Consider the following 55,803-nt stretch of genomic DNA (forward strand, 5'->3'; position numbering starts at 1 on the left):
TCAGGCAGACCTGCCGGTGAAGGGCGGGGTGTACCGGCTGTCCGGGGGGCGCGAATACCGCAGCTATGACGCGACATTCGTGAAAATGACCACGGCCTGCGGCCTGACCGGCTGGGGGGAATCCACACCATTCGGGGCCACCTATGTGGCAGCCCACGCACCCGGCACACGAGCAGGCATCGCCGTGCTTGCCCCTGCCCTGCTGGGCCACGACCCGCGCCATCACGACCGCAACTGGGAGCGGATGCAGGCCACCCTCACCGGCCACCGCAATGCCCGCTGTGCGCTGGATGTCGCCATGTGGGACATTGCCGCGCAGGCCGCGGGCCAGCCCCTGCACGGGATCACCGGCGGGGCGACATCGGGGCCTGTGCCGCTGATCTCATCCATCGGCGGGGACACGCCCGACGCGATGCGCGCCAAGGTCGCCGCCCACCGCGCCCAGGGGTTCATGGGCCATTCCATCAAGATCGGCGCGGCTGAGGCCGACGGCGGCCCGGCGCTCGACGCCGAGCGCATCGCCGCCTGCCTGGCCGACCGTCAGCCCGGCGAATGGTATCTGGCCGACGCCAATAACGGGCTTTCGCCCGAACATGCGCTGCGCATGCTGGCGCTCTTGCCCGCGGGACTGGATGTCGTGCTCGAGGCCCCTTGCGCCAGCTGGCGCGAAACCGAAACGGTGCGCGCCCGCTGCCCGGTGCCGATCCTGCTTGATGAACTGATCCAGTCCGAGGCCGATCTTGTTCACGCAATCCGCCATGATCTCTGCGATGGTGTCGGCCTGAAACTCAGCAAACAAGGCGGGATCACCCCGATGCTGCGCCAGCGCATGCTTGCGGCCTCGGCGGGCATGGTGATGAGCATCCAGGACACGGTCGGCTCGGAAATCAGCTTTGCTGCGATCCTGCACTTTGCCCAATCCACCCCGCGCCCCTTGCTGCGCTGCGCGCTCGACACACGGGCCATGGTCGATGTCAGCATCGCCGCCTTCGATGCACCGGTCATCGGCGGAGGCTCCACCGCCCCCGTCACACCCGGCCTTGGCGTCACCCCGGACCCGTCCCGGCTGGGCGATCCTGTCGCTGAATATGCGCTCTGATGCGTCGTCCTGGCCCAAAATACCCGGTCCCGGCCGCCCCAACCGCCAATGCGGATGCCAATATACGGCACGCTGACCGATGGCGCGCCGATGAACAAGCTGGCTCTGCACCAGCCGCGATCTGGATTTCTTCCTCCCGCCCGGAGAGCAAAGCTTACCCCCACCGACACACCCGGGCTGGGTGTGGTCCCCGATTTCGAAAGCCTCGGCGCCCCTGTCGCAACCTATGGAGAGAGCCCATGACAATGACCTGCACCGCCACCCAGATGATCGACGATGCCCGCACCCGCGTCACCCGTTTCGACTTTGCCCCGGGGCAACAGACCGGCTGGCACCGGCACGAATATGACTACGTGATCACCGCGCTCACCGATTGCCACATGCGGCTGGAACTGCCCGGCGGTGAGATCAACGAGGTCACCGTACCCGCGGGCACCGCCTATCGCCGCGCCGAAGGGGTGGAGCATAATGTCATCAACGCAGGTGACGCGCCCATGGCCTTTGTCGAAGTGGAACTGAAATGACTTTCATTGTTCCAAAAATACTCAAAAAACGCGGCCCGCAGGGCCGCCCCCGGGCGATGCCGCAGGCAGCGCAATCCCTCTTCCGGCGCGCGCGATGAAAATCACCCGCATCACCCTCTGGCAGCTCGACCTGCCCCTGACCGAGCCCTATTGGCTCTCCGGTGGACGCCTCAGATTCGAGCGTCTCGACAGCACCTTCGTGCGCCTCGACACCGATGCCGGGCTCAGCGGCTGGGGCGAAGGCTGTCCCTGGGGGCACACCTATCTGCCCGCGCACGGGCCGGGGGTGCGGGCGGGCATCGCCACGCTGGCTCCGGCGCTTCTCGGGCAGGATCCGCGCAGCCTTGAGCACATCAACCGACTGATGGATGTGGCCCTGCCCGGCCACCCTTACGCCAAGTCGCCGCTCGACATGGCCTGCTGGGATATTCTCGGGCAAGCCACCGGGCTGCCCCTCTGGCAGCTCTTCGGCGGGGCCGAGGCCACGGCAGTGCCGGTCAATTCCTCAATATCTACAGGCACGCCCGATGAGATGCTGGCGCTGATCCGCCGGGCGGCCGACAAGGGCTATCGCGTGCATTCCGCCAAGGTGGGCGGCAGCGATCCGGCCCTCGATATCGCGCGGATCGAGGCGATCTCGGCCGGTCTGCCCGAGGGCCATCGCGTGACCTTCGATGTCAACCGCGCCTGGCAACCCGCCACCGCCATCGAGGTGCTCAACTCGGTGCGCGCCCGTGACTGGGTGGAACAACCCTGCGAGACCCTGGACCAATGCGCCCATGTGGCGGCCCGCGTGGCCAACCCGATCATGCTGGATGAATGCCTGCACATGATGCAGGACCACCTTGACGCCTGGAAACGCGGGGCCTGCGAAGGGGTCAAGGTCAAGCCCAACCGGCTGGGCGGACTGACCCGCGCGCGGCAGGTGCGCGATTTAGGCGTCAGCGTCGGATGGCAGATGCATATCGAGGATGTGGGCGGCACCGCGCTGGCCGATACGGCGGCCATTCACCTCGCCGCCTCCACGCCCGAGGCCAACCGGCTGGCCTCCTGGCTCTGCCATTATCACCTGAGCATCGACCCGGCTCCGGGGCAAGGCGCGCGCAATGCCCAGGGCTATGCGACCCCCCCTTCTGTGCCTGGCCTGGGGGTTGTGCCGGACAGTGACACTCTGGGCGATCCTGTCGCAATCTTTGAAAGTTAAAGCCATGCCATCAGAGAGTTGTCCACACAATGTCCGGCAAGCGGTTCCAAGGCGGCAGAGCCGCAGGGTCCATGCCGACAATTGCATGCCCTTCTGCCGGATCTGGGGTGAGTGCGCCGCGCCACCCCGTTGTTTCCCCAACCCTGATGGATCTCAAGGATGAAACTCACGCGCATTTCACTGTGGTCGGTCCCCCTGACCAGCCACGAGACCTATTATATGGCCGATGGCAAAACCTGCGATGTCACCTCTTCCATCATTGTCAGGCTCGACACGGATACCGGTCCCTCGGGCTGGGGCGAGGTCTGTCCGATCCCGCATTACCTGCCCGCCTATGCCAATGGTGTCGCCCCGGCGATCGAAGAGATGTGCACAGTCCTGCTGGGGGCCGATCCGGTGGGACCAGAGGCCGTGATGGAGCGGCTCAATGCGCATCTGCAGGGCCATCAATATGCAAAATCCGCGCTCGACACGGCCCTGTGGGACATCACCGGTCAGGTGGCAGGTTTGCCGCTCTATGCCTTGCTGGGCGGACGGCATGCTGCGGATATGCCGCTCTATCATTCGATCACCTGCATCGCGCCCGACGACATGGCGCGCATGGCGCGCGATGCCTTTGACGACGGGATGCGCCAGTTCCAGGTCAAGCTGGGAGCCGACGACAACTGGCAGGCGGATGTGGCCCGGCTCTCGCTGGTTCGCGAGGCAGTGGGCGCCGGCCCGCTGGTCTATGGCGACTGGAATTGCGGCGCCGATGCGTTGACAGCGACGCGGGTTGGACGGGCGGTGGCCCATCTCGATGTGATGCTGGAACAGCCCTGCCGCACGATCGAGGAATGCGCCCATGTGCGGGCCGCGTGCGGGCTGCCCATGAAACTGGACGAGAACGCGCATGACATGGCGAGCCTTCTGAACGGGCACAAGGCGGGCTGCATGGACGCCACCGCACTGAAGCTCAGCAAGATCGGCGGGCTATCGGCGATGCGCGCCTGTCGCGACCTTTGCCTGTCCCTCGGCACGCAGATGTGCATCGAGGACACATGGGGCTCCGACATCACCACTGCCGCCCTGTTGCACCTGGCCGCTGCAACGCCGCAGCGCGGCCTGATGAACACCTGTGACCTGAACCATTATGTCGGCCCGCGGCTGGCCCCGGACACCCCGGTGCGAAACCGCGGTCGGATTGCCCCGCCCGAGGGTGCAGGCCTTGGCATAAGAGTGGATGCCGAAGCCCTTGGCGCCCCGAACATGATCTTCGACTAGGAGGAAAAGCCATGCTGAAAATCGCCACACAAGCCGAATGGATTGCCCGCGCGCAAGAGGTGTTGCCCGGCGGCGGCTTTGGCAATTTCGACCCCGGCATAGTGATTGCCAGGGGCAAGGGCGCCCATGTCTGGGACGAGGACGGCAATGAATATATCGACTATCTGATCGGATCGGGGCCGATGCTGCTGGGCCATGGCAACGAAGAGGTGCAGGAGGCGGTTTTCGAGCAGATCCCGCGCGGCATGACCTTTTTTGCCAACAATGCCGCGGGCATCGAGCTGGCCGAGCAGATCTGCGATGCGGTCGCCTGTGGCGAGATGCTGCGCTATGTCACGTCGGGCGGCGAGGCGGATATGTATGCCATGCGCCTCGCGCGCGCCTTTACCGGGCGCGACAAGATCGTGAAATTCGAAGGCGGCTATCACGGCATGTGCGCCGAGGCGCAGATGAGCCTTGCACCGCAGCGCCTGGTGAACTTTCCGCAGCCCGTGCCCGACAGTGCCGGCATTCCGCAAGGCGTGGCCGATGAGATGCTGATCGCCCCGTTCAACGATTTCGACTACATCCGCTCGCTTCTGGCCGAGCATGGCGACGAGGTGGCCGGCATCATCGTGGAGCCGCTGCAACGGATCATCCCGCCCCTGCCCGGGTTCCTTCAGCTCTTGCGCGAGGAGGCCGACAAATACGGCATCGTTCTGATCTTTGACGAGGTCGTGACCGGCTTCCGCTTTGCCTATGGCGGCGCGCAGGAGCTTTATGGCGTGACGCCGGACCTGTGCTCTCTGGGCAAGGTCATCGGCGGGGGCTTCCCGCTGGCGGCCATTGCGGGGCGCGCCGATATCATGGCGCATTTCGACAAGGCCAAGGTCGGTGCCGAAGGGTTCCTGATGCAACTCGGCACGCTCTCGGGCAACCCGGTGGCGGCGGTGGCGGGGATGAAAACGATGGAAATCCTGCGCCGCGACGGACAGTACGACCGCTTGCGCAGCCTTGGACGGCGGTTGATGGACATGGCAAGCGCGGCCCTGACCGCACAGGGCATCGGCCACCAGATCGTCGGGGACCCGACCCTCTTTGACGTGGTTTTCACCGATCGCGATGTGCGGGATTACCGCGATGTCATACAGGCCGACACGGCCCGCCAGGCACGGTTCAACAGCGTGCTGAGGGCGCGGGGGATATTCAAGGCCCAGGCAAAACTCTACCCCTGCCTGGCCCTGAGCGACGCGGATCTGGAACAGACGAATGCGGCATTTCAGGCCGCTGCCGAATCCCTCGCCGAAGGCACCTGAGTTTTCGCCATTTTGTTCAGCACCGCTCTTACGCCAAAACGGCGTAAGAGCTTATTATTTGTTCAAAATTAAAAGAAAACTCAAAATATTTGCCCTAGAGGGAAATATTTATTACCGTCATGAATACGGCTTGCACGACTTGCTTCAAAAATCCGCAGATAATTGCTCAAAATTATCGCAATTTATCGGAAATTGGTGTAGGCTTGGTCTTGCGATTGGACCAATAATGGTCCGATTTAGGAGGGGGGTCAAAAGCAATGACAAAAAAAGCCCCCCAGAGGGATTCCATCTGAACGGGAGGACTGTGAATGGATACCGATATAGGCGCGTTGACGGTGATTTTCACCGAGTTTTACTACTGGGCGACCGTGCCGCTCATGTTTCTCATCCATGTGGGCTTCTGCATGTATGAGGTGGGGGCCACCCGCCACAAGAACCACGTACATACCCTGATGAAGAACACCATGCTGATCCCGTTGGTGACCGTGACGTTCTTCTTCTTTGGATGGTGGATCTACTTTGCCTTCCCGAACGGGCCGGGCATCACCGGTGGGATCACGCAATCGGACAACGCGGTACCGTGGAGCCAGCTGATGGGCACGCACATGGGCGGCTCGACCGAAGTTCTGGAATCCGCGCAAGGATACGGGGTTGATCTTGGCAACTCGTTCTGGAACCGCCTGAACGGCGTGTTCTGGGCTGCGTTCCTGCTGTTCAGCTGGACGGCGGCCTCGATCGTTTCAGGCGCCACGATTGAGCGTATCCGCCCCTCGGCCTTCTGGATCCTGGCCGTGGTCATCGGGTCGTTCACCTGGATCATCGACGCCGCCTGGGGCTGGCACCCCGATGGCTGGATGGTCACGCAACTGGGCTATCACGATGCGTATGCCTCGGGGGTGATCCACGCCATTGCCGGCGGCTTTGCCCTGGGTGTGGTCTGTGTGCTCGGGCCTCGGATCGGCAAGTTCGCCCCCGATGGCACCCCGCGCAACATCAACCCGCATAACAAGTGGCTGGTCACCATCGGCCTGTTCCTGATCTATGCCGGGTTCTGGGGCTTCTACGTGGCCTGTAACGTGCCGATCATCGATCACCAGTCGCTGGGCGGAGCGGAAGGCGTGGTGAACTTCACCGCGACGACAATCTACCTGACGCCAACCACCCTGTCGGCCATTGTGTTCAACTTCCTGATGTCCCTCTCCGGCGGGATGCTGGCGGGATATGTGGTGTCCAAGGGCGAGGCCTTCTGGACCTACTCGGCCGGCCTTGCAGGCGTCATTACCGCGTCGGCGGGCAACGACCTCTACCATCCGATCCAGGCGATGATCATCGGCGGTATCGGGGCGGTCTGTGCCTACAAGCTGCACTTCTGGGTCGAGCGCAAGTTCAAGATCGACGACCCGGTGGGAGCAATCGCGGTGCACGGCTACGCGGGCTTTATCGGGCTTGTGATCTGCGGCTTCATGCTCTGGGGTCACCCGGCAACGGCGGCCTATCATGACCCGGTTGCGGTCATCACCCCGTGGGGTCAGTTCCTGGGTGCCTGCATCATGTTCATCGTGCTGGGCTTCATCCCTGCCTTTATCGTCTCCAAGATCCTGCAAGGGATGGGGATGCTTCGGGTGCCCGCCGCGGTGGAGCTTGTCGGCCTCGACATGAGCGAGGAGATCGCCGAAGAGATGGATGCGATTGCCATCTCGGAAGCAGACATCGAAGAGGCCAAGCGCCTCGGACTGCTGAGCTGAGGAGGACACAAAGATGTCAACGACTGCTGTAGAAACTTGGGCGGGCGCTGATCTGTCTCAGATTGGTCCGATCTATCCGATGGTGGGCACAGAGATGCTGCTCTTTATCATCGGCCTGGCCCTCTGGCTTCTGTTCCACATCCTTCAGGCAAGGATCGAAAAGAAGGAGTTCGAGGCGGATGAGGCCCTGGCCCGCAGCCCTGAACGACTAAAGAGGGTATTTGAGGAGGAAGCGCGCGAATAGCCGCCGCCTGCCCTGACAAAAACCGGGAAACGCCGATTCTGTGGAATCGGCGTTTTTCATTTCTGCCGCTTATTTGAGCAGGGTGCTCAGAAATTCTGAACGCCTATTGAGCAATGCGCACAGCAATTATGCAGTTCGCAAAAAATCTCACAGCTTCTCCGTGTATCCAACGAATAAACGTTGCAAGCGGCCCATTATTGGGCTGCGATTAATCCCATTGGTGTACCAATAATAAACCAAAACACCAAGATAACGGGAAAACGACACGGAGGACGAACCGAAAATGGAAGAGCAACTTGCTGAACTTGCCGCCAAGGTGGCGGCGATGGAGGCTAAGGGGAACATGACCAACACCATGTTCGCCGAGATGTATTACTACATCACGATCCCGCTCATGATCATCATTCACGCGGGGTTTCTTGCCTACGAAATGGGTGCCTCGCGCGCCAAGAACGCCCTCTCGTCGGGCGTTAAGAACATTCTGGCCTTCGCTTTCGTGATTCCGGCCTTCTACTTCTTCGGCTGGTGGGTCTATTGGGCCTTCCCCACGGGCTTCTCGCTGTCGGCGGGCCCGAACGGCATCTCCGGCGCGGAATATGCCAACAGTTTCGCCTGGGCCTGGGGTGATGCCGCGGCCTCGATGGGGCCGAATATCGACGACCAGATTTCGGGCGTTTTCTGGGGTGCGTTCACGCTCTTTGCGGCGACCACGGCCTCGATCATGTCCGGTGCCGTCATCGAGCGCATCCAGACCGTCGGGTTCGTCATTCTGGCCATCGTGCTGGGTGGGTTCAGCTGGACCCTCGCGGCCGCATGGGGCTGGCACGCGGATGGCTGGCTGGTGCAAAACTGGGGTCTGCATGACTTCGGCGCTGCGGGTCTTGTGCACGCTGTCGCGGCGTTCTTCGCTCTCGGTGTGCTGATCAACCTTGGCCCGCGGCTCGGCAAGTTCAACGCCGATGGGACGGCCAACCACATTCCCGGGCACAACATGCCCTTCACGGCAACAGGGCTGATGCTGATCGTTGTGGGCTTCTGGGGCTTCCTGATGGCCTGCCTCGTGGTGGGCGGTGAAGCGTGGTCTTGGGGGGCGAACTATACCACCATCTATGGCACCCCCACAAACCTTGGCGCGCTCAGCTTCAACATCCTGATGGGTGTCGCGGGGGGCATCATTGGCGCGTGGTTGCTGACCAAGGATCCGTTCTGGATGATGTCGGGGGCGCTTGCCGGTCTGATTTCGGTGGCCTCGGGCCTCGATATCTACTGGCCGTCGCTGACCTTCATCATCGCGTTCAGCGCGGGGATCCTGCTGAAACCGGCCGCGACGATCCTTGAGAACATGGGCATTGACGACGCGGTTGGCGCGGTCACGGTGCATGGAACGATGGGGATCTATGGCCTGGTGCTGCTCGGGATCTTCGGCAGCGGCTATCCGGCGCTGCTGGGTGAAGGCGCACCGACCGTGAGCTTTGTCGGGCAGCTTGTGGGCGCCGTGGTGTTCATCGCCATCGGTCTGATCACCGGCTACGTGACCTCGCTCATCCTGAAAATGCTGGGGATGCTGCGTGTTCCGGCGGCCGCGGAAGAGCTCGGTCTCGACACGGTCAAGGTTCCCGCACAGGCCTATCCCGAAGGCATTCCCGCCTCGGCCCCGGCCTCTCGTTAACGAAAAGGAGACGAAACCATGGGTTTTCCATTCGATACCCCGACCTGGGACGGCGTGAGCGGCGCCATTTTCATGGGCGTTGGCAGCGCGATGCCGGGTCTGTTCTCGCTGATCGCCATCGTGATCTGCATCGCGGCTCTGGTGATTGGCAACACCAAGGAAGCCGGGAAATACAAACCGCATAAGTGATCGGTTGATCCTTTTGCACCAGACGCCCCGCCGACCCTCCGGCGGGGCGTTTTTTTTAGTCAGGGCTAACGTAGGTCGCCGCGTACTCAACGGGGAAATTGACCGACCGGGCGATATAGCAGGTCTTGTGGATCTCGTGGTGGATGGCATCGGCCACGGCAAGGTCGGTCCCCGAAGGCACCGTGATCCGTGGCCGCAGCGTCGCGCGCAGAAAACGCCCTGCCCCGCTGGGCAGGCTTTCGCCCACGGCAAGCGGCGCATCCTCATAGCCCTGCACTGCAATGCCCGCATCCGAGGCAAGATGCAGATACCACAGCATGTGACAGGCCGCGAGCGCCGAGATCAGCATATCCTCGGGGTTATGCAGGGTCGGATCCCCCCCGAGCAGCGGATCGTTGGAGCATTGGATCACCGGTTTGCCCGCTGTGCGCACCTCCCATGTACGGTCATAGCCGCGATAACGCGCGGTGCCTTCCCCGCGATTGCCGGTCCAGACAACTCGGGCGGTATAGTCGTGTTCGGCCATGGTGATCTTCCTTGCGCATGGGAATTTCCTCCTGCATAAATGTATACATCTCAGGAGGCAAGAACATGACCCCGACAGACATCGCCGCACAGCTGCAATCCGAGATATTGTCCGGCGCCCTGCCCCCCGGCGCGCCGCTGAGCCAGGTGGAGCTGGCCGCGCGCTTCGGGGTCAGCCGCATTCCGGTGCGCGACGCGCTGGCGCTGCTCTCTGCCGAAGGGGTGATCACCGCGGCCCCCAATCGCACCGCCACGGTGCTGAAACTGAGCGCCGAACAGGTGGAAGAGATCTATCACATGCGGATGCTTCTGGAGGGGGATCTGATTGCCCGGGCCGTTCCTGAGATGGGCGCGGAGGAACTGGCGGCGGTCGATGAGGCGCTGAAGCGGTCCTCGCGCGAGGCGGGTCAGCCGGGCTGGGCCGCGGGTGACGACATGTTTCACGCCGCGCTCTATGCCCCGGCCAGGCGGCCGCGGCAGGCCGCGATGATCGAAGACCTGCGCCGCATCGCGCGGGTACAGATCGCCAGCTATGGGCATCTGGCCACCAAGACCCCGCGCTGGGTCTCTGAACATGAAGAGATCGTGCAAGCCTGTCATGCGAAAGATGCCCGCGAAGCGCAGCGGCTGTTGCGCAAACATCTTCGGGGCGCGCGCAACCACCTGATGCGCGCCATCCGGCAGGCCGGCGGGTGACGCCGGGCTCCGGGAATGCGGTCAGAAGGTGAGGATCTCGCGCTCGGTGATCAGCATATCGAGCGGCTGATCGGTCGGCTCAAGCGGCAGTGCCTCGGCCTCTTGCGCGGCGAAAGCGAAACCGATGGCGAGTGTCGGGCGTTTGGCGCGCAACATTTCCAGCGTTCGGTCATAGAAACCGCCACCATAGCCAAGCCGCCCACCGGATCGGTCAAAGGCCACCAGCGGCACGATCAGGATCTCCGGCTCGAAGTAATCATCCACCTGCGGAACCAACGCCCCGAACGGCCCTTCGCGCAACGTGCAGCCCGGCTCCCAGCGGGAAAACTTCAGCGGCAGGCCCGCCCCCTGGATCACCGGCACGCCAACAGGCCCGTGGGCGGCGGCCTCTTCCATGGCGGATAGCGGGTCAATCTCGGTCCGGATGGGCATATAGCCTGAGAGCGGCACACCGCGATACCCCGCAAGCACCTCTGACAGATGCGCGGCAGGCGCCGGATGGCCCGCATCGAACGCCGCCTTGCGCCGGGCAAAAGCCGCCTTGCGGGCCGCCGCCTTGATCTCGGTAAGCTCGGTCATAAAAGCACCATCGCTGCAAGACCGAGAAAGGCGAAAAAGCCGACCACATCGGTCACGGTTGTCACAAACGCGCCCGAGGCGAGCGCCGGGTCGATCCCCATACGGTCCAGCACAACAGGGATCACCGTGCCTGCAAGCCCCGCCACCACCAGGTTGATCACCATGGCCGCCGCGATGACATATCCCAGTTCGGGCCCGCCGAACCAGATCACGCCGACAATGCCCATGACCACGGCAAAGATCACCCCATTCACCAGCCCCACAAGGCATTCGCGCCGGATCACGCGCCAGACATTGGCGCCGGTCAAATCCTTGGTGGCAATCGCGCGCACGGCCACGGTCAGGCTTTGCGTGCCCGCATTGCCACCCATCGACGCAACGATGGGCATCAGCACGGCAAGCGCCACGAACTGCGCGATGGTTTCCTCGAACATGGCAATGACCAGCGAGGCAAGGATCGCCGTGACAAGGTTGACCGCCAGCCAGGGGAAGCGCCGCTTGGTGGTGTCGATCACCTTGTCGCTCAGGCTCGATTCGTCGCTTACACCGGCGAGGCGCAGGATGTCTTCTTCGTGCTCTTCATCAAGCACGACCATGGCGTCGTCGATGGTGATCACCCCCACCAGCCGCTCGTCGGCATCCACGACCGGTGCAGAAATCAGGTGATACTGATTGAATGCATAGGCCACGTCCTCTTCGTCCTGGGTGACGGGGATGACATGGAACGTCTCTTCGACGATCGAGCTCAGAAGCACCTCGCGGCGCGACGCCATCAGTTTGCCCAGGGTCACATTGCCCACCGGACGCAGGCGCGGATCGACAAGTGTCACATGATAGAACTGCTCGGGCAGATCATCCTGATTGCGAAGAAAATCAATGGCTTCGCCCACGTTCCAATGCTCGGGCGCCATCACCACTTCGCGCTGCATCAGACGGCCGGCAGAGTATTCCGGATAGGTCAGCGACTGCTGGACGGCGACACGGTCGCTGTCTTCGAGCACCTCCAGGATCGCTTCCTGCTGGTGGTCCTCAAGGTCTTCCACCAGATCGACCACGTCGTCGCTGTCGAGGTCGCGCACTGCATCGGCCAGAACTTCGGGATGCAGGATCGAGATGACTTCCTCGCGGATCGACTCGTCAAGCTCGCTCAGGATGTCGCCGTCGAATTCCTTGCCGTAAAGCTCCAGCAGGCGGCGGCGGTCGAAGGCGTTGACCTGCTCCAGAAGGTCGGCGATGTCGGCGGCGTGCAGCGGCTCCATCTCGGCCAGCAGCGCTTCGCGGTCGTCATTGTCGACTGCGTGGATGATCCGCGCGACCGCCTTCTGGTCAAGCTCATAGGGATTGTCGTCGCGGTCATCGCGATCGTCACGCCCCTGCTCGTAACCGGGTTCGAGGTCATCTGTCTGGTCGTTGTCGGCCATCTCCCCCTCCCTGGTCAGTCGCGCCTGATCAGAGGGATAAAGAAGCCCTGCCCGGAAAACAATCCGAATGGGATGATTTACCTGCCTGCGCGCGGGTTCTATCCTGTGCGGGAGCGGAAAGAGGCAGGAGGAGATGACGAACGAAACGATCCTGACGGGTCAGGTGCTGAGCTTTACCCGCTCGCCCTTCGATGGCGACCCGGGCGGGGCAGCGCGGCTCGATGCGGCGCTGCTGATCCGCGACGGGATAGTGGTGGCAACCGGCGACAGTGCCGCGATGCAGACCCTGGCCCCAAACGCGCCACGGGTGGCCTATGGCGATGCGCTGATCTGTGCCGGGTTCGTGGATGCCCATGTGCATTACCCGCAGACGGCGATCATCGCGAGCTGGGGCAAGCGGCTGATTGACTGGCTCAACACCTACACCTTCCCGGAGGAAGGCCGCTTTGGCGATCCCGGCTACGCCGCAGTGATGGCAGAGAGCTACCTTGACCTGACCCTGGCGCATGGCACGACCACGGCGGTAAGCTTCTGCACCACGCACCCCGAGAGCGTGACCGCCTTTTTCGAGGCCGCCCGGGCACGCAATCAACGTGTGGTGGCGGGCAAGACCTGCATGGACCGTAACGCGCCCGAGACCCTTTGCGACACCGCGCAGACCGCCTATGACCAGTCCAGGACGCTTATCGACGCCTGGCATGGGCGGGGCCGCGCGCAATATGCGATCACGCCGCGATTCTCGCCCACCTCGACACCGGAACAACTCGAAGCGCTCGGCGCGCTATGGGCCGAGCACCCGGACTGCCTGATGCAGACCCACCTGAGCGAGCAGCGCGATGAGGTGGCCTGGGTCCGGACCCTGTTTCCGCAGGCGCGCAACTATCTCGACACCTATGAGGCGCACGGCCTGCTCGGGCCGCGCGGGCTTTATGGCCATGCGATCCATCTGGAGCCGCGTGAGCGGGACCGGCTGCGCGAGGTTGGGGCCGCGCTCATTCATTGTCCGACCTCCAACACGTTCATCGGCTCCGGGCTGTTCGCGCTGGCCGCGCGCATGGCCGAGGGCCATCGCATCGGGCTGGCCACGGATACCGGGGGCGGATCCAGCTTTTCAATGTTGCGCACGCAGGGGGCGGCCTATGAGATTGGCCAGCTCAGCGGGACCGCCCTGCATCCGGCACAGCTTTTGTGGCTGGCGACTGCGGGCTCGGCGCAGGCGCTGCATCTGGGGGACCGGATCGGCAATATCGCACCGGGCATGGAGGCGGACCTCGTGGTGCTCGATCTGGCCTCGACCCCGGCCATTGCCCAGCGTGCAACGCGGGCCGGAAATATCTGGGAGGCGCTTTTTCCGACGCAGATGATGGGCGATGACCGGGCGGTGCGCGCGGTCTGGATTGCTGGGCAAGAACGGCACGCGCGCTAGATCAAGGGGCAAATGTCCGCGATTGGAGCCGCCTCATGCCCGACAGCCCCATGCCCCCCGACCCCGCCGCGCCGCAGACCGCCGCGCGCCTCTCAGCCACCATTCGCGCGATCGACGATGAATTCGGCGCAGGATTTGCCAGGCAACATCCCGAGCTGGTCGCCGCGCTGGTGCAATCGGCCAGTATCGACGCCGCGGTGGCCACCGGCCTCATGGCGCATCGCGAGGCGCTTGCACTGGCAGACCGGATCGGGCGGGACACCTGCGAGACCCTGCTCAAGCTCAAGCCCCGGTTCTTTGGCTGAGTGCGCGCGCTCAGCAGCCCGGGCGGCCAAGCACCAGAACCCACAGGTTACCCGGCCCCCGCACCAGGCCAAAGCCCGTCACCTCGCGATGCAACAGATTGCTGCGATGCGACGGCGAGGTCATCCAGTGCTGCAACACCGTGTCAAAGGTCCGCTGTCCCATCGCCAGGTTCTCGGCCACATGACAAAACGCATAGCCCTGCGCGCGTGTACGCTCGACGATGCTGTTTCCGTTCGAGCTGACATGGCCAAAGAACCCATTGGCGATCATGTCGCGGGCGTGACCGTCCGCCACGCGCCCTAGCGTGGCATCGGGGCGCAGCCCGGGCAGCCCATATTGCGCGCGCAAGCTGTTGAGCGCCGCGGCATTGGCCGCGCTCACCACCTGCGTCTGTCCGCTGGCAGGTATGCTGGCGCGGGGCTGGGGGGCCACTTCCACCGTGGACATACAGCCGCTCAGCCCCAGAGCCATCAGTGCCGCGAGCATGTTGCGCAAAGGTCTTGGCATGGTCGATCTCCCCGGAAGGTTTTGCCCCCGTGCGACCGGCAGTCTAGGACGCGGCCAGCGCCGCCTGCAAGATCGCCATGGCGGCCGTGTGCTGTTCTTTGCCGGCGGCAGCCAGCGCACGCCCCCCCTCATGGACCGGACCGCCCTCCCAGTCGGTGACGATCCCGCCTGCGGCCTCGATCACCGCGATGGGTGCCTGAATGTCATAGGCATTCAGCCCCGCTTCGATCACCAGGTCGATCTGCCCTGCGGCCAGAAGCGCATAGGCATAGCAATCGGTGCCGTAGCGGGTCAGCTTCACCTCGCGTGAGACCGCGCGAAAAGCGGCCGCTTCGGTTTCCGAACCGACTTCGGGGAAAGTGGTGAAGAGGATGGCATCGTGCAACGGGCCGTCGCCTCGGGCGCGCAAGGGCCGCGATCCGAGCGGGCCATTGACTTCCGCCCGTCCGAGCCCGCCTTCGAAACGCTCACCGATATAGGGCTGGTCCACGATCCCATATATCGGACCGCCGGCATCGGAGACCGCTATCAGCACCCCCCAGGTGGGTGTCCCGGAGAGAAATCCACGTGTGCCATCAATAGGATCGAGCACCCAAGTGAGCCCGCTGCTCCCGGTTTTGTGGCCGTATTCCTCGCCAAGGATCGAATCATCAGGCCGGAATTTCTCGAGAATATCTCGCATCGCGCGCTCGGCGGCGCGGTCGCCTTCGGTGACCGGGTCAAACCCGGCCCCGTCCAACTTGTTCTGCGCCGCCAGACGGTCGGTGCGAAAATGCGGCAGGATCGCCGCGCGCGCCGCATCGGCAAGCGCGTGGGCGGTCCTGACTATCTCATCGCTGTGCATTGATCCCTGCCCCTTCGGCCTGTTGCCGAAGGAGTAGCGGGGAAATTACTCCGGCTCAAGCGACGTCGCTGAGCACCCGCGCCAGATCAAACAGACGACGCCTCTGATTTTCAGGGATTGCGTAGTACGAGCGTACCAGATCGAGCGCTTCCTTGTCGCCCATCAGGTCGGACGGCATCTGCTCGGCATCGGTCTTGTCCGCCCCGTCATGCTCCAGTCCCTCGAAGAAGAAGCTGATCTGCACGTCCAACGCATCGGCGATATCCCACAGCCGGGACGCGCTGACGCGGTTGGCGCCTGTCTCGTATTTCTGGATTTGCTGGAACTTGATCCCGACCTGTTCCGCCAGTTGCTGTTGTGTCATCCCCACCAGCCAACGACGGTGCCTGATCCGCTTGCCCACGTGGACATCTACGGGATGTGGCATGGTATTCTCCTTCAAATTCTCACAGTAAGAACCGGCTGCTACTTTGAAATCAAGCGCCCCTAATAATGGTTCAACCGGTCTTTCATTTCGTTCCTTGAGTGTAGACAAACGATATCATTCTGCCGACAAAAAACAACATATTTTGCTCACCGAATAAGGGATTACCTAAATATAGGCACAATCTAGGCGAGTACCTATCCAACAAGATAGGGCGAGCGCAACCCAGAGTGGCGACAATCCCTTCAGATTGGTCACATTCGTGCTGACACAGGGACAAAAACTCTGGTAACCATGTTTGTCTACTCACTTTTTCTGGGGATAGCTTTGATGCGCGCCTACATGATTCCCTCCGATGGAGCGGCTCCCGAGCTGAGCGAAACCGATCTGCCGGAGCCGGGACCCGGTGAGCTGCGACTGAGGATCGGGGCATGCGGACTGAACTTTGCCGATCTCCTGATGATGAAGGGCACCTATCAGGACACACCGCGCGCGCCCTTCACCCTGGGCATGGAAGTGGCCGGCGTGGTGGACGCGCTCGGCCCCGGGGCAAACGGCCCGGCGGTGGGCACGCGCGTGGCGGTCTTTGGCGGTCAGGGAGGGTTGGCGGAATACGGATGTTTCGATGCCGCCCGCGCCGTGCCCTTGCCCGATGCGATGAGTTTCGAAGACGCCGCCGCGTTTCAGATCGCCTATGGGACAAGTCACGTGGCGCTGGACTACAAGGCGCGGCTTCAGCCCGGCGAGACGCTGCTGGTCCTCGGCGCGGCAGGCGGCGTTGGCCTGACGGCGGTTGAGATCGGCAAACTGATGGGCGCGACCGTGATTGCCTGCGCACGCGGTGCCGACAAGCTTGAGGTTGCACGACAGGCCGGGGCGGATCACCTTATCGACGCGAAAACCCAGGATATCCTGGCCGAGTGCAAGGCGCTCGGTGGTGTGGATGTGGTCTATGACCCGGTGGGGGGCGAGCAGTTCAAGGCCGCATTCCGGGCCTGCAAGCCCGAGGCGCGCCTTCTGCCCATCGGTTTTGCCAGCGGCGAGGTGCCGCAAGTGCCCGCCAATCACCTGCTGGTCAAGAATCTGAGCGTGATGGGGCTCTATTGGGGTGGCTACCTCAAGTTCAAGCCCGAGGTGATCACCGACAGCCTTTCCACCCTGCTCGAATGGTACGAGGCAGGCAAGCTGAAGCCGCATATCTCCCATGTTCTGCCGCTGGAGCAGGCGGGAGACGCGCTGGAGCTTCTGCGCACGCGCAAATCCACGGGCAAGGTCGTCGTTACGCCTCAACCACCGTCGGCAGGCGCATAGGCGCATAGCCCTGCCGGATCAGGTCGGCCAGTTGCTGCAGCACCTCGTCCTGCGTGTGCGCCGCCCCGTAGAGGTTGACTTTCTGGCTGCCCAGTTCCGGCAGGCCCTTGCCCGCAGGGATCGCTTCGAGATGCGGCGGGATGCTGTCCTCAAGCAGCGCGCCGATGGCCAGATCGGCGCTCACCAGCGCTTCCACCGCGCGGTCATCTTCTGAATCGACGGCCATCTCCCAGTCGATCCCCGCCTCGTTCAGCTTGCGCAGCACGATCGGGCGGAAAATGCAGACGCTGCAAAACGCCAGGCGCAGCGGTGCCTTCTTCCACGCCTGCCCGCCCGGCGCACCGGTCCAGCGCAGGGGCATTTCGGTCAGCGTCTCTCCACCCGCGGTGACCTCCTCCTCAGTCGTGAGAATCAGGTCGACCTCGCCCCGCTGAAGCGCATCGCGCAGCTTCATCGTGCTGGAGGAGCGCAGATTGACATTGACCCGCGGGAAGGCGGCATTGAAGCGCTGCAACACGCGCGGGATCACCGGATAGACAATGTCATGCGGCACCCCGAGCATGATCTCGCCTTCATAGACCTGATCGGTGAGCCGCCCGACGACCTCGTCATTGAGCTGCACGATGCGACGCGCATAGGCCAGCAGTTGTTCGCCCGCACCGGTGAGTGCGATCTTGCGGTTCGACCGGTCCAGAAGGGCGATGCCCATCAGCTCCTCAAGCCGCTTGAGCTGCATCGACACGGCCGATTGCGTGAGGTTGAGCGCGGCAGCCGCCCGCGTGACACCGCCATGATCCGAAACGGCCAGAAAAGACCGCAAGGTGGTTATATCCAGATTACGTATCATCACAATCCTTGATGTTAAACAGAACAAACATTCGATTTTAATATGAAAGGCTTTTCTCCATATATCAATACATGAAATGAGAAACGGAACATATATCAAATTTTGGAAAGGATATATCCATGTCGGCCATCAACAAAACGCTCGCCCTTCCCGTCCGGGGCCGTCCGGGCCGGATCGCGCTCTTTTCCCTCTTCGACCTCGCCCGTCAGCGGCGCGCGCTGGCGCGAATGGATGATGCCCGCCTGGCCGATCTCGGCCTGAGCCGCGAGGACGCGATGGCCGAAGCAAAACGCCCGGTCTGGGACGTCCCGGCGCATTGGCACAAATAAGCGCGGAATCTGCTCATTTGAGCCTCCGGAAAAGCTTGAAAAGATGAACCTGTGCTACAATATTATCCACAGACACCCATTTCGGGTGGGGACAGGTGCAACCTTCGGAGGCTTTAATGGCTGAATTTAATACAATCCGGACAGCGGGCGCAGGGGTCCGCACGGCTGAGATTGACGCAGGGCTTCGCGCCCACATGAACAAGGTCTATGGCACAATGTCGGGGGGTCTTCTGATCACCGCGCTCGCTGCCTGGGCCATTGCAGGGCTGGCGACAACCACCAATCCCGCCAGCGCCGTCGCACAACTGCCCAATGGCACGATGCTGACCGCTCTGGGCTCGGCGATCTATATCTCCCCGCTGAAATGGGTGATCATGTTCGCCCCGCTCGCCTTTGTCTTCCTCGGCTGGGGCGCATTGATGCGTCGCGGCTCGGCGGCGACCGTCCAGCTTGGCTTTTTCGCCTTCGCGGCGCTGATGGGGCTGTCCTTCAGCTCGATCTTCATCGTGTTCACGTCCTTCTCGATCGCGCAGACCTTCCTGGTCACGGCGATTGCCTTTGCGGGTCTCTCGCTCTGGGGCTACACCACGAAGAAAGACATTTCGGCCTGGGGCAGTTTCCTGATCATGGGCGTGATCGGCCTGATCGTGGCGATGGTTATCAATATCTTCCTGCAGTCGCCCGCGATGATGTTCGCGATCTCGGCCATCGGGGTGCTGATCTTCGCTGGTCTGACCGCGTTCTACACGCAGGACATCAAGAACACCTATGTCGCCCATGCCGCGCATGGCGATCAGGAATGGCTGGACAAGGCCGCGATGGACGGGGCGCTGAGCCTCTACATCAGCTTCCTCAACATGTTCCAGTTCCTGCTGATGTTCCTGGGGCAACAAGAATAACCCCCGCACCAAAGATGATTACCGAAGGCCGACCTCAGGGTCGGCCTTTTTTCTTTGACCAATCGGTTTCAATTCGGCAAGAAATCGCACAGCACCGTGGCGGCCATTCCTTTTGATGGGGCCGCCGCTATATTGTGCTCAAACAGCTTCGGGAGGCTATTCATGAGCGTAGGAAAACTGGCTTTGGCCACGGCGGGCGTCGCCGCAGCCACCACCCTTTCGGCGGCGGAGCCGGACGCCTGGAGCCTGCTCAAGGAGATCGAAATCACCGAGCATGTGACCGAAACCGAATACGAGGTCCGCAAGAGCTATCCGCCCGCTCTGGCAGAGGGCCGCGAGATCGAGATCGAGATCACCGGTTATGCCACCCCGGCCCTGCCCGGCGAGATGATCCAGGACTTGCTGATGGTGTCGGATATGGGCCTTTGCCCGTTCTGCGGCAGCCTTGAGCACGGGGCCACACTGGCGGTTAGCCTGGCCGAGCCGATCCCTGTGATTGATGACCAGACCCGCCTGACCCTGCGCGGCACGCTGAGCCCGGTGACCGACCCCGAAACCTGGCAGAGTGTGGTGCTGAAAAACGCGCAGATCATCCGCAACTGATCTGCACCCTCCGGACATGACAAAGCCGCGCTCGGCAAAGCGCGGCTTTTTTCATTCAGGCTCGGGCGATCTTACTTGATCTTGCCTTCCTTGTACTCGACATGCTTGCGCACGACCGGGTCGTATTTCTTCACGACCATTTTCTCGGTCATGGTGCGGGCGTTTTTCTTGGTCACATAGAAATGGCCCGTGCCCGCGGTCGAATTCAGGCGGATCTTGATGGTCGTCGGCTTCGCCATGGGTGTTCTCCTGCGTCGAAAGGCAGGGCCTTTCGGTGAATCTCATATGAAGCCCGCCTTTTAACCGGCTTGCTGCCCGAGTCAACCGCAATCCGTCATGGTCTTGCGGGAATATGCGCGGAGGGCCTGTAAGCCGGATTCTGTCCACCCCGGGCCGTGGCCCGAAGCTGGATGACCATTCATCTGGACGCGCTGTTGCCAACACGCCTCAAGCTGCCAACCCGGATCTGCGAGGCCAAGACAGCCCATGTGCGATCCCTATTTGGCATTGCTCCCGGTGGGGCTTGCCGTGCCGGTGCTGTTGCCAGCCCCGCGGTGGGCTCTTACCCCACCGTTTCACCTTTACCCCTGTCGCGCAGGGGAAGTCTGTTCTCTGTGGCGCTTTCCCTCGGGTTACCCCGGCCGGGCATTACCCGGCACCGTTGTCTTGTGGAGTCCGGACTTTCCTCGGCGCCATTGCTGATGCCGCGGCCATCCGGCCCTCCGCGCCCCGCCTATGTAGGGGTTTGCGGGGGCAAGCGCAACTCCATGCCGGTTGACATCGCGCGCCCATCGGCGAGGCTTGTCGAAACCGCCCCTGTCGGCCCTGCGAAGGATCGCCCATGTATCGCCTGCTTATCCTGCTTTTTTGCACCCTTTGCGGCCCTGCCCTGGCCACCTGCCCTGTCCCGTCGGACATGGCCAAGGGGGTAGCGGTCAGCACGGTTGGCCCGCGCGGCGCGCAGACCATGCATGTGTTTCGCAAAACGGCTCAGGGCCGCGTGGATGAACGCCGGACGCGCCGCTGGATCGCCGCGCGTAGCACCGTCGAAAGGCAACTGCAACGCGGACTGCTGCCGCTGGAACAACGGGTGATCGAGGCTCCGGAGGGCCGGGCTGGGCCGATGGATGAGGTCTATACCTATCCCGGTCAGGCCATTGCGCGGCTTCAGATCACGCCCAAAACACAGATCACCGCCGACGCGCATGTAACGGCGTCGAATGGAACCAGGCGAAAGATCAGCACGCAATACAGCATCGGTGCGATGGCCTGGCGCTGGTATGGCCGTTGCCGTTTCCGGGTGATGGAGATCACCGCCGTCGAGGATGCCGACGGCGTCGAGACGGCGTACACCTATCTTTATTTCGAACGCTACGGCTTTGCCATTGAAACGCAGGCGGTGCAGCAGGGCAAAACCTTTGAGACGACGATCCTCGGGATCGCCCGGGCCACGCCCTGAGCCATGTCAGGATCTGGCAGGCCAGCGGGTTGCAAGATCGGCCAGAAGGCGCAGGTCGGTTTCCGAAACGGGACCATCCGCGCCGGGGCGGAACCTGTCGCGAAAGGCTCTGAGCCGTGCAGCCTGCGGCGCCTCTGGCGGATAGCCGAAGGCGCGGGCGAGCCGGTCAAACTCCCGGCCTTGCGGGTCGGCCTCCCGCGGCCAGACCGACAGGCCCAGACGCGCCAGACGCTGCCAGTCAAAGCGCGGGCCCGGATCGGATTTGCGTTCAGGGGCCATATCCGAATGCGCGATGACACCTTCCGGGGCGATATCCCAGCGCGCCATTATGCCGGGCAGAAGCACCTCAAGCGCGGCCATCTGCGGCTCGGCGAAGGGATGCGTGCCGTCATTGTCCAACTCGATCCCGATGGAGCGCGAATTGATGTCGTCGAGCCCGCCCCAGCTTCCGGCCCCCGCATGCCAGGCGCGCCGGTCTTCGTCGACCATCTGCCAGAGGCGCCCGTCACCGCCGATCAGGTAATGCGCGGAGACTTCCGCGCCCGGATCGCAAAGCCGCTCCAGCGCCGCCTCAGCGCCTGACATGGCCGTGTAGTGCAGGACGATCAGGTGCGGGCGCAACCCATCGCGGCGCGGCCCGCAATTGGGCGATGGATGGACAATCACATCGGACGTGTCTGCGCTCACGCGCCGCCCGCGGACGGCACCGCGTTGCGGAACGGGCTCGGGTCCCAGCCGCAGGCATAGCCGTCACCATCCGGGTCCAGACCAAGCCGGTCACGCGTTGGCCCGCCCTTTTCCAGGAAATCCATCTGCGCCTTCTCATAAGAGGTGTATTTCGCGCAATTGCGCCGCGCACGGGCCTCCTTGTTGAAGCCGACCCTGCGATAGACCTGCGTGCCGACAGGATGGGTGGAACTGAGCGCATAGGCCACGATATTGGGTCCGGTGCTGCCACTGCGCTGCGGCAGGGCCGTCGGCTCCACAACCTTGTACTGCGCGCGGTTCTGGGCGATGAGCTGGGCATCGCTTTCGATGGAGCGCTGCGCGCCAACCGCCTCGAAATCGTTTTCCGAGGAAATGCCGGTCGAGGTGGTGACCGTCTGCGGCGGTGGATTGTTCGGGTCCGCCTGCACAGGCGGCACGCCGGAATTGGCCTGGCTTGCTGTCAGCGCGGCGCGGGTTTCGGCGGCCAGTGTCTCAGCATCGCTGGACGGCATCGTCTGGCCGTCAGCCGACAGAGGCTCGGACGACACCGCGTCAGGCGGCGGCAGAACAGAGCCGGTAAGCGCCGCATCGCGCCGCGCCCGTTCGGCCAGATAGGCGTCATAGTCGTTGAAGCCCACGCCCGCCGCACTGTCAGGCACCGAAGGCGAACAGGCCGCGAGCGCCGCACAGGCCATAAGGGTCAAGGAAAGTCGCATCTGCTTTATCCTGCCATGCCGTCTTTTGCGGCCGGTCTTACCACCATTTCCCGGGCTTGGCTACAAATCCCGCCGCCGTCTCAAGGGCGTAGGCAGTATTCAGCAAATCCCCTTCCTCCCACGGCCGGCCGATCAGTTGAAGCCCCAGAGGCAAGCCCTGTTTGTCGAGCCCGGCAGGCACTGCGATGCCCGGCAACCCCGCAAGGTTGACCGTCACGGTGAAGACATCGTTGAGATACATCTGCACCGGATCGGCATCGGCCATCTCGCCCAGCCCGAAGGCCGCCGAGGGCGTGGCGGGCGTCAGGATCGCGTCAACGCCTGCATCAAACACCTCTTCAAAGTCGCGCTTGATCAGCGCGCGGACCTTGCGGGCGCGGTTGTAATAGGCGTCATAGAACCCCGCCGAAAGCACATAGGTCCCGACCATCACCCGGCGCTGCACCTCGGGGCCGAAGCCCTCGGCACGGGTTTTCTCATACATCTCGGTGATGCCGTCGCCCTGCTCCAGCTTGGCGCGGTGGCCATAGCGCACCCCGTCATAGCGCGCCAGGTTCGACGACGCCTCGGCGGGCGCGATGACATAGTAGGCGGGCAGCGCATATTTGGTATGCGGCAGGGAAATATCGCGGATCTCGGCCCCGGCATCCTTGAGCATCTCGGTCCCTGCTGCCCAGAGCGCCTCGATTTCCTCGGGCATGCCGTCCATGCGGTATTCCTTGGGGATACCAATCACCTTGCCCTTGATGTCGCCGGTCAGCATGGCCTCGAAATCCGGCACCGGCAGATCGGCCGAGGTGCTGTCTTTCGGGTCGTGGCTGCACATGGCTTCCAACATGATCGCGGCATCGCGCACCGATTTGGTCATCGGCCCGGCCTGGTCGAGCGACGAGGCAAAGGCGACGATCCCCCAGCGCGAGCAGCGCCCATAGGTGGGCTTGATGCCCGTGATACCCGTGAAGGCCGCAGGCTGGCGGATGGAGCCGCCGGTATCGGTGCCGGTGGCGGCCAGACACAGATCAGCCGCCACAGCCGAGGCCGAACCACCCGACGAGCCGCCGGGGGTGAGTGCCGTGTCGTCATTGCCGCGCCGCCAAGGGTTCACCGCATTGCCATAGCAGGAGGTCTCATTGGACGAGCCCATGGCGAACTCGTCCATGTTGAGCTTGCCCAGCATGACCGCGCCCGCATCAAACAGGTTCTGGCTGACCGTGCTTTCATATTCGGGCTTGAACCCGCTCAGGATGTTCGATGCCGCCTGGCTCGGCACCCCCTTGGTGCAGAACAGGTCCTTGATCCCGAGGGGGATACCGCACATGGCGGGCGCGTCCCCGTCGCCGAGGCGCGCATCCGCCGCCGCCGCCTGTTCGCGGGCCAGATCAGGGGTGTTGTGCACGAACGCATTGAGCGCGCCCGCGCCTTCGATGGCGGCAAGGCAGGCCTCGGTCAGTTCCAGGCTGGTGATCTCGCGGGCGCGCAGCTTGTCGCGGGCCTCGGCGATGGTCAGGCGATTGAGATCAGACATTACTCCACCACCTTCGGCACGGCAAAGAACCCCTCGCGCGCATCGGGCGCATTGGACAGCACTTTCTCCTGCTGGTTCCCGTCATTGACCACATCATCGCGCCGCTTCAGGCGCATGGGCGTGACAGAGGTCATCGGCTCCACGCCCTCGACATCGACCTCGTTCAATTGCTCGATAAAGCCAAGGATGGTGTTGAACTCCCCGGCCAGGGCCGGAAGCGCGTCCTCTTCGACGCGAATGCGCGCCAGCTTGGCCACGCGGGCGGCGGTGTCACGATCAATCGACATGTCTGCCTCATGCGGTATCAATGGTTGCACCTGCGTTTAGCGCCGCGCGCCGCGCGCTGCAATCCCCTGCCACCCGCGCTTTGGCCTTTTCCCTTGCGCAGAGCGTGCTAGGCTCGTGGAAAAGTGACGACGGAGAGAGACAGATGAAAATTACATGGATGGGACATTCAAGTTTCCGCATCGAAATTGCGGGGCAGGTGCTGCTAATCGACCCGTGGCTCACGGGCAATCCGATGCTCGACGAGACGCAGCACGAGGCAGCCACGGCGGGGGCCACGCATATCCTGCTGACCCATGCGCATTTCGACCATGTGGCCGATACCGTGGCGCTGGCCAAAGAGCTGAAGATCCCGGTCGTCGGACAATATGACCTGATGTCCTGGTGGCAGGAAAGCGAGGGGTTGGAAACCGTCGGCTTTAACAAAGGCGGCACGGTGGACCTGAACGGCGTGGCGGTGACGATGGTACACGCCACCCATTCGTCAAGCTTTGGCGGACCGGACGGGCCCAATGTACCAGGCACCGAATGCGGCTATATGATCGCGGGCGAAGGCCACACGATCTATGTGTCGGGTGACACTGACGTGATGGCCGATATGAAAGTGTTCCACGACCTGCACACGCCGGATATCGGCATCCTTTGCGCCGGTGGCCATTTCACCATGGACATGCGCCGCGCCGCCTATGCCGCCAAGACCTTCTTTGACTTCAAGACGGTGATCCCCTGCCATTACAAGACCTTCCCGATCCTGGAGCAATCGGCAGCGGCGCTGGCTCAGGCGCTTCCCGGCGTGGACGTCATCGAACCGGAGGTGATGCAGCCGATAACGCTGTGAGCGGGGCAAAGATTTTTCGTACGAAAAATCTCGGCTCACCGTCGGTCTTTGAAAAAAGCCTTCAGGAGGTGCTCTGCCTCGTCTGCCGCGATCCCGTCATAGACCTCCGGCACGTGATGCGCCTGGGGATGGCTGAAGACCCGTGCGCCATGGGCCACGCCGCCGGATTTGGGGTCCGCCGCGCCATAATACAGCCGGGCGATGCGCGCGGCTGAAATGGCCGTGGCGCACATCGCGCAGGGCTCCAGCGTCACGTAGAGGTCATAGCCCGGCAAACGCTCCGACCCCAGGGCGGCGCAGGCCTCTCGGATGACCAGAATTTCCGCATGCGCCGTGGGATCGCTCAGCTCGCGCGTCCGGTTGCCCGCTTGCGCTACCACCTCGCCCCGAGGGGAAACCAGTACAGCCCCCACCGGCACCTCCCCGCGCGCAGCGGCGGCGCGGGCTTCGGCCAGGGCGGCCTCCATATGGCTGCGAAACGTCATGGGACCGTCTTTGCCCGCGCAAACCCGCTTTCGCAAGCCCCCGCGATGCGGTATGCGCCATGCCATGAGCAAGGACACCCCCAAGGGCGAGCGCATCGCCAAAGTCATCGCGCGCGCAGGTCTCGCCAGCCGCCGCGAGGCCGAACGCATGATCGAGGCGGGCCGCGTGAGCGTCAACGGCAAGCGCATCGACCGCGCCGCGCTGAATGTCACCGGACGCGACCGGATCACCGTCGATGGCCGCGATCTGGCCGCCCCCGAGCCGCCGCGGCTCTGGCTCTATCACAAGCCCACGGGCCTGGTGACCACCACGCGTGATGAACAGGGCCGCGCCACGATCTATGACGACCTGCCCGCCGATCTGCCCCGGGTGATGAGCGTGGGTCGGCTCGACCTGAATTCCGAGGGGCTTTTGCTGCTGACCAATGACGGCGCGCTCAAGCGTCGGCTGGAGCTGCCCTCGACCGGCTGGACCCGCAAGTACCGCGTGCGCGTCAATGGCCGCCCGACGGATGAGACATTCGCCCCCCTGCGCGAAGGGCTGACGCTGGACCGCGAGACGTTTCAGCCGATGACCGTGATCCTCGACCGCCAGCAGGGGGCCAATGCCTGGGTGACGGTTGCGCTGAAGGAAGGCAAGAACCGCGAGATCCGCCGCGCGATGGAGGCGGTCGGGCTTGCGGTGAACCGGCTGATCCGGGTCTCTTACGGGCCGTTCCAACTGGGTCAGCTGAAGCCGCGCGAAGTGCAGGAAATCCGCCCGCGCATCCTGCGCGATCAACTTGGGCTGGAAACCGCAGACGATCCCGCAGAGGACAAACCGCGCCGCAAACCCGCGCGCGGGGTCAGACGGCCGAAACGCCCAGCGCGGTAATCCGGAGAATGCGCAGGCGGACACTGGCCACTCTGCCCGACACCCGCCCTGTATCTCAAAAGCCCGATTTCGACCTGGCTTAGGGGGTCAGATCCATCGCGGGCACCACACGCTCATAGGGCAGCCCGGCCGTATCGTTCAGCTTGCGCACCTGCGCTTCGTTTTCGGCATCGAACAGACACATGCAGCGCCCGTCCTCGGGCGCAAAGGTCGAGCGGATATACCCGATCCGTTCCCCCTGCTCGGACATTTTCTGCGCCTCGGCAATCGCGGCTTTCTGGGCGCCGCCCAGATCGTCCATGCTGATCCCTGCAAGATTGCGTTCCACCATAAAGACAGACATTGGCTGTTCCTTTCCTTGTCGACGTGAACTCTGCACGGATTGCAGCACTGCAGATGGCCGATGAGAACGATTAATTCGTTATGGATCGATAACGCAGGGTTTGAGTGAAATCGTGTATTATGAGAGCATGCCTTCAAACCAGGGAAGCCCACGATGGAGATGTCACAGATCCGATATGTGCTCGCCGCCGCTAAACACCTGAATTTCACCAAGGCGGCCGCCGAGTGCAATGTCAGCCAGCCAGCCCTCACCAAGGGAGTGAAAACACTCGAAGACGAACTGGGGGCACCGGTCTTTCATCGCGAGGGGCGGCGCATCCTGGTGTCGGAATTCGGCAAGTCGATGTTGCCGCATCTGCAACATATCGCTGACGAGGCCGAGGCGACGCGGGCTCTCGCGCAAAACTTCAAGCTTCTCGAAAAGGTGCCGGTCAGGCTTGGCGTGTTGTCCACGATCGGCCATGTGCGGCTTGCCCGCTTTCTTGCCGCCTTCGAAAAACAGCATGCCGGGATGGAGCTTTCGGTCAGCGAGGCAAGCGCCTCTGATCTCAAGGACCAGTTGACCGAAGGGGATATCGACGTGGCTTTCATGACCATGTCCGATGAGTTGCAAAAAGATTTCAGGGTGCAGCCGCTTTATTCGGAGCGGTATATCGTTGTCTTCCCTCCCGAGCATCGTCTGGGCCGACTGAACGCAGTCCCGCTCAAGGAATTGTCGGGGGAGGATTACGTTGACCGGCTGATTTGCGAGATGCGTGAAATGGTCATGTCCGTCTGCCAGGCGGAGGGGGTCGAACTCTATGCCCGGTTCCGGTCCGAGCGCGAGGACTGGGTGCAGGCGATGGTGCTGGCGGGGATCGGCTTCGCCTTCATGCCGGAATATTCGGTCACCCTGCCCGGTTTGCTGCAACGCCCCCTGGTGGAACCATCCGTGGACAGAACGATTGCCGCCATCACCGTGCCGGGCCGGAAACACTCCCCCGCTGTCGGCGCGCTGATGCGGGCATCCCATTCATTTGGCTGGCCCGGCTGACCCCTGTCGGCGCGCCGATGAACAACGCCGTCTCTTGGATGACGGCCCCGGCGACACGCCCGCCCGGTGCGGGCGCGCCGATTGATGTGCCGGTCACTGGCCCGGGGACACCCAGCTTTTGCGATACGCCCCCGGCGAGCTGCCATATCGCTGGCGGAAACGCTGTGCCAGTTGTGAGGAACTGGCAAAGCCCGTCGCAGCGGCGATCTCGGCCACGCTCATTGCGGTTTCATTCAGCAACGCATGCGCCCGCGAGACGCGCAGATCCATATAGACCTGCGCCGGAGACAGGTCCGTATGCTGCCGGAAGAGCCGCTCAAGCTGACGCCGCGACAGCCCCACATGTTCCGCGATGCTGGCCACATCGAGCGGGCTCTCCAATGTGCGCCCCATCAGTTCGATGGCAGCGATGAGATGCGGGTTCCTGCTGCTCAGACCCTGGCTTTGCACCGAGCGCTGCGGTGCATCGCGGGTGGCCGAGCGCAAATGAATGCACATATCGGCCACGATGGTGGCAAGATCAGCGCCGTGGTCGGTCTCGATCAGTTCCAGCATCATGTCGGTCGCGGCCGAACCGCCGCCACAGGTCAGCAACCCGTCGTCATTCTCAAACAGCCGCCCCGAGGGCGCGAGGTCCAGAAACCGTTCGGTAAAGGCCGGCTGATTTTCCCAGTGCAGGGTAAAGCGCCGCCCCGTCAGAAGCCCGGCGCGCGCCAGGGCGAAAGCCCCGGTGCAGATCCCTCCGATCTGGGCGCCGTGGGCTTTTTGCCGCCCGATCCAGGCGTTGACCGCCGCACTTTCCCGCGCCCCCGGCTCGATCCCTGCGCAGATGAAGGCATGGGTTCCGCGCGGCACATCGCGCAAGCCGCTGTCAGGCGTGAGCAGCACACCGCAGGAACACCGCACCGGCGCGCCATCCTCGGTCATCACGAACCAGCGATACAGCTCCTTGCCGGTCACCTGATTGGCAATCCTCAGCGGCTCGAGTGCCGCGCTGAACGCGAGCAGCGTCAATTTCGGCAGTAGCAGAAAATGAAAATCCCGTGGCGGCCCGTCATACGTGACCGGATGGCTTGCGGCGCCGCGCGGAACAAAGCTGCTGTCACTCATACCGCACAGCTTAGCACAGTCCACCGACAGGAAAACAACCTGTTACCCCGCCGATCAGCCTCCGGGGGTGGTGAGCCCGCCCGCGCTGCGCTACACCAGCCGCAATCACGAGTAACGACGGGGACATGATAAATGGCTGAACTTCTGACCATCGAAAACCTGGGCAACCTGCTGATGTTGTGCTTTCTGCAGGCGGTGCTGGGCTTTGACAACCTGCTATATATCTCGATCGAGTCGCAACGCGCACCGGTCGCACAGCAAAAGGCCGTGCGCCAGTGGGGTATCATCATCGCCGTCGTGCTGCGGGTGGTCCTTCTTTTCACCATGATCCAGTTGATCGACGCCATGGCAGAGCCCTTCTATATCTTCAATTGGGCCGGGGTGATCGAAGGCGGGGTGAACTTCGCCACCTGTGTCTTCATTGTTGGCGGGATCTTCATCATCTACACGGCGGTCAAGGAAATCGGGCATATGCTGACTATCGAGCATCTGGATACCGATGTGCAGGGCAAATCCGGAAAATCCGCCACGCAGGTGGTGATGCTGATTGTCACGATGAACCTCATTTTTTCGTTCGATTCCGTGCTCTCGGCGCTGGCCATCACCGATGTTTTCCCGATCCTCGCTACGGCGATCATCCTGTCAGGGCTGGCGATGCTGGCGCTGGCCGACGGGGTCACAGCGTTTCTTGAAAAGAACCGGATGTACGAAGTACTGGGCCTCTTCATCCTGCTGATCGTGGGGGTCGTGCTTCTGGGCGAGGCCGGACAGGCGGCGGCGCATGCGATGCATGATGACGATCTGGCGCTCAGGTTCTTCGGCTACGAAGTGGTGCCGATGTCGAAAACGACCTTCTATTTCTCGGTTCTGGTGCTGGTCGCCGTCGAGGTGATCCAGTCGGGCTATACCCGCAAGCTCAACGCCGAGCGCCGCACCGCCTCACGGCATTAAGGCTTCTGCCTACGGCGCGGTGGGACCATGCCTCCACCGCGCCGAAAACGATCCACGTATCGTGACTGCTGCGTGAAACCACGCGCTCAGGCTCTCCTTCAGATTGCGCAGCGCCACGAAACGTGGTGTCTTTTTCACATTTGAAACACTTGTCGAAGGCTCGTTTTCAGGGCCGGGGACGCGTCGCCCGATCTGCTGTTTTTCCAAGCACTCGGCGCTGATGGCGCGTTTTTGTCAAAACGGATTTTCAAGGAGAAGGAATATGACCTGTCTCATTTCGATCGCCGGAGGCATCGCCTACCGGCAAAGCAATCAGACCCAGATCGACCAGTTCAGCGTGTTCGGCGTGGCGGTCGATTGCCCGGAAGTGGCGGTGACGCTCAGCGTCGGCACACCTGCACAGACGGAAACGGCCACGGTCGCTGTCGGACCGACCAGCGCATGGAGCGCGCAGCTGGACATGTCGCAATACGGGCTGAGCTGCGCGGACGCCTCAACCTCCATCAATGTGAGTGTCGTCTGCACCAGTGATCCGGGCTGCACCGCGGCCACGAAGTTCAACAATGTCACCTGTCAGACCCTTGATGCCTGCCCCGCTTTCGAGAAAGTCGGCGCTGTGGCGCTCAGCGATGCCGAGAACGGCTGCAACATTGATGGCGAGAGGCGGGTTGACCTGCGGGCCACGCTGATGAGCGCAGTGCCCTCCGGCCTGCCGGTGGTGGCGCAGTTCTGCCTTCAGAACCTCGAAACCGGCGAAGAGACGTTCCTGAACGCTGAGGTTCTGACCCCGCAGGTGCCCTTTACCGGCACGGCGCATCTGCCGGGCGGAGTATACCTGTATCAGCTTCATGTCATCTCGCCACAGCCCTGCCCCGGCCCGCTGGGGGTGCTGGACGTGGCCGCCTGCCCGGTGACAGATACCGGCACGGTCTGCCCGCTTGTCATAATTGGGGACAAGACGATCTCCGACAAATGCACCCCTGAAGGCCGCCGCATTGTCGACCTCAGCGCCACGATCACGCCCGAGCCCGGATATCCTGCCGATGTGGTTCTGAAGGTGATGCAGGGCGACACTGACATCGCCGAGATCGATACAGTGCTTGGGGCGACGACACAGACGACGCTCAGCGGCTCGCGACATCTCGTTCCCGGTGACTACAGGGTTATCGCCGACGTCACCGGGCCCTCGGCCTGCAATGGCAATGGCGCGGACTTCACCGTGCCGCCTTGCCTGTTTGGCGGCCCTCCCGATCTGGAGGAACCGGACGACACCCCAGACAACGACATTCCGGGCAACGATACACCGGGCGGCGAAGACACCATTTCGACAGACGAGGACACGACCAGACCGCCCCCCGACAGAACACCGCCTCCGCGCGGTGGCATCAACTGGTGCCTGATCCTGTTCTGGACGGGCTTTGCGCTGTTCCTCACCGGGGCGGTGGCCGTGGGCGTGGGCTATTGCGCCATCGGCCTCGGGGTACACCCGATCTGGGTCGGTATCTGGGCCCTGATCATCAATGTGGGCATGGTGATGCTGATCATCGGCACATTGTTGCTTACTGTCTGGATCTTCCTTTGCGGGTCCTGTGCCATCAACTGCGATGCGCTCAAATGGTTCAGGGATGTGCTGATCGTTCTTGACGTCGTATTTGCTGCTCTGGTCGCACTTGGCGGGGTGATTATCGCGCTCAGCCCGCTTTGCTTCGTGGGGTGGATCATCGATGTGGGCTTTACCAGCTACCTGCTGTTGCTGGCGCATTTCTGGGTCTTTTTCAGCGGATGCGAGGAGTATAGCGACTGGTGGCCCGACGCGCTGCAATTCACCATGCCCGACAGCCTGCGCGCCCATTGCGGCCGCGACGGCTGAAACGGATCGCGCCGGAAACCGGGTAACAGGCGACCGGGGGCAGCCAACGGCTTGCCCGGGTTGATCCCCGGGCGGCAAACTTCCCCCTAGTATGCTGCACATGCATCGCCTACATTTGCTGCAGAGTTTTGTTGCCAGGGGAGCCGGATGTCCGAAACGGGACTTCAGAAGCTTGCGTTTTTTCTGCTTGTCACGCTGATCCTTGTCGTGTCGATCGCGGGAGGCGTGTGATGGGTCAGAAGTTTGGCGGCAAATTCAGCCCCGACGGCTCGGGCCCCATCGCACCAGAGGATCGCGGCACGTTTCGCGGCGCCCGGCGCACCCGCGCGGGCGGGCGGGTCAACCTGCTGTTTCTGGCGCCGCTGCCGCTGATCTGGGCGGCGTTCACCTCGGGCACATCGGGCCTGGTGCTGAACCTGTCGGCCCTGGGCCTTCTGATCCTGGCGGCCTGGCTGACCCGCGAGGGCATTCTTGCCCAGGAGCAGTATGAGGCGCGCAAAGTGGCCCGCCGCCCTGCCCTGCCGCGCAAGATGCTGGCCTCGGTTCTGACGGGCGTTGGGCTTGGCGTCGCGGTTTTTGCGGCACAGGACAGCGCGATTGCCGCCGCCGCCACAGCGATTGTGGGACTGGTCTTGCACAGCTTTTCCTTCGGCTTTGACCCGCTCAAAGACAAGGGGATGGACGGCATCGACCAGCATCAGACCGACCGCGTGGCGCGCGCTGTGGACAAGGCCGAGGCTTATCTTGCGTCCATGACGGACGCCATCAAGCGCGCCGGCGACCGCAGCGCCGAGGCGCGCGTCGAGCGGTTTCAGAACACCGTCCGCGACATGCTGCGCACGATCGAGAACGACCCGCGCGACCTGACCGCGGCGCGCAAATATCTGACTGTCTACCTGCGCGGGGCACGCGACGCGACGGTCAAGTTTGCCGACATCTATGGCCGCGACCGCAATGCCGGGGCCAAGTCCGATTACATGATGCTGCTCACGGATCTTGAGGAAAACTTCACCGCCAAGACCCGGACGCTTCTGAATGACAACACCACAGATCTTGAGATTGAAATCGACGTGCTGCGCGACCGGTTGCAGCGCGAAGGCATTCGTCTGGATAGCAAATAAGTAAAGATAAAACGGGAGTTAATATCATGTCACAATCCGTTCGCGAAAAGGCCGAGGCCGCCCTGGCCGAAGTGGAGCAGATCAGCGCCGCGATCCTGCCCGAGCCGGTAGAGGCGACTGCCATCGTACCGCTGAAAGACGCAGACGCAGCCGTGGGCGCCGAAATTCAGCAGCGCATGGACGAGATCGACATGAGCGATACGCAATCCATCGTATCCTTCGGCTCGGCCGCGCAGGCTGAATTGCAGGAGATTTCACAAAGCATGCTGCAAAGCGTGCGCAACAAGGATGTGGGCCCTGCGGGCGGCTCCCTTCGCGATATCGTCACCACGATCCGGGGCTTTTCCGTCTCCGAGCTTGATGTGCGCCGCGAACGGACCTGGTGGGAAAAGCTGCTGGGCCGTGCCGCGCCCTTCGCCAAGTTCACCGCCCGGTTCGAGCAGGTGCAGGACCAGATCGACAAGATCACCGATGACCTTCTGGGGCATGAGCACACACTGCTGAAAGACATCAAGTCTCTCGATCTTCTCTATGAAAAAACGCTGACCTTCTATGATGAGTTGGCGCTTTACATCGCGGCGGGTGAGGCCAAGCTGGAAGAGCTCGACGAAAAGCACATCCCGGCCAAGGAGGCCGAAGTGCAGGCCGCCGATGAGAATGATCAGGTGATGAAGGCGCAGGAATTGCGCGACCTGCGCGCCGCGCGCGACGACCTGGAACGCCGGGTGCATGACCTTAAACTCACCCGTCAGGTGACGATGCAATCCCTGCCCTCGATCCGGCTGGTGCAGGAGAATGACAAGAGCCTTGTGACCAAGATCAACTCGACCCTGGTCAACACCGTGCCTCTGTGGGAAACCCAGCTGGCCCAGGCCGTCACCATCCAGCGCAGCGCCGAAGCCGCCGCCGCCGTGCGCGATGCCAATGACCTCACCAACGAGCTTCTGACCGCCAACGCCAAGAACCTGCGCGAGAGCAACAAGATGATCCGCGAGGAGATGGAGCGCGGCGTCTTTGACATCAAAGCGGTCAAACAGGCCAATGCCGACCTCATCGGCACCATTCAGGAGAGCCTCCAGATCGCCGATGAAGGCAAGGCCCGCCGGGCCGCCGCCGAGGAAGAGCTGAAGAAGATGGAGGCCGAGCTGCGCGACACGCTGGCCTCTGCCAAGGCGCGCCGGGACGGGGTGGGCGACAACGTCGGCACCTCGACCGGGGCCTGAAGACGGGCGTGCGCGGGCGGCTGAGAGCATGGGGACTGGCAGGGCTGGGAATTCTGGCCCTAGCCAGCTGTGACACCGCCCCCTCCGCGCCGGGCACGACACCGAAACCGCGGCCACCGGGCCTGTTGGCGCCGCCGCCCAGCCCACCCGCCGCCGCACGCCCCTCGGCGCGAAGTGAACAGCTCGCCTTTTACTATCAGCGGGTGCAGCAGGGCCTGTTGGCGCAGGATCTGCTCCGTGTGGATGGCGGAGGCGTTGACACGCCCTATAACAGCCGCAACCTGGCCCGGAATTTCGAAAAGATCGCGTTCTACGAAGAATTTGCCCCGAATTCCATTGACGGCCCGTCCGGCGGCGAAGCCCTGGCGCTTGAGAGATGGGATCAGCCGGTGCGCTTCGGGGTGGAGTTCGGCTCGACGATCCCGCAAGAGGCGCAGGAGCGTGACACCGGCGTGGTGCGTGACTTCGCCAAGCGCCTGTCAAGGATCACGCGTCATCCGATCAGCCTTGTCACAAACAACCCGAATTTCCACGTGTTCTTCATGGGGCTGGACGACAAGGATTACCTGATTTCACGCCTCAAGCAGATCGCCCCCCAGACCAACGAAGCCGCGATTGTCCGGGCCTTCGACTCGACCAAACTGAACTATTGTTTCGTCTTTACCTTCGCAGGCGGAGAGAATGACTACACCCCCGAGATCGCGATTGCGGTCATCCGGACAGAGCTGCCGGCCCTGATGCGCAGCGCCTGCATTCACGAGGAACTGGCCCAGGGGCTGGGCCTTGCCAATGACAGCCCGCGCGCGCGGCCCTCGATCTTTAACGACGATGACGAGTTTGCCCTGCTCACCACCCACGACGAAGAGCTTCTGCGGCTGCTCTACGATCCGGCGCTCACCCCCGGGATGAGCGTGGACGAGGCGCGCCCGGTGGTGCTGCAGATCCTTGCGGGCCGGTCGGGGCCAAGCTGATGCGCCCTACAGGCCCCCTGCTTGACGGTCGCGACAAAATGGTGGCCCTATAACCGAAATTCGGACGGCCCACGCCGTTCCATTACCAAGGAGAGTTCTTTCATGGGTATTCTAGATTTCCTCTCGGGACAGTTCATCGACGTCATTCACTGGGTCGATGACACGCGCGACACGATGGTCTGGCGGTTTGAGCGCGAAGGCCATGAGATCAAATATGGCGCCAAGCTTACCGTGCGCGAGGGACAGGCGGCGGTCTTCGTGCATGAAGGTCAGCTTGCGGATGTCTTTACCCCGGGTCTCTACATGCTTGAGACCAACAACATGCCGATCATGACCTCGCTGCAGCATTGGGATCATGCCTTCCAAAGCCCGTTCAAATCGGAAATCTATTTCGTCAACACGACGCGCTTTACCGATCTCAAATGGGGCACCAAGAATCCGATCATGCTGCGCGATCCGGAATTCGGCCCGACCCGCATCCGCGCTTTTGGCACCTATTCGGTGCGCGTGACCGACCCCGCGCGTTTCCTGCAGGAGATCGTCGGCACCGATGGCGAGTTTACCATGGACGAGATCAGCTTCCAGGTGCGCAATATCATTGTGCAGAGCTTCAGCCGGATCATCGCGGGCAGCGGCATTCCGGTGCTCGACATGGCCGCCAACACCGCCGATCTGGGCAAGCTGGTGGCCGCCGAGCTGACCAGGGCAGTGTCCGAATACGGCCTCAGCATCCCGGAATTCTATATCGAGAATATCTCGCTGCCGCCCGCCGTGGAACAGGCGCTCGACAAACGCACCTCGATGGGGCTTGCGGGCGATCTGGGCGCGTTCACGCAATACAGCGCCGCCGAGGCGATGACCGCGGCCTCCAGCAACCCCGCCGGGGGCGGTGGCATGGGCGCGGGCCTGGGTATGGGCATGGGCATGGCGATGGCGCAGCAGCTGGCAAATCAGGGCCCGTGGGGGGCTGTTCCCGCACAGGCGTCTCCGGCAGCGGCCCCGCCGCCTCCGCCCCCGGTCGAGCATGTCTGGCACATCGCGGAGGATGGCAAGACGCATGGCCCTTATTCCAAGGCCAAGCTGGGCCGTATGGCCGCCGAAGGCACCCTGACCCGCGACACCCATGTCTGGACCGCAGGTCAGGATGGCTGGCTCAAGGCCGGAGAGGTGCAGGAACTGGCCCAACTCTTCACGATCCTGCCGCCGCCCCCGCCCGGAACGTAAGCCCTTGGCCGAACCCCGGCACCATTCCTGCGGGGCGGTGACACCCGCCGCCCCGACCTCCTCCGCGCGTTGACCGGATGCCCGAGTGAGAACCGCAGTCTTCACATGCCTTGTGCTGACCGGATGCAGCGCGCAATCCGACGGCCCGCTTCTTGACGCCAGCGCGGCCCTGCCCCTGCGCGCGGGCACCTCTCTTGAGATCGACCTGGTGATGCCGGATGGCGATGGCGGCCCTGTCTTGCTGAGCGTGGAGGAGGATGGCCGCACCCTGCTCCTGGCCTCTGCCGAGACCGACGCGGATGAAAGCAACGAGGATCTGGCCAGCACCTTCCACCCCCTGCCCGGCACGGACCACATGATGATCAGCCAAAGCCGGATCCTCATCCGGGGCGTGCCCAAGAACGACCTGCATGGCTACCACATCCTTGACTGCCCGGTTGACGGGCAATTGCGGGTGTTCAAGTTCGACCTGCTGTCTCTGGAGGCGCTCGGCCCCTTCGACGGGGTGGATTTCAGTGGGCTCTATGTGCCTGAAATGCGTGATGCGGACGGGCTGAAGGACTATTACCGCGCCGCGACAACTCTCGACAGCTTTGTGCCGGTGCATTTCTCCCCGGCGATCGACTGCAACCTAATCTTTGAATGACCTGCCCCGCCGCGCGGCCTTGAAGCGCGACGCCTGGCGTTGGATAAGTAGACGGCAGATGCCCCAATCACCTCGCGAGATGCCCCGATGAGCCTGACCGAAACCGATCCGCCCGCCCCCTCGCAGGAATACCGCTTCCCGTGCGAACAATGCGGTGCCGATTACCGCTTTGCCCCGGAAGAAGGCAAGCTGATCTGCGACCATTGCGGCCATTCGGAAGAGGTGGATATGTCGCCCCCCGCCTCGGGTGGCATCCGCGAGCTTGATTTTCGCCGCGCAATCGAGGCGCAGCTGCCCGAGCAGGACATCGAAGAGACCCGCGTCTCGACCTGCCCCAACTGCGCCGCTCAGGTCGCCTTCGACAGCGCCACCCATGCCGCCGAATGCCCCTTCTGCGCCACCCCCGTTGTCACCGATACCGGCACCCACCGCCATATCAAGCCGCGCGGCCTTCTGCCCTTTGCCCTGGATGAGACCGCCGCCCGCAAAGCCATGACCGATTGGCTGGGCCGTCTCTGGTTCGCCCCGAACGGGGTGCAGGAATACGCGCGCAAGGGCCGCAGGATGCAGGGGATCTATGTCCCCTACTGGACCTTCGATGCCGATACCAAATCCTCCTATCGCGGGGAGCGCGGCACCGAGTATCACGAAACAAAGACAGTGATGCGCGATGGCAAAAAGCACAATGTCACCGTCACCAAGGTCCGCTGGCAGGCCGTTACCGGCCGGGTGGCGCGGTTCTTCGACGATGTGCTGGTGCTCGCGTCCCGCTCCCTGCCCAAACGCTATACCGACGCGCTGGAGCCCTGGGATCTGTCGGCGCTGGAACCCTACAAGCCCGAATACCTCGCCGGTTTCCGGGCCGAGGGCTACACGGTCGAGTTGGAAGACGGCTATGCCGAGGCGCGCGCCCATATGGACCGGGTGATCCTGCGCGATGTGAAGTTCGATATCGGCGGCGACCGGCAGCGCGTGCATGACGTGGACACGACCGTGCGCGATGTCACCTTCAAGCATATCCTTCTGCCGGTCTGGCTTGCGGCCTATAAATATCGCGGTGAAACCTACCGATTTGTCGTCAACGGCCGCACCGGGCGCGTGCAGGGTGAACGGCCCTATTCACCGGTCAAGATCGCCATTGCCATCCTTGTCGTCGCGCTCATCGCGGGTGGCGTGGGCTATCTCATTGCAACCAGCGAGGGCGCCAATGGCTTCTGATATCGACACGCTCACCCGCCTCATGAGCGCGCGCTATTCCTGCCGCGCTTATCGGCCCGATCCGGTGCCCGAAGAGGTGGTGCAGCAAATCATCGCCACCGCCGGGCGCGCGCCCTCGTGGTGCAATGCGCAGCCCTGGAAGGTCACGGTGACACGCGGCACCGAGACACGGCGCTTTCGTGACGCGTTGGAAAAGGGGATCGCCAGCGGGCCACCGGCCCCTGATTTCGACTGGCCGTCCAGCTATAGCGGCGCCTATCAGGACCGCCGCCGCACCTGTGGTTTCCAACTCTATGACGCCCTTGACATCGCCCGTGACGACAAGGCGGCCCGCAATGCGCAGATGATGCAGAATTTCAGCTTTTTCGGCGCGCCGCATGTGGCCCTGATCAGCACCGAGGCCGAGCTTGGCCCCTATGGCGCGGTCGATTGCGGCGGCTTTGTCACCGCCTTCATGCTGGCCGCGACAGCCCTCGGCGTGGCCAGCATCGCGCAGGCCTCGGTGGCCGCCTATGCACCCGCGATCCGGGCGCATTTCGACCTGCCCGAAACCCGCCGGATCGTCTGTGCCATCTCCTTCGGCTATGCCGACGAGGCGCACCCGGCCAATAGCTTCCGCACGGACCGCGCGGATCTGAGTGACATCTACGATCCGCGCGGATGATGCGGGCGCCTACCCCCGGGTGATTTTCACCTTCTGGGTTTCCGGCGATTTCGGCTTGGCCTTGGGCACGCTCAGGCTCAGCACACCGTCCTTGAGCCGCGCCTCCACCTTGTCGCCCTGCGCATCGGCAGGCAGACGGAAGGACCGGCTGAACGACCCGAACTGACGCTCCGAGAAGTACCAGGTCTCGCCCTTTTCTTCCCGGCTGTCGGATTTCTCACCCTTCACGGTCACGACACCGTCCTGCACCGCGATCTCGATATCGTCCTCCTCGACCCCGGGCAGCTCCATCGTGATGCGATAAGCCTCCTCATCCGAGGAGGCGTCCGAGGCCGGGGCCAGCCAATCGGCAACCCGCGCCCCGAAATGCCGCAGCGGCTCGTAAAAGGACGGCCACAACCCGGCGGTATGCGATTTCTCAACCATGTCAGTTTCCTCCGTTGTGAAAAGCAGAGCGGATTTTACCCCGCTGCGCGCCGCAACACCTTGACGTGCCTCATGGCGCAATGCAGGCAAGGGGCGTAAAATAGAGGAGGAGTCTGCCCATGCGCGCCCTGATCCAACGTGTGAGCGAGGCGTCGGTCACCGTCGATGGTACGGTGATCGGCCAGATCGGACCGGGCCTGATGATCCTCGTCTGCGCCATGCAGGGCGATACCGAGGCGCAGGCGGATCAACTCGCCGCCAAGATCTCTAAGCTGCGGATCTTCAAGGATGACGCAGGCAAGATGAACCGCTCTTTGCTGGATACAGGTGGCGCCGCGCTCGTGGTCAGCCAGTTCACGCTCGCCGCCGACACCTCCCGCGGCAACCGCCCCGGCTTCTCCACCGCCGCGGTGCCCGACGAGGGCAATCGCCTCTACGAATATTTCGCCGCACAGCTCGGCGCGCTCGGTGTGTCTGTTGCAACCGGCCGGTTCGGTGCCGACATGCAAGTCGCCCTGATCAATGACGGGCCCGTCACGATCTGGATGGAAAGCTGACCGCCCCCGTCTTACTGGCGAAAACACGCTCGTCGCAGGCCAAGAAAATTCGTACGAATTTTCTTATGGCTCCCGGAACGCCTCCTGCGACTTGTAAAGAGGTTTGAGCAGGTATTGCAGCACGGTTTTCTGCCCCGTATGCAGCTCCACCTGCGCCTGCATGCCTGGGCGGATCTCGATGCGGGACTGGCGCGGGGTGAGCCCGGCCATATCGACCTTGAGCGTCACTTTGTAATGCGGATCACCATCGGGATCGCGGGCGCGTTCATCCTCGAACGTGTCGGCCGAGATGAAATCGACCTTGCCCTTGAGCGAGCCATAGATCGTGTAATCATAGGCCGACAGCTTTACCGTCGCCTCCTGCCCCTGCCGGATATTGGCGATGTCCTCGGGCGCCACGCGCGCCTCCACGAAAAGCTCCTCATCGAGCGGGATAATCTCAAGGATCTCCTCGCCCGGTCGTACCACGCCGCCGATCGTGGTCACGCTCAGATTGTTCACAATGCCCCGCATGGGCGATGTCAGCACCGTCCGGTTCAGCTGATCCTGACTGCCTTTCAGGTTCTGCTTGAGCGTGCCAAGCTCTTTCAGCGTCTCAGAATACTCTTGCGCGCGGTCCAGTTCGGTTTGCGTGACGATCTCATTATACCGGCTCAGCGCGTCGGCATGCGCTTTGCGCGCTCGGGTCACTTCAATCAGGGCGACGATCTTCTTCTCCAGCAGGTTCTCCAGCAGTCGCAGCTCTTCCGCCGCCTGATCCAGCACCTGCTTCGCCCCTTCCGAGCGTTTCACGAAATCGGCCTGCCGTGCGGCCAGAAGCGCGCGTTCCGAGGCCACCATTTCGGGCGTGCGCCCGGCCAGCTCGGCCGGCACCGTGAAATCGAACTGCCCGGCCAGCTCCGCCTCCAGACGCAACCGGCGGATATCCAACGCATTGATCTGATCGCGCAGATCGTCCACCGAAGATTTGAACTGCGTGCCGTGCAGCCGCGCCAGCACATCGCCGCGCTGCACCACGTCGCCCTCCTGCACCATCAGCTCGGTCAGGATGCCGCCTTCGAGATTCTGGATGATCTGCGGCCGCGACGACGAGATGAACGATCCATTGGCGCGCACGATCTCATCCACCCAGGCAAAGGCCGCCCAGAGGATGAAAAGCCAGACCGTGGCGGCACAGAGCCAGATCGCCAGGCTGGGCCCGCGCAGACGCGCATTCAGCTGCGCGGTGAGATTGGTCGCCGATACGCTCATGACGCCCCTCCCCGGCCTGCCGCCTGCAGATGCGCCAGCACCTTGTCGCGCGGGCCGTCCACGGCCATGCGCCCGTTTTGCAGGATCAGCGTCCGGCTGGTCAGGCTGAGGATCGGCACGCGGTGCGTGGCGATGATCGCCGTGCGGCCCTCCAGCCAGCTCTCCAGACGGCTCACAAGCGTGTTTTCCAGCGTCTGATCAAGGGCGGCGGTCGGCTCATCCAGCAGGCACACTTTCGGGTCTTGCAGCCACAGCCGCGCCCAGCCAATGGATTGCCGCTGTCCCTGGCTCAGCCCCTGCCCGCCATCGAGGATCTCCAGATCAAGCCCCTTCGGGTGGGTCTTCACGAACGGCCCCAGCCCGGCGAACTCAAGCGCTGCCATCAGCCGGTCGTCATCGCGCTCCAGCAGCGTCAGGTTCAGGTTTTCGCGCAGGGTACCCGAGAACAGGCGAATATCCTGCCCCAGATAGCCGATCAGCCGACGCAGATCGCGCGGCTCGATCTGGCCCATATCGGTGCCATCCAGCAGAATGCGGCCCTTCGTGGGCGCATAAAGCCCCGACGCGATCTTGAGAAAGGTCGATTTGCCCGACCCGTTGGTGCCGAGAATGGCCAGTTTCTGCCCCGGCTGGATACTGAGTGCTGGCACATCGAGCACCGGTGCGCCCTCGTCGGAATAACCAAATTGCAACTCTCTGAGCTCGAACCCGCCCTCCAGCGTCTCGCGCCGCAGATAGGTGCGGTCGTCCTCGGCATCCTGCTGGGCGGTGGCGATGCTCTCCAGCCCGTCCAGCGCCGATTTCACATTGCCCCAGCGCGCCATCGTGCCCGCCAGTTGCGTCAGCGGGGCCAGCGTGCGGCTGGTCAGAATGCCCACCGCAATGATCGAACCCACCGTGAACTCCCCGGCAAAGACCAGATAGGTGCCCATCACGACAGCGCCCACATAGGTGGCCTGCTGCATGCCCTGAGACCAGAAGGTGAGCGCCGCCGCCAGTTGCCGCTGTTCCGAGGATTTCATCGCGGAAAGCGCGGTCAACTCGGCCCAGTTCCGGCGAAACCGGTCTTCGGCGCGCTGGGTCTTGACCGTGTCGAGTTCAAAAATCGCTTCCTGCAACAGCCGCGAGGATTTGGCCGAAGCACCCTGGGTCTCTTCCGTCAGGCGGATCATCTTCTTTTGCATGAGGATTCCAGGGATCACCATGAGGATGCCACCCAGGATCAAGAGCCACACGACATTGCCCGCGATGGAGGCCACGAGCAGCAGGAAAACAAAGATAAAAGGAATATCCGCCAGCGTGCCGATGGTCGAAGCGGTGAAGAACTCGCGCACGGACCCAAATTCGCGCATCGAGGTAAAAAGCCGCGAGGGCGCACGGCCCGCCAGCTCGGACCGCATGCCAAGGATCCGGTCCATCAGCAGCTTCTGCACATTCAGCTCGATCTGCCGCCCCGCCCCGTCCATCAGCCGCGCGCGCGCGATTTTCAGGAACGCCTCCATCAGAAGCGCAATCGCGGCCCCCAGCGCCAGCACCCAAAGCGTCGCCTCGGACTGGTGCGGGATCACCCGGTCATAGACCTGTAGCGAAAACAGCGCCACGGCGACGGCCAGAAGGTTGGCCACGAAAGAGCCCAGCATCACCTCGCCGAAATGACGGCGGAATTGCCCGAACTGCCCCCAGAACCAATGCGGCGCTTTCGCCTTGTCCTCATGGGTCCTGGCCACCACCTGCAGGGGCGCTTCGGCGCGCACCAGCATTCCGGTGAAATAGGGCTCGAACTCCGATGCGGGCACGGTGGCGCGGTTGTCGGTGCAGGTGGTGTCGTAAATCTCCAGATCGCCCCGGGTCTGCCCCATCACCAGGATAAACTGGCCCGAGGTCATCTGCGCCAGCGCGGGCCAGTGATGCGGCGCACAGAACGACACGCTTTCCACCTCGGTGATCAGCCCGGCGGCCGCCAGCCCATCGGCCAGCGCCTGTGGCTGGGGTGCGTCGTCCTGCACCTCCGAAGCCATCATCCCTTCGAGAATATCCAGTGGCGGCACATCCATGCCCAGGATCGAGGCATAGACCGCACCCAGCCTGGCACGTGCCTCGGCCTTCTCGCCAAACCGGGATTTGGGTTTGTTCGCGGTGTTGGGGGCCGTGTCGGTATTGGACACGGGCCGCAGCACCGCGCTGGTTCCGCCGGCGATCGAGAATGTGACCGGCGGCGCGCTCAAATCTCGCTCCCGTCCGCCAGCAGACCAAGCGCACGGGCCAGCTCCAGCCGAGTCAGGGCCAGCTCGTATTTCAGGCCGACCTCGGCGGTCTGGCGCGCGGCGAATGTCTCGTAAACGCCGACCACATCCATCACCTGGCGCTGACCCGCATCATATTGCTGCTGGAAGAGGTCCAGATTGCCCTTGGCAAGCGCCGTCAGCTTCGCCGCCTCGCCTACCTGGCGCGCCAATGCACCGGCGCGGCTTTCCAGACGGCTGAGGTTTCGGTTGCTGTCTTCCTGCGCCTGGCTCACACGGCGACCGGCGGCTTCCTTGGTGGCCTCGATCGCCTGAAGGCTGGCCCCCGTGCCCAGGCCAAGCAATTGATCTGACGACACATTCAGCCCAATCCCGCTGCCGCCATCGCCCAACGTCCCGCCCGCCGTCAGACCCGGCAGAAGGCCCGCGCGTTCCATCGTGGCGGCGGCAATGTCGCGCTCTTTCTCGGCTTCCGCCAGAAGCACCGCCAGCGGCGTGGCCTGAGCCATGCCAACCTCCAGATTGGTCAGGCCCGACACCATGTTGAGCGGGGTGGTGGACATCGCATTCAGCTCGGCCAACGCGGTCGCGGCGGCCTCCTGCTGCGTGGCAAGGTTCGCGTTGATCTCACTCAGCTTGGAGCGGATCACGTTCAGGTCCGACATGTCCGAAACGCCGCCTTTGACACGTTCGTTCATGATCCACTCGAACTGCTGCATATCCTTCAGCGCGCGGCTCTCCAGCGTCACCCGCTCGCGTGCCTCTGCGACGTCCAGATAGAGCCCCAGCGCCGTCAGCACCCGTTCGTTCGTGTCATCGGCCAGCATCACGGCGGCGACTTCCACATCGGCCTTGGCAAAGGCGCGCTCAGCCTTCTTGCGGCCATTGTCGAAAAGCACCTGCTCGACAATGATCTGCGCCACGATATCGCTCAGGCTGGTCAGCGAAATGTTCGGCCCGATCTGAGGCAGCCAGTTCTTGTTGGCCGCCGCCGCGCGCAGGCGCGCCGATTTCAGCTCACTTTCGGCCGCGCGGCTGTTGGCTTCCAGCACCGGCCCTGCCACCTGCGCAAAGGGGCTACCGGATGGCAGCACGCTGCGGCGGGCCTGCAAGTCAGTGATGATCGGAGAATTGGCAGCTTCTTTCTGCCGGGCAATCGCCTGTTTTTCCGGGCTTTTCTGCATGGCGAACATCGAGACCGCCTCGCCCTCGCCGGTGCTCATGCACCCGCTCAGCATCATGGCCCCCGCACACAGGCCCACCCAAACACGGCTTACATCACACTGCCCCATACCACGCCCCTTGATCGGTCGCTTATTTTTATGATGGGAAGGCGCGTCAGGCCTGGGCCCGCGCGCCTCCTCCGGTCTTCGTCAGATCACGACGTTGATCTGGTCATCCACCACGATGGTCGCATCCGCGCCCAGCGTGTAGACATTGAATGTCTCGCCGTCGATCGTGGTCTGACCTGAGGCCGTGGCCCCCGTGATCGTCACCGTGTCATCGGCCCCGCCGCGCACCACCACCTGATCGGAGTTCTCGCTCAACTCGCGGATCTGCGCCTCGGTGATCGTGAGGTTGGAGTTATCGCCGAACCGCAGGTCAATCGTCTCAATGTTGAACCCGTCAAGCGCCGCACTGCCCGCATCGACCGTCGTCGTCGTCGTCTCGTCGAGCACCACATATGTGCTGGACGCATTGCCCGCATCATCGGTGTTGGTCACGATCAGTTCCGACCCATCCGGGATGGTCGTCGGCGCGCCCGCGGCATTGAGGAAGTGATAATCCGTTTCGCCCAGGAAGGCATCTTCGGAGGCTTGAACCGACAATTCGTTCACACTGCCGCTGCCGTCGATCTGATGGATCGTCACATCGTCGGCACTGGTTTCAGTGGTGACACTGCGATACCCCCCGCCCTCGCGGAAATAGCCCACGATATCGGGGTCTTCGGGTGTGACCGTGTCCACGCTGACGGTTTCGGTGATCGCGCTGGTGTTGCCCGCGTCATCGGTGGCCGTGATGATCATATCCACCGGCCCTTCCATCGCGCCGATGGCCGATCCGGGGATGTTCACGCTCCAGTTGCCCGAAGCATCCACGGTGGCCGCAAAGCTCTGCCCGAAGGCGCTGAGCGTCACGGACGAGCCCGGCTCGACCTGTCCGCCCACCTGCACGCCATCGGCGGCCTCGGCGGCGTTGATCACGTTATCGCCCTCGATCGCACCGGTCTGGGTAAGCGTGTTCACGAAGGTGTCCACCTCGACCGTGTCGGTCAGTTGCGCGGTGTTGCCTGCCGGGTCGGTGACATTCACCACAAGATCCGCCATGCGCTCCCCGCCCGCGATCTCACCGGCGCCGAAGCTTGCGGTCCAGTTGCCAGAACCGTCGATCACCGCCGTATGGGTCACCCCATCCAGCGTGACCGAGACCGTCGAGCCAACTTCGACCGTGCCGGTGATGTCAAAGCCATTGCCCGCCACCGTGCTGTTGATCACATCGCTGCCATCCGAGCTGTTCGTGGCCAGCGCATGACCATCAAGACCGAGGTTCAGCACTTCGGTATCCACATGCACCGTCGCCTCCACCGAACGGCTGTTGCCCGCCGCGTCCTCGGTATAGGCCGACACATCGGGCGTATGGGTGCCCGGGGTGATCTCGGCATTGGTGTAGGTGGTGGTCCAGTTGCCATTGCTGTCCGCCAAGGTTGTGTGGCTGACGCCATCCAGCGTGACAATGACCGTGGCACCGGGATCGGCCGTGCCAGTGACAGCCACGCCTGCCGCGGCCTCGTCGAAGTTCACAGTGCCATCGCCGCCGATTGCCGCCGCGTTCAGCGTCAGCGCCCCGGCATCGGTGTCCACATCAACCACCTGAGACAGCGTCTCGACATTGCCCGCCGCGTCCACCGTGGTGGCGGTAAGCGTGGCGCTATAGGTGCCCTGCTGAACCATCGCACCGGTGAAGGTGGCGCTCCAGCTGCCATCGGCGGCCACCGTCGCGTTCACGCTCTGGCCGTTCATCTCAAGAACCACGGTCGATCCCGGCTCGGTCGTGCCGGTGATGGTGAAGCCTGCGGGATGCTCGGCGGCGTTGATCACGCCATCCGCCCCGCCGGTCTCGCCCGTCATGGAGAAATTGCGCACTTCGGTATCGATACGGATCGTCTCGGTGGTCGAGCTTGCGTTGCCCGCAACGTCCACCGTGCTCGCGGTAATCGTGGCGTCGTACTCGCCCCCGGGCAGGCCGTCAAACGTGGCGCTCCAGCTGCCATCAGCGGCCACGACAACCTGCTGACTAAGCCCCTCGATCACCACCGTGACCGTCACCCCCGCCGTGGAGGTGCCGGTGATCGTCACCCCATCGGAGGCCTCGACGAAATTCACCACCCCGTCGCCTTCCACCGTATCGGCATTGATCGCAATCGGATGCGGCAACGTATCAACGCGGAAATCCTCGCTGATCGTCGTGGTATTGCCATAGCTGTCCGAGGAGATGACCGTCACCGTAGTGTCGTACTCGCCCGTCGGCAATTCACCCGGGGCATAGATGACCGACCATGTGCCATCGCCGCCGACAACAGTCTCGTGGCTGATCCCCTCGATAGTCGTCACGATCGTGGCGCCGACCTCTCCGGTGCCGGAAACCGCTACCCCGTCATTATACTCTTCGAGATTGACCAGATCATCCGTGGTGACCGTGGTCTCGCCAAAGGCAGTCTCGGGCGGGGTGGTATCGATGATCACCTGCGGGCCGTCGAGCGGCGTCTCGGTGCCATCCGGCGCCTTGATCAGAACGGTGGCGTTGTATTCGCCATCTTCCGGGAAGGTATCACCGGTAAAGATCGCCTCCCAGGTGCCGTCCTCTCCCGCCGTAGTAATGACCTGTATGCCATTGATATCGACACAGACTTCCGAGCCCGGCTCGGCAACGCCGTTGATCCCGAAGCCTTCTGTCTCGGGGTCCACATCATCACCGCCGATGACAATCGGGGTGTCGTCCACCGCGGGTTCCGTCACCGGAGCGATGGGGGGAAATGCGCCGCCACCGCCGCCGCCATCGTCGGTCAGCACCCCGGCGGTGACAAGACCTGCCCCGCCGATCCCAAGCGCGCCCAACAGGCCCGACCCGCCAAGAAGCCCGGCACCCAGCATCGACACATTCTCTTCGCCGCCCGCGGCCACAGCCACGTCCGACCCGTCGAGAAAGATCAGATCCTCGCTCGGGCTCCACTTGCCCCATAGTTCGGTTGGCCCGTATTGCGCAAAGACCGTGCCATCCGCGCCCTCGATCATCGTGACTTCATTCAGATAGCCATCGGCGCTGATGAACAAACGGCTTTGCGCGCTGCCATCTTCACCGAAATACCCCTGGAGAATGATCAACCGGCCATCGGCCAGCACGATCTCAAGGTTCGCGCCTTCGCGGGTATATCCGCGAATATCCGATTGCCTTAGATTGAGAGAGATTTCCTGTCCGGATCCGGCATCGATCACATAGACGTTTTTATCTGCCGGAACTGCACTTGCCTGGGAACTGCCCGCACTCGTACGGACGACGAACTCGATCGCCTTCATAACACCACCACTTTAACCTCAACGATGCCGCTTTCCGCTGCATCTTGTTATTTTTGTTCGTCCTGAATACTCACTTTCCACCACTATCGCTAGATATTTTTTTCCGAAATCAACAAAATAGGGCGTGGAGCCATAAAATCTGCCTTGCGATCCTCTATAGATGTCATTTCGGCCTCAAACCGGCGCTGAGGGGTGGTGAAACGAGTCAAATTTGCAACACAGATGTCGGGATTGAGCCCGCGATTGGCGGTGACGGCGCTTGACCGGAAGGCAGAGCATGGCCACTCTCTCGCGGTGGAATTCCTGTGATCGAGAGGCAGTGACCGTGACGCATCCCCTGGCCGAGACCCAAGCGCTTCTGGCGGAGCTCATCTCCTTTCCGACCGTGTCGACCGACGGCAATCTCGACATGATCGCCTTTCTGGGTAACCGGCTGGAATCGGCGGGGGCGCGCGTCGATTTCTTTCATGATGAAACAGGCACAAAAGCCAATCTTTTTGCCACCTTAGGACCCGAAGTTGATGGCGGAATCGTGCTATCGGGTCACACGGATGTGGTGCCCGTTGCGGACCAGGCCTGGAGCACCGACCCGTTTGTGATGCGCGAGGCCGACGGGCGGCTCTACGGGCGCGGAAGCTGTGACATGAAGGGCTATATCGCGGCCTGTCTGGCGATGGCGCCGAGCTTTGCCGAGGCGGTGCGCGACCGGCCGCTGCACTTTGCCTTCACCTATGACGAAGAGACAGGCTGCTTTGGCGCGCGGGCCCTGGTCGAAAGCCTGAAGGCGCGTGGCATCCGGCCCGGCGTGGCGATCATTGGAGAGCCGACCTCGATGCGTATCATCGAAGGGCATAAGGGCTGTTACGAATATTCAACGCATTTTCATGGGCTTGCAGGGCATGGTTCAAGTCCCGGCAGAGGCGTGAACGCGGTGGAATATGCCGCGCGTTATGTCATGCGACTGCTCGACCTGAAGGACCAGCTTCGCGCCCGCGCACCAGCGGACAGCCGGTTCGAGCCGCCCTGGACGACGATCAGCACGGGCGGGTTGCATGGCGGGGTGGCGCATAACGTGATCGTGGAGCACGCACGCCTCGACTGGGAAATGCGGCCCGTGGTGCCGGAGGACGCGGATTTCGTGAAGGCGGATCTGAGCTCTTATGTGGAGGATGTGCTGCTGCCGGCGATGCGCGCGGTGCATCCGGATGCCGATGTCGTTCTTGAAACTATCGGGGAAGTTCAAGGACTTGTGCCAACAACTTCAAACGAGGCCAAGGACATCGTCATGGAACTGACCGGCGCGAATGGCGCGGGCACCGTGCCCTTCGGGACCGAGGCCGGGATCTTTCAGGATATGGGCATGTCGGCCGTTGTCTGCGGGCCGGGCTCGATCGATCAGGCCCATAAGGCCGATGAGTTTGTCGAAATTGATCAGCTTGATCAATGCCTTGGCATGCTTACCCGGCTTGCGGGGCGTCTGAGCGCGTGAACGTCAGGTAATGCGGCGTGCGGCCCTCGCGCAGGGCTTTCTGCTCGTACCGGGTCGAAATCCAGTCCGACCACGGCTCGCGCCAATCTGCCGGGCTTTCACAATGCCACGTAAACCCATGTTTTGGAACCATTTCCAAGGTCTGACGCACATAGTCGGGTATATCCGTCGCCACCCGGAACGTGGCCCCCGGTTTGAGCACCCGAGCCAGCGGTTCGAGATGCTCGGGTGTCACGAAACGGCGCCGGTGATGACGCTTTTTCGGCCAGGGATCGGGATACAGGAGAAATGCGCAAGATATTGAATTATCTGGCAAAACATCAAACATATCGCGCACATCACCGGGGTGGACGCGGATGTTGTCACAGCCCGCATCGCGGATTTTCCCGAGCAGCATGGCAACGCCGTTGATATAAGGCTCGCAGCCGATGAACCCCACTTCCGGGTTGCGGCTGGCCTGATGCACCATATGCTCTCCACCGCCAAAACCGATCTCAAGCCAGACCTCGCGATCCCCGAATATCTCTTTGAGATCAAGAGGTTTGCGTTCGGGGTTCACGTCCCAGCCGACCGAGCCGGGGGACAGGTCCGCAAGGTCCTCCTCCAGATATCCTTCCTGCGATTTGCGCAGATGCTTGCCTTTGAACCGGCCATAGAAATTGCGCCAGGGGGCGCCGGAGGGGTGGGATTTGTCGCTCATGCGGGCCTACATGACCGGAAATGCGGCGGGCTTCAAGAGGGGAGGAATTTTGTACAAAACGTACAAAATCACCCCCTGTTTTGTACAATCGGCACGGCTCGCGCGCTTGTGATCGCGCGGTGCGGTCATCCGAGGTTAACCCACCGAAAAAAGAAGCCCCGGCGCGGTGGCCGGGGCTTTTCGATCTCTTGCGATCGGGGAAGGCTCAGACCGCCTTTTTCAGGGTGTCGACCAGATCGGTCTTTTCCCAGCTGAAGCCGCCATCGGCCTCGGGCTCGCGACCGAAATGGCCGTAGGCCGCGGTACGCTGATAGATCGGCTTGTTCAGTTGCAGCTTCTCACGGATGCCGCGCGGGGTGAGGTCCATGGACTTCGCCACGGCCCGTTCGATATCCGCGGGGTCCACCTCGCCGGTGCCGTGGGTGTCGGCATAGATCGACAGCGGCCGGGCCACACCGATGGCATAGGAGAGCTGAATGGTGCAGCGTTCGGCCATGCCGGCGGCGACCACGTTCTTGGCCAGATAGCGCGCGGCATAGGCGGCCGAGCGGTCCACCTTGGTGGGATCCTTGCCCGAGAAGGCGCCGCCGCCATGCGGGGCCGCGCCGCCATAGGTATCGACGATGATCTTGCGGCCGGTGAGGCCCGCATCGCCATCCGGCCCGCCGATCATGAAAGACCCGGTCGGGTTGACGTGCCATTCGGTCTTGTCGGTGATCCAGGCCTCGGGGAGCACTTCGCGGATATAGGGCTCGACCACCTCGCGCACCTGATCCGAGGTCATCTCCTCAAGGTGCTGGGTCGAGAGCACGATGGAGCTGACGCCCACAGGCATGCCGTTTTCATAGATCACCGAAAGCTGAGATTTGGCGTCGGGGCCAAGCACCGGCTCGACACCGGATTTGCGCACCTCGGCCAGACGGCGCAGGATCGCATGGCTGAACTGGATCGGGGCGGGCATGAGCGCATCGGTTTCGGTCGTGGCATAGCCGAACATGATGCCCTGGTCCCCTGCCCCTTCATCGCCGCGTTCGCCGGTCACACCCTGGGCGATATGGGCCGATTGCTCGTGCAGGAGGTTGGTTATCTCGCAGGTCTGCCAGTGAAACTTGTCCTGCTCATAGCCGATATCCTTGATGCAATCGCGGGCGATCTGGTCGATATGGCCCATATACTCATGCAGTTTTTCCTGATCGGTCAGGCCGACCTCGCCGCCGATGACGACGCGGTTGGTGGTGGCGAAGGTTTCACAGGCCACGCGGGCGAGAGGGTCTTCGGCCAGGAAAGCATCTAGGACGGCGTCGGAAATGCGGTCGCAGACCTTATCGGGATGCCCCTCGGAGACGGATTCCGAGGTGAATGTATAGTTGTTACGTGCCATGAGAATAGTGCTCCATTAAGTGTCACCGTCACGCCAGGAAGCCGTTGTGACGGGTTGAGGATGGGTAAGCGCGCAGGGGCGCGGCGTCAATCGGAAACTGGGCGGCGCTGTCGGCGCGTGGCCCATGCGCCACCGAGCCCGAGCGCCAGCAGAAGCAGGATCGGCAGGTCGCCCATGCGGGCATAGAGCGTGGGCGGAAGAGGCGGCGGCAGGGGGACGTCGGCATAGCCCGCCTTCCCCAGCGGCAGCGCCCCGACAATGGCGCCGCGCGCGTCGATCATGGCCGACACGCCGGTATTGGCCACGCGGATCATCGGCAGCCCCTGCTCGGCGGCACGCAGGCGCGCCTGGGCGAGGTGTTGATAGGGGCCCGAAAGCTCACCGAACCAGGCGTCATTGGTGATCAGCAAAAGCAGGTCGGCCCGGGCGGGCGCACCGGAGATATTGCGCGGAAAGACGCCTTCGTAGCAGATCAGCGGCAGGGCCAGCCCAAGGGGGCCGAGGTCGATCAGTTCGGGGCCCGGACCGGCGGAATACCCGTTGCCCGTGCGCGCGGCGAGGCCGGAGATGCCGACCCGGCCCAGCAGATCGCCGAAGGGGACATATTCGCCAAAGGGCACGAGGTGGTGCTTGTCATAGACATGCGCAAGTGCGCCATCCGCGCCGAGCACGGCAAGCGAGTTATAGAGCCGCATACCCTCGATCCGTTGCGCCCCCAGCACGACCGTTGCCTCCCCCGCAATATCGCCGATCACGTTCAGGATGTCCGTGGCATAGTTGAGCAGGTCGGGGATCGCGGTTTCCGGCCAGACGATGAGCGACGGCGCGCGCCGATTTCCCTGGGGCGGGGCGCCGGTGAAGCCAAGCTGGCGGCGGAAGAAGACCGGGATCATCTCGGGCTTCCATTTCTCGTGCTGGGCGGCGTTGGGCTGGATCAGGCGCACGATCGGCGCCTCATCGCTGCGCGGCCCCTGTGGCGACGGGGCAACCAGGAGCGCGGCCTGCACCAGCAGGGCCGTGGCCAGCGCCCAGCGGTTGCCCAGCAGCGCCTGCCAGATGAGCAGGGCCAGCAGGATCGTGGCGGCGGTGAGGCTGAGCGCGCCGCCAAAAGCCGCAAGCTGCAGAAGCGGGGTATCCACCCAGATATGGCCGGGCTGCGCCCAGGGAAAGCCGGTGAAGATGCGGCCGCGCAGCGCCTCGGCCAGGGTGAAGGCCGCGATCAGGGCAAGCGCCGTGCCCCCCGCGCGATGCGCAAGCCACCCCGCCCCGCCCCAGAACAGCGCCAGCCCTGCGGCCATGAACCCCAGCGCAAACGGCGCCATCCATCCGTGGCGGGCGACATCGACAAGGAAAGGCTCGACGATCCAGGCGAGCGCGGCCAGGAAATACCCCAGACCGGCGGCCCAGCCAATGAGCGCGGCGCGGCGGGGATGCGGGGCGGCCCGCAGGAGGCCGAGGATCCCCGCGAAGGCGATGACCGACAGCGGCCAGGCCCCCACCGGAGCCTGCCCCAGCGCCGCCAGAGCCCCCAGAAGGGTGGCGGCCAGGATCGCGCGGCGGCGGCCACGGGTGGCAAAGGAATTGGCCCCCATAAGGGCCGCGGAGAGCGGTGGCAGGCTCACGCTTGGGTGCCGGTCTCAGGCACCGGGCTACCCGCGCGCGCGGTCGGGATGACGCAGGCGCAGGCGCTTGATCCGGCGCGGATCGGCCTCGAGCACCTCGATCGTCACCCCGGTCGGATGTTCCACCACCTCGCCGCGCACCGGCACCCGGCCCAGCAGCATGAAGACCAGCCCGCCCAGCGTGTCGATCTCTTCGTCATCGACCTCGTCATGATCGGTGAGCGACAGGCCGAGCGCGGCTTCGAACTCTTCCAGCGGGGTCTTGGCCAGCGCGATGAAGATGCCCGGGGCTTCCTCGGTCCAGTAATGGCCTTCGTCGATGTCGTGCTCGTCCTCGATCTCGCCCACGACCTGTTCGATCACGTCCTCGATGGTCAGAAGACCATCCACCCCGCCATATTCGTCGATCACCAGCGCCATATGCCGCCGGTCGGTCTGCATTTTCTGGAGCAGAACGCCGATCGGCATCGACGGCGGCACAAAAAGCAGCGGGCGCAGCATCTTGGAAAGCGAGAAATCCGCGCCCGAGCCGTTGAAGCCGTGCCGGAGCGCGAAATCCTTCAGGTGCACGAAGCCGATGGGCGTATCCAGCGTGCCCTCATAGACCGGCAGGCGCGTGAGGCCGCTGTCGCGGAATACCTTGACGAGATCGGCTTTGGTGATGTCGGCGGCGATGGCCACGATATCGGCCTTGGGGATCGCCACGTCCTCGACCACCATCCGCGAGAGATTGCCCAGGCCGGGACGCGTCCGGCCCGGCGTGTCGCTTTCGGAGCTGTGCATTTCGTCGTGAGGGTCATCGGAAGGGCCCATGACCCCGCCAAAGAGGCGGCGGAAAAACCCGCCCTGCTCGTCTTCGGCTTCTGGTCTGTCCTCTGGCCCGTCGGGCTGCGCGCGCTGCGCTGCGTTAGAGGATCCGTCGCTGCTGTCGTTCATAACCTTCTTCCAATGGAGAGCGGACCACTCCCGAGATGCGCTAATATGGGTTCGCAATGCCCAGTTTGCCAAGTATCTCCACTTCGGTTGTTTCCATCAAAGTGGCATCTTGGTCACGGATATGATCATAGCCCAGAAGGTGCAAGACACCATGCACGATGAGGTGGGTGGTGTGATCGGCAAGTGACTTGCCCGCCGCCTCGGCCTCGCGCGCGCAGGTGTCATAGGCGATGGCGATGTCACCCAGCTCGGGATCCGGCCCGCTGGGAGGCGCGGGGCGCGCACCGGGCGTGTCGGGCGCACGGTCCTCGGACGGCCAGGAGAGCACGTTGGTGGGGGTGGGTTTGTCGCGGAATTCGGTGTTGAGCGCGGCGATGCGGGCATCATCGCAGGCGAGGATCGCGATCTCGTAGGCGGCGGCGTCAAGGCCAAGATGGGTGAGCGTGGCAAGGGCGGCCCGCTCGGCCAGAACGGCAAGCTCCGGTGCCTGCCAGCGGTCATCCTCGATCAGGGTGTCGGTCAGCATGGGCAAGGACCTGTCAGCCGGGCGCAAATGAAAAATGACACATTTTTCAGGCTGTTTTCTGACACAGAAAACAGGGGCGGCGCGCGGCGGTTATTGCGTCGGATCGTCAGCTTCATAGGCCTCGATGATGGCCGCGACGAGCGGGTGGCGCACCACGTCTTTCGATGTGAAATAGTTGAAGCTGATCGACGGTATATTGCGCAGCAGCCGTTCGGCATCGCGCAGGCCCGATTGCACGCCGCGCGGCAGGTCGATCTGGGTGCGGTCGCCGGTGATCACCATGCGCGAGCCCTCGCCCAGACGCGTCAGGAACATCTTCATCTGCATCGACGTGGCGTTCTGCGCCTCATCCAGCACCACGAACGCATTGGAGAGCGTGCGCCCGCGCATGAAGGCCAGAGGTGCGATCTCGATCCGCTTTTCCTCGATCAGCTTGGCCACCTGTTTGGCGGGCAGGAAGTCATTGAGCGCGTCGTAGAGCGGCTGCATGTAGGGATCGACCTTGTCCTTCATGTCGCCTGGCAGATAGCCCAGCTTTTCGCCCGCTTCGACGGCCGGACGGGCCAGGATGATCCGGTCGACATGGCCCTCGATGAACATGGAGACCCCGACGGCGACGGCGAGATAGGTCTTGCCGGTGCCCGCGGGACCGATGCCGAAAGCAAGCTCGTTATTGAACAGCGACAGCACATAGGCCTTTTGCGCATCGGTGCGCGGTTCGACGAGTTTCTTGCGGGTCTTGATCTCGATCGCCCCGCCCTTGAACATCTCAAGCTGGTCGCCGTCGCGGGTGCCCGTCTCGGCCTCGGAGCCGCCCATGCGCAGCTCGCGGTCGACATCGGCATGATCGACCGAGCGCCCAGCCTCCAGCCGCTCGTAAAGGGCG

General features: G+C 63.2%; 57 protein-coding genes, 1 other RNA gene and 1 riboswitch (2 of these 59 cut by a window edge). Of the genes, 31 read left to right on the forward strand and 27 right to left on the reverse strand.

Translation table 11 applies throughout. The features are described 5' to 3' along the window. The 9 genes from EI983_RS11325 to EI983_RS19250 all read left to right on the forward strand — a co-directional run. Nucleotides 1–1,099: the 3' portion of a mandelate racemase/muconate lactonizing enzyme family protein gene (locus tag EI983_RS11325; protein ID WP_157707503.1), read on the forward strand. 26 nt of this gene lie to the left of the window's left edge; 1,099 of the gene's 1,125 nt are visible here — the last part of the coding sequence; the start codon falls outside the window, past its left edge; its stop codon occupies nt 1,097–1,099. Between the two features lie 239 nt (nt 1,100–1,338). Further along, the gene (locus EI983_RS11335; protein WP_246162129.1) at nt 1,339–1,623 is read left to right on the forward strand and encodes a cupin domain-containing protein; all 285 of its coding nucleotides are present in this window, start codon (nt 1,339–1,341) and stop codon (nt 1,621–1,623) included. 94 nt (nt 1,624–1,717) lie between these two features. Beyond that, nucleotides 1,718–2,827 carry a mandelate racemase/muconate lactonizing enzyme family protein gene (locus tag EI983_RS11340; RefSeq protein ID WP_157707505.1) on the forward strand — a complete coding sequence of 370 codons (1,110 nt, stop codon included), beginning with the start codon at nt 1,718–1,720 and terminating at the stop codon, nt 2,825–2,827. Between the two features lie 159 nt (nt 2,828–2,986). After that, nucleotides 2,987–4,090 carry a mandelate racemase/muconate lactonizing enzyme family protein gene (locus tag EI983_RS11345; protein ID WP_157707506.1) on the forward strand — a complete coding sequence of 368 codons (1,104 nt, stop codon included), beginning with the start codon at nt 2,987–2,989 and terminating at the stop codon, nt 4,088–4,090. Nucleotides 4,091–4,101: 11 nt separating this feature from the next. Continuing rightward, nucleotides 4,102–5,385, forward strand: coding sequence for an aspartate aminotransferase family protein (locus tag EI983_RS11350; RefSeq protein WP_157707507.1), 1,284 nt, complete (start codon nt 4,102–4,104; stop codon nt 5,383–5,385). A gap of 308 nt (nt 5,386–5,693) precedes the next feature. Beyond that, nucleotides 5,694–7,130 carry an ammonium transporter gene (locus EI983_RS11355; protein WP_157707508.1) on the forward strand — a complete coding sequence of 479 codons (1,437 nt, stop codon included), beginning with the start codon at nt 5,694–5,696 and terminating at the stop codon, nt 7,128–7,130. 13 nt (nt 7,131–7,143) lie between these two features. Further along, nucleotides 7,144–7,374 (forward strand): hypothetical protein, encoded by a 231-nt coding sequence (locus EI983_RS11360; RefSeq protein WP_157707509.1) that lies wholly within the window; start codon nt 7,144–7,146, stop codon nt 7,372–7,374. A gap of 283 nt (nt 7,375–7,657) precedes the next feature. Next, on the forward strand, nt 7,658–9,043 hold the full coding sequence (locus EI983_RS11365) for an ammonium transporter (protein WP_157707510.1): 1,386 nt from the start codon (nt 7,658–7,660) through the stop codon (nt 9,041–9,043). Between the two features lie 18 nt (nt 9,044–9,061). Further along, nucleotides 9,062–9,232 carry a hypothetical protein gene (locus tag EI983_RS19250; protein ID WP_198389282.1) on the forward strand — a complete coding sequence of 57 codons (171 nt, stop codon included), beginning with the start codon at nt 9,062–9,064 and terminating at the stop codon, nt 9,230–9,232. A 55-nt stretch (nt 9,233–9,287) separates the two neighbouring features. On the opposite strand, the gene EI983_RS11370 is transcribed toward EI983_RS19250, so the two are convergent. Next, nucleotides 9,288–9,758: an OsmC family protein gene (locus EI983_RS11370; protein WP_157707511.1), complete on the reverse strand. Its 471-nt coding sequence runs from the start codon at nt 9,756–9,758 to the stop codon at nt 9,288–9,290. A gap of 65 nt (nt 9,759–9,823) precedes the next feature. Between EI983_RS11370 and EI983_RS11375 the strand changes: the two genes are divergently transcribed. Further along, nucleotides 9,824–10,453 (forward strand): GntR family transcriptional regulator, encoded by a 630-nt coding sequence (locus EI983_RS11375; protein ID WP_198389283.1) that lies wholly within the window; start codon nt 9,824–9,826, stop codon nt 10,451–10,453. 21 nt (nt 10,454–10,474) lie between these two features. On the opposite strand, the gene EI983_RS11380 is transcribed toward EI983_RS11375, so the two are convergent. Then, nucleotides 10,475–11,032, reverse strand: a complete 558-nt coding sequence (locus tag EI983_RS11380; RefSeq protein WP_157707513.1) for a 5-formyltetrahydrofolate cyclo-ligase — start codon at nt 11,030–11,032, stop codon at nt 10,475–10,477. Further along, nucleotides 11,029–12,453, reverse strand: a complete 1,425-nt coding sequence (gene mgtE / locus EI983_RS11385; RefSeq protein ID WP_157707514.1) for a magnesium transporter — start codon at nt 12,451–12,453, stop codon at nt 11,029–11,031. The genes EI983_RS11380 and mgtE overlap by 4 nt, the downstream gene beginning before the upstream one ends. Nucleotides 12,454–12,586: 133 nt before the next feature. Between mgtE and guaD the strand changes: the two genes are divergently transcribed. Together guaD and EI983_RS11395 are read left to right on the forward strand one after the other, a co-directional pair. Beyond that, a complete protein-coding gene (gene guaD / locus EI983_RS11390; protein WP_157707515.1) occupies nt 12,587–13,879 on the forward strand; it encodes a guanine deaminase in 1,293 nt (430 codons plus the stop codon). Between the two features lie 35 nt (nt 13,880–13,914). Next, on the forward strand, nt 13,915–14,184 hold the full coding sequence (locus EI983_RS11395) for a hypothetical protein (protein WP_157707516.1): 270 nt from the start codon (nt 13,915–13,917) through the stop codon (nt 14,182–14,184). Between the two features lie 10 nt (nt 14,185–14,194). Here the strand turns inward: EI983_RS11395 and EI983_RS11400 are convergent, their stop codons facing one another. The 3 genes from EI983_RS11400 to EI983_RS11410 are packed head-to-tail and all read right to left on the reverse strand — an operon-like array spanning nt 14,195 to nt 15,963. Further along, nucleotides 14,195–14,692, reverse strand: coding sequence for a CAP domain-containing protein (locus EI983_RS11400; RefSeq protein ID WP_157707517.1), 498 nt, complete (start codon nt 14,690–14,692; stop codon nt 14,195–14,197). A gap of 43 nt (nt 14,693–14,735) precedes the next feature. Continuing rightward, on the reverse strand, nt 14,736–15,536 hold the full coding sequence (locus EI983_RS11405) for an inositol monophosphatase family protein (RefSeq protein ID WP_157707518.1): 801 nt from the start codon (nt 15,534–15,536) through the stop codon (nt 14,736–14,738). A 55-nt stretch (nt 15,537–15,591) separates the two neighbouring features. After that, nucleotides 15,592–15,963: a helix-turn-helix domain-containing protein gene (locus EI983_RS11410; protein WP_157707519.1), complete on the reverse strand. Its 372-nt coding sequence runs from the start codon at nt 15,961–15,963 to the stop codon at nt 15,592–15,594. 327 nt (nt 15,964–16,290) lie between these two features. Between EI983_RS11410 and EI983_RS11415 the strand changes: the two genes are divergently transcribed. Further along, nucleotides 16,291–17,271: an NADPH:quinone oxidoreductase family protein gene (locus tag EI983_RS11415; protein WP_157707520.1), complete on the forward strand. Its 981-nt coding sequence runs from the start codon at nt 16,291–16,293 to the stop codon at nt 17,269–17,271. Here EI983_RS11415 and EI983_RS11420 read toward each other — a convergent pair. Then, the gene (locus EI983_RS11420) at nt 17,240–18,118 is read right to left on the reverse strand and encodes a LysR family transcriptional regulator (protein WP_157707521.1); all 879 of its coding nucleotides are present in this window, start codon (nt 18,116–18,118) and stop codon (nt 17,240–17,242) included. The genes EI983_RS11415 and EI983_RS11420 overlap by 32 nt on opposite strands. 119 nt (nt 18,119–18,237) lie before the next feature. Between EI983_RS11420 and EI983_RS11425 the strand changes: the two genes are divergently transcribed. From EI983_RS11425 to EI983_RS11435, 3 genes are all read left to right on the forward strand, one after another. Then, nucleotides 18,238–18,447: a DUF1127 domain-containing protein gene (locus EI983_RS11425; protein WP_157707522.1), complete on the forward strand. Its 210-nt coding sequence runs from the start codon at nt 18,238–18,240 to the stop codon at nt 18,445–18,447. Between the two features lie 116 nt (nt 18,448–18,563). Further along, entirely contained in the window at nt 18,564–19,346 is a 783-nt protein-coding gene (locus tag EI983_RS11430) for a Bax inhibitor-1/YccA family protein (protein WP_157707523.1), read from the forward strand. A 162-nt stretch (nt 19,347–19,508) separates the two neighbouring features. Next, complete coding sequence (locus EI983_RS11435; RefSeq protein WP_157707524.1) at nt 19,509–19,949, forward strand: hypothetical protein; 441 nt, start codon at nt 19,509–19,511, stop codon at nt 19,947–19,949. A 71-nt stretch (nt 19,950–20,020) separates the two neighbouring features. Here the strand turns inward: EI983_RS11435 and rpmG are convergent, their stop codons facing one another. Both rpmG and rnpB read right to left on the reverse strand, forming a co-directional pair. Then, nucleotides 20,021–20,188, reverse strand: coding sequence for a 50S ribosomal protein L33 (rpmG, locus tag EI983_RS11440; protein WP_058315632.1), 168 nt, complete (start codon nt 20,186–20,188; stop codon nt 20,021–20,023). Between the two features lie 113 nt (nt 20,189–20,301). After that, an RNA gene (rnpB, locus tag EI983_RS11445) (RNase P RNA component class A) lies at nt 20,302–20,675 on the reverse strand. A gap of 115 nt (nt 20,676–20,790) precedes the next feature. On the opposite strand from rnpB, the gene EI983_RS11450 reads away from it, so the two are divergent. Next, entirely contained in the window at nt 20,791–21,408 is a 618-nt protein-coding gene (locus EI983_RS11450) for a hypothetical protein (protein WP_157707525.1), read from the forward strand. 6 nt (nt 21,409–21,414) lie between these two features. On the opposite strand, the gene EI983_RS11455 is transcribed toward EI983_RS11450, so the two are convergent. From EI983_RS11455 to gatC, 4 genes are read right to left on the reverse strand one after another with little or no spacing between them, the layout of a single operon-like run. Continuing rightward, nucleotides 21,415–22,095, reverse strand: coding sequence for an N-acetylmuramoyl-L-alanine amidase (locus EI983_RS11455; protein ID WP_246162132.1), 681 nt, complete (start codon nt 22,093–22,095; stop codon nt 21,415–21,417). Beyond that, on the reverse strand, nt 22,092–22,832 hold the full coding sequence (locus EI983_RS11460; protein WP_157707526.1) for a hypothetical protein: 741 nt from the start codon (nt 22,830–22,832) through the stop codon (nt 22,092–22,094). The genes EI983_RS11455 and EI983_RS11460 overlap by 4 nt, the downstream gene beginning before the upstream one ends. A gap of 37 nt (nt 22,833–22,869) precedes the next feature. Next, on the reverse strand, nt 22,870–24,357 hold the full coding sequence (gatA, locus tag EI983_RS11465) for an Asp-tRNA(Asn)/Glu-tRNA(Gln) amidotransferase subunit GatA (protein ID WP_157707527.1): 1,488 nt from the start codon (nt 24,355–24,357) through the stop codon (nt 22,870–22,872). Continuing rightward, complete coding sequence (gene gatC / locus EI983_RS11470; RefSeq protein ID WP_157707528.1) at nt 24,357–24,644, reverse strand: Asp-tRNA(Asn)/Glu-tRNA(Gln) amidotransferase subunit GatC; 288 nt, start codon at nt 24,642–24,644, stop codon at nt 24,357–24,359. The genes gatA and gatC overlap by 1 nt, the downstream gene beginning before the upstream one ends. A gap of 143 nt (nt 24,645–24,787) precedes the next feature. On the opposite strand from gatC, the gene EI983_RS11475 reads away from it, so the two are divergent. Continuing rightward, nucleotides 24,788–25,480 (forward strand): metal-dependent hydrolase, encoded by a 693-nt coding sequence (locus tag EI983_RS11475; protein WP_157707529.1) that lies wholly within the window; start codon nt 24,788–24,790, stop codon nt 25,478–25,480. Between the two features lie 35 nt (nt 25,481–25,515). On the opposite strand, the gene EI983_RS11480 is transcribed toward EI983_RS11475, so the two are convergent. Next, on the reverse strand, nt 25,516–25,965 hold the full coding sequence (locus EI983_RS11480) for a nucleoside deaminase (protein WP_157707530.1): 450 nt from the start codon (nt 25,963–25,965) through the stop codon (nt 25,516–25,518). A 64-nt stretch (nt 25,966–26,029) separates the two neighbouring features. On the opposite strand from EI983_RS11480, the gene EI983_RS11485 reads away from it, so the two are divergent. Continuing rightward, nucleotides 26,030–26,839, forward strand: coding sequence for a pseudouridine synthase (locus tag EI983_RS11485; RefSeq protein WP_157707531.1), 810 nt, complete (start codon nt 26,030–26,032; stop codon nt 26,837–26,839). A 79-nt stretch (nt 26,840–26,918) separates the two neighbouring features. Here EI983_RS11485 and EI983_RS11490 read toward each other — a convergent pair whose 3' ends face one another. After that, nucleotides 26,919–27,182, reverse strand: a complete 264-nt coding sequence (locus EI983_RS11490) for a DUF4242 domain-containing protein (RefSeq protein ID WP_157707532.1) — start codon at nt 27,180–27,182, stop codon at nt 26,919–26,921. A 153-nt stretch (nt 27,183–27,335) separates the two neighbouring features. Here EI983_RS11490 and EI983_RS11495 point away from each other — a divergent pair, with 153 nt between their 5' ends. Next, complete coding sequence (locus tag EI983_RS11495; RefSeq protein WP_157707533.1) at nt 27,336–28,214, forward strand: LysR family transcriptional regulator; 879 nt, start codon at nt 27,336–27,338, stop codon at nt 28,212–28,214. Between the two features lie 93 nt (nt 28,215–28,307). Here the strand turns inward: EI983_RS11495 and EI983_RS11500 are convergent, their stop codons facing one another. Further along, complete coding sequence (locus tag EI983_RS11500) at nt 28,308–29,324, reverse strand: GlxA family transcriptional regulator (protein WP_157707534.1); 1,017 nt, start codon at nt 29,322–29,324, stop codon at nt 28,308–28,310. Between the two features lie 132 nt (nt 29,325–29,456). Here EI983_RS11500 and EI983_RS11505 point away from each other — a divergent pair, with 132 nt between their 5' ends. The 9 genes from EI983_RS11505 (at nt 29,457) to EI983_RS11545 (ending at nt 39,212) form a co-directional block, all read left to right on the forward strand. Beyond that, nucleotides 29,457–30,275: a TerC family protein gene (locus tag EI983_RS11505; protein WP_157707535.1), complete on the forward strand. Its 819-nt coding sequence runs from the start codon at nt 29,457–29,459 to the stop codon at nt 30,273–30,275. A gap of 262 nt (nt 30,276–30,537) precedes the next feature. After that, complete coding sequence (locus tag EI983_RS11510) at nt 30,538–32,145, forward strand: hypothetical protein (protein ID WP_157707536.1); 1,608 nt, start codon at nt 30,538–30,540, stop codon at nt 32,143–32,145. 230 nt (nt 32,146–32,375) lie between these two features. Further along, nucleotides 32,376–33,266: a 5-bromo-4-chloroindolyl phosphate hydrolysis family protein gene (locus EI983_RS11515; RefSeq protein ID WP_157707537.1), complete on the forward strand. Its 891-nt coding sequence runs from the start codon at nt 32,376–32,378 to the stop codon at nt 33,264–33,266. Between the two features lie 26 nt (nt 33,267–33,292). Next, on the forward strand, nt 33,293–34,489 hold the full coding sequence (locus EI983_RS11520) for a toxic anion resistance protein (protein WP_157707538.1): 1,197 nt from the start codon (nt 33,293–33,295) through the stop codon (nt 34,487–34,489). A gap of 218 nt (nt 34,490–34,707) precedes the next feature. Next, nucleotides 34,708–35,460 (forward strand): DUF2927 domain-containing protein, encoded by a 753-nt coding sequence (locus EI983_RS11525; RefSeq protein ID WP_343038600.1) that lies wholly within the window; start codon nt 34,708–34,710, stop codon nt 35,458–35,460. Between the two features lie 102 nt (nt 35,461–35,562). Beyond that, on the forward strand, nt 35,563–36,684 hold the full coding sequence (locus tag EI983_RS11530; protein ID WP_157707540.1) for an SPFH domain-containing protein: 1,122 nt from the start codon (nt 35,563–35,565) through the stop codon (nt 36,682–36,684). A gap of 85 nt (nt 36,685–36,769) precedes the next feature. Next, on the forward strand, nt 36,770–37,330 hold the full coding sequence (locus tag EI983_RS11535; protein WP_157707541.1) for a hypothetical protein: 561 nt from the start codon (nt 36,770–36,772) through the stop codon (nt 37,328–37,330). An 87-nt stretch (nt 37,331–37,417) separates the two neighbouring features. Beyond that, nucleotides 37,418–38,548 carry a TFIIB-type zinc finger domain-containing protein gene (locus EI983_RS11540; RefSeq protein ID WP_157707542.1) on the forward strand — a complete coding sequence of 377 codons (1,131 nt, stop codon included), beginning with the start codon at nt 37,418–37,420 and terminating at the stop codon, nt 38,546–38,548. Next, the gene (locus EI983_RS11545; protein WP_157707543.1) at nt 38,538–39,212 is read left to right on the forward strand and encodes a nitroreductase; all 675 of its coding nucleotides are present in this window, start codon (nt 38,538–38,540) and stop codon (nt 39,210–39,212) included. The genes EI983_RS11540 and EI983_RS11545 overlap by 11 nt, the downstream gene beginning before the upstream one ends. Nucleotides 39,213–39,221: 9 nt before the next feature. Here the strand turns inward: EI983_RS11545 and EI983_RS11550 are convergent, their stop codons facing one another. Beyond that, complete coding sequence (locus EI983_RS11550; protein WP_157707544.1) at nt 39,222–39,638, reverse strand: Hsp20/alpha crystallin family protein; 417 nt, start codon at nt 39,636–39,638, stop codon at nt 39,222–39,224. 119 nt (nt 39,639–39,757) lie between these two features. On the opposite strand from EI983_RS11550, the gene dtd reads away from it, so the two are divergent. Further along, nucleotides 39,758–40,195 (forward strand): D-aminoacyl-tRNA deacylase, encoded by a 438-nt coding sequence (dtd, locus tag EI983_RS11555; protein WP_157707545.1) that lies wholly within the window; start codon nt 39,758–39,760, stop codon nt 40,193–40,195. A gap of 63 nt (nt 40,196–40,258) precedes the next feature. Here dtd and EI983_RS11560 read toward each other — a convergent pair whose 3' ends face one another. The 4 genes from EI983_RS11560 to EI983_RS11575 all read right to left on the reverse strand — a co-directional run bounded on the left by EI983_RS11560 (nt 40,259) and on the right by EI983_RS11575 (nt 48,182). Further along, nucleotides 40,259–41,446 (reverse strand): HlyD family type I secretion periplasmic adaptor subunit, encoded by a 1,188-nt coding sequence (locus tag EI983_RS11560; RefSeq protein WP_157707546.1) that lies wholly within the window; start codon nt 41,444–41,446, stop codon nt 40,259–40,261. Beyond that, nucleotides 41,443–43,611, reverse strand: coding sequence for an ATP-binding cassette domain-containing protein (locus EI983_RS11565; protein ID WP_246162405.1), 2,169 nt, complete (start codon nt 43,609–43,611; stop codon nt 41,443–41,445). The genes EI983_RS11560 and EI983_RS11565 overlap by 4 nt, the downstream gene beginning before the upstream one ends. Before the next feature lie 56 nt (nt 43,612–43,667). Continuing rightward, nucleotides 43,668–44,912, reverse strand: coding sequence for a TolC family protein (locus tag EI983_RS11570; RefSeq protein ID WP_246162135.1), 1,245 nt, complete (start codon nt 44,910–44,912; stop codon nt 43,668–43,670). 150 nt (nt 44,913–45,062) lie between these two features. Further along, a complete protein-coding gene (locus tag EI983_RS11575; RefSeq protein ID WP_246162137.1) occupies nt 45,063–48,182 on the reverse strand; it encodes an Ig-like domain-containing protein in 3,120 nt (1,039 codons plus the stop codon). Nucleotides 48,183–48,588: 406 nt separating this feature from the next. Between EI983_RS11575 and argE the strand changes: the two genes are divergently transcribed. Continuing rightward, entirely contained in the window at nt 48,589–49,752 is a 1,164-nt protein-coding gene (gene argE, locus EI983_RS11580; RefSeq protein WP_246162139.1) for an acetylornithine deacetylase, read from the forward strand. Here argE and trmB read toward each other — a convergent pair. From trmB to EI983_RS11610, 6 genes are all read right to left on the reverse strand, one after another. Beyond that, nucleotides 49,721–50,452 (reverse strand): tRNA (guanosine(46)-N7)-methyltransferase TrmB, encoded by a 732-nt coding sequence (trmB, locus tag EI983_RS11585; RefSeq protein WP_157707549.1) that lies wholly within the window; start codon nt 50,450–50,452, stop codon nt 49,721–49,723. The genes argE and trmB overlap by 32 nt on opposite strands. A 205-nt stretch (nt 50,453–50,657) precedes the next feature. After that, entirely contained in the window at nt 50,658–51,833 is a 1,176-nt protein-coding gene (gene metK / locus EI983_RS11590) for a methionine adenosyltransferase (RefSeq protein WP_157707550.1), read from the reverse strand. A gap of 8 nt (nt 51,834–51,841) precedes the next feature. After that, a riboswitch (SAM-SAH riboswitch) is annotated at nt 51,842–51,889 on the reverse strand. A gap of 30 nt (nt 51,890–51,919) precedes the next feature. Then, nucleotides 51,920–53,455 (reverse strand): apolipoprotein N-acyltransferase, encoded by a 1,536-nt coding sequence (gene lnt / locus EI983_RS11595; RefSeq protein WP_343038601.1) that lies wholly within the window; start codon nt 53,453–53,455, stop codon nt 51,920–51,922. 27 nt (nt 53,456–53,482) lie between these two features. Then, nucleotides 53,483–54,391 carry a hemolysin family protein gene (locus EI983_RS11600; RefSeq protein WP_157707551.1) on the reverse strand — a complete coding sequence of 303 codons (909 nt, stop codon included), beginning with the start codon at nt 54,389–54,391 and terminating at the stop codon, nt 53,483–53,485. 40 nt (nt 54,392–54,431) lie between these two features. Continuing rightward, nucleotides 54,432–54,917 (reverse strand): rRNA maturation RNase YbeY, encoded by a 486-nt coding sequence (ybeY, locus tag EI983_RS11605; protein ID WP_157707552.1) that lies wholly within the window; start codon nt 54,915–54,917, stop codon nt 54,432–54,434. A 90-nt stretch (nt 54,918–55,007) separates the two neighbouring features. Beyond that, a protein-coding gene (locus EI983_RS11610; RefSeq protein ID WP_157707553.1) for a PhoH family protein crosses the window boundary here: on the reverse strand, nt 55,008–55,803 show its 3' portion. 212 nt of this gene lie beyond the right edge of the window; only the last 796 of its 1,008 coding nucleotides appear in the window; its start codon lies off the right edge, out of view; the stop codon is at nt 55,008–55,010.

This window comes from Roseovarius faecimaris (assembly GCF_009762325.1).
In the GTDB taxonomy this organism is placed as follows: Bacteria; Pseudomonadota; Alphaproteobacteria; order Rhodobacterales; family Rhodobacteraceae; genus Roseovarius; species Roseovarius faecimaris.

Coding starts and splice junctions, on each gene's coding strand:
- rpmG (WP_058315632.1), bottom strand. CDS start 20,188: ATGGCGAAGCCGACGACCATCAAGATCCGCCTGAATTCGACCGCGGGC.
- EI983_RS11485 (WP_157707531.1), top strand. CDS start 26,030: ATGAGCAAGGACACCCCCAAGGGCGAGCGCATCGCCAAAGTCATCGCG.
- EI983_RS11335 (WP_246162129.1), top strand. CDS start 1,339: ATGACAATGACCTGCACCGCCACCCAGATGATCGACGATGCCCGCACC.
- EI983_RS11530 (WP_157707540.1), top strand. CDS start 35,563: ATGGGTATTCTAGATTTCCTCTCGGGACAGTTCATCGACGTCATTCAC.
- EI983_RS11450 (WP_157707525.1), top strand. CDS start 20,791: ATGTATCGCCTGCTTATCCTGCTTTTTTGCACCCTTTGCGGCCCTGCC.
- EI983_RS11505 (WP_157707535.1), top strand. CDS start 29,457: ATGGCTGAACTTCTGACCATCGAAAACCTGGGCAACCTGCTGATGTTG.
- EI983_RS11340 (WP_157707505.1), top strand. CDS start 1,718: ATGAAAATCACCCGCATCACCCTCTGGCAGCTCGACCTGCCCCTGACC.
- EI983_RS11425 (WP_157707522.1), top strand. CDS start 18,238: ATGTCGGCCATCAACAAAACGCTCGCCCTTCCCGTCCGGGGCCGTCCG.
- EI983_RS11600 (WP_157707551.1), bottom strand. CDS start 54,391: ATGAACGACAGCAGCGACGGATCCTCTAACGCAGCGCAGCGCGCGCAG.
- EI983_RS11405 (WP_157707518.1), bottom strand. CDS start 15,536: ATGCACAGCGATGAGATAGTCAGGACCGCCCACGCGCTTGCCGATGCG.
- EI983_RS11415 (WP_157707520.1), top strand. CDS start 16,291: ATGCGCGCCTACATGATTCCCTCCGATGGAGCGGCTCCCGAGCTGAGC.
- EI983_RS11540 (WP_157707542.1), top strand. CDS start 37,418: ATGAGCCTGACCGAAACCGATCCGCCCGCCCCCTCGCAGGAATACCGC.
- EI983_RS11520 (WP_157707538.1), top strand. CDS start 33,293: ATGTCACAATCCGTTCGCGAAAAGGCCGAGGCCGCCCTGGCCGAAGTG.
- EI983_RS11350 (WP_157707507.1), top strand. CDS start 4,102: ATGCTGAAAATCGCCACACAAGCCGAATGGATTGCCCGCGCGCAAGAG.
- EI983_RS11360 (WP_157707509.1), top strand. CDS start 7,144: ATGTCAACGACTGCTGTAGAAACTTGGGCGGGCGCTGATCTGTCTCAG.
- metK (WP_157707550.1), bottom strand. CDS start 51,833: ATGGCACGTAACAACTATACATTCACCTCGGAATCCGTCTCCGAGGGG.
- EI983_RS11410 (WP_157707519.1), bottom strand. CDS start 15,963: ATGCCACATCCCGTAGATGTCCACGTGGGCAAGCGGATCAGGCACCGT.
- EI983_RS11500 (WP_157707534.1), bottom strand. CDS start 29,324: ATGAGTGACAGCAGCTTTGTTCCGCGCGGCGCCGCAAGCCATCCGGTC.
- EI983_RS11550 (WP_157707544.1), bottom strand. CDS start 39,638: ATGGTTGAGAAATCGCATACCGCCGGGTTGTGGCCGTCCTTTTACGAG.
- EI983_RS11545 (WP_157707543.1), top strand. CDS start 38,538: ATGGCTTCTGATATCGACACGCTCACCCGCCTCATGAGCGCGCGCTAT.
- EI983_RS11495 (WP_157707533.1), top strand. CDS start 27,336: ATGGAGATGTCACAGATCCGATATGTGCTCGCCGCCGCTAAACACCTG.
- EI983_RS11395 (WP_157707516.1), top strand. CDS start 13,915: ATGCCCGACAGCCCCATGCCCCCCGACCCCGCCGCGCCGCAGACCGCC.
- gatA (WP_157707527.1), bottom strand. CDS start 24,357: ATGTCTGATCTCAATCGCCTGACCATCGCCGAGGCCCGCGACAAGCTG.
- EI983_RS11490 (WP_157707532.1), bottom strand. CDS start 27,182: ATGTCTGTCTTTATGGTGGAACGCAATCTTGCAGGGATCAGCATGGAC.
- EI983_RS11370 (WP_157707511.1), bottom strand. CDS start 9,758: ATGGCCGAACACGACTATACCGCCCGAGTTGTCTGGACCGGCAATCGC.
- EI983_RS11380 (WP_157707513.1), bottom strand. CDS start 11,032: ATGACCGAGCTTACCGAGATCAAGGCGGCGGCCCGCAAGGCGGCTTTT.
- EI983_RS11355 (WP_157707508.1), top strand. CDS start 5,694: ATGGATACCGATATAGGCGCGTTGACGGTGATTTTCACCGAGTTTTAC.
- EI983_RS11420 (WP_157707521.1), bottom strand. CDS start 18,118: ATGATACGTAATCTGGATATAACCACCTTGCGGTCTTTTCTGGCCGTT.
- guaD (WP_157707515.1), top strand. CDS start 12,587: ATGACGAACGAAACGATCCTGACGGGTCAGGTGCTGAGCTTTACCCGC.
- EI983_RS11515 (WP_157707537.1), top strand. CDS start 32,376: ATGGGTCAGAAGTTTGGCGGCAAATTCAGCCCCGACGGCTCGGGCCCC.
- EI983_RS11365 (WP_157707510.1), top strand. CDS start 7,658: ATGGAAGAGCAACTTGCTGAACTTGCCGCCAAGGTGGCGGCGATGGAG.
- gatC (WP_157707528.1), bottom strand. CDS start 24,644: ATGTCGATTGATCGTGACACCGCCGCCCGCGTGGCCAAGCTGGCGCGC.
- EI983_RS11480 (WP_157707530.1), bottom strand. CDS start 25,965: ATGACGTTTCGCAGCCATATGGAGGCCGCCCTGGCCGAAGCCCGCGCC.
- EI983_RS11400 (WP_157707517.1), bottom strand. CDS start 14,692: ATGCCAAGACCTTTGCGCAACATGCTCGCGGCACTGATGGCTCTGGGG.
- EI983_RS11460 (WP_157707526.1), bottom strand. CDS start 22,832: ATGCGACTTTCCTTGACCCTTATGGCCTGTGCGGCGCTCGCGGCCTGT.
- EI983_RS19250 (WP_198389282.1), top strand. CDS start 9,062: ATGGGTTTTCCATTCGATACCCCGACCTGGGACGGCGTGAGCGGCGCC.
- trmB (WP_157707549.1), bottom strand. CDS start 50,452: ATGAGCGACAAATCCCACCCCTCCGGCGCCCCCTGGCGCAATTTCTAT.
- EI983_RS11435 (WP_157707524.1), top strand. CDS start 19,509: ATGAGCGTAGGAAAACTGGCTTTGGCCACGGCGGGCGTCGCCGCAGCC.
- EI983_RS11345 (WP_157707506.1), top strand. CDS start 2,987: ATGAAACTCACGCGCATTTCACTGTGGTCGGTCCCCCTGACCAGCCAC.
- ybeY (WP_157707552.1), bottom strand. CDS start 54,917: ATGCTGACCGACACCCTGATCGAGGATGACCGCTGGCAGGCACCGGAG.
- EI983_RS11475 (WP_157707529.1), top strand. CDS start 24,788: ATGAAAATTACATGGATGGGACATTCAAGTTTCCGCATCGAAATTGCG.
- EI983_RS11570 (WP_246162135.1), bottom strand. CDS start 44,912: ATGAGCACCGGCGAGGGCGAGGCGGTCTCGATGTTCGCCATGCAGAAA.
- mgtE (WP_157707514.1), bottom strand. CDS start 12,453: ATGGCCGACAACGACCAGACAGATGACCTCGAACCCGGTTACGAGCAG.
- EI983_RS11430 (WP_157707523.1), top strand. CDS start 18,564: ATGGCTGAATTTAATACAATCCGGACAGCGGGCGCAGGGGTCCGCACG.
- EI983_RS11510 (WP_157707536.1), top strand. CDS start 30,538: ATGACCTGTCTCATTTCGATCGCCGGAGGCATCGCCTACCGGCAAAGC.
- dtd (WP_157707545.1), top strand. CDS start 39,758: ATGCGCGCCCTGATCCAACGTGTGAGCGAGGCGTCGGTCACCGTCGAT.
- EI983_RS11375 (WP_198389283.1), top strand. CDS start 9,824: ATGACCCCGACAGACATCGCCGCACAGCTGCAATCCGAGATATTGTCC.
- EI983_RS11560 (WP_157707546.1), bottom strand. CDS start 41,446: ATGAGCGTATCGGCGACCAATCTCACCGCGCAGCTGAATGCGCGTCTG.